This window comes from Sphingomonas oleivorans (assembly GCF_003050615.1).
Lineage (GTDB): Bacteria > Pseudomonadota > Alphaproteobacteria > Sphingomonadales > Sphingomonadaceae > Sphingomonas_H > Sphingomonas_H oleivorans.
Genome location: NZ_NWBU01000006.1, coordinates 57,672 through 115,342, shown reverse-complemented (window position 1 = coordinate 115,342; position 57,671 = coordinate 57,672). Strand labels below are relative to the sequence as shown.

44 protein-coding genes and 4 pseudogenes (1 of these 48 only partly in view) are annotated in these 57,671 nt (G+C 62.8%); 18 read left to right on the top strand and 30 right to left on the bottom strand.

The window, feature by feature from the left end; all coding sequences use genetic code 11:
• Positions 1-1,885: the 3' portion of a PAS domain-containing sensor histidine kinase gene (locus CLG96_RS08135; RefSeq protein WP_243395694.1), read on the top strand. The gene continues 17 nt to the left of window position 1, outside the view; the window shows 1,885 of its 1,902 coding nt (coding positions 18-1,902); the start codon falls outside the window, past its left edge; its stop codon occupies positions 1,883-1,885.
• Between the two features lie 24 nt (positions 1,886-1,909).
• Here CLG96_RS08135 and CLG96_RS08130 read toward each other — a convergent pair whose 3' ends face one another.
• Positions 1,910-2,659 (bottom strand): sensor histidine kinase, encoded by a 750-nt coding sequence (locus CLG96_RS08130; RefSeq protein WP_165799595.1) that lies wholly within the window; start codon positions 2,657-2,659, stop codon positions 1,910-1,912.
• A gap of 368 nt (positions 2,660-3,027) precedes the next feature.
• Here CLG96_RS08130 and CLG96_RS08125 point away from each other — a divergent pair, with 368 nt between their 5' ends.
• Positions 3,028-3,810, top strand: a complete 783-nt coding sequence (locus CLG96_RS08125) for an alpha/beta fold hydrolase (RefSeq protein WP_107967376.1) — start codon at positions 3,028-3,030, stop codon at positions 3,808-3,810.
• A 148-nt stretch (positions 3,811-3,958) separates the two neighbouring features.
• On the opposite strand, the gene CLG96_RS08120 is transcribed toward CLG96_RS08125, so the two are convergent.
• The 4 genes from CLG96_RS08120 to CLG96_RS08100 all read right to left on the bottom strand — a co-directional run bounded on the left by CLG96_RS08120 (position 3,959) and on the right by CLG96_RS08100 (position 10,004).
• Complete coding sequence (locus tag CLG96_RS08120; protein WP_107967375.1) at positions 3,959-4,477, bottom strand: alpha/beta fold hydrolase; 519 nt, start codon at positions 4,475-4,477, stop codon at positions 3,959-3,961.
• Between the two features lie 120 nt (positions 4,478-4,597).
• On the bottom strand, positions 4,598-5,428 hold the full coding sequence (locus tag CLG96_RS08115; RefSeq protein WP_107967374.1) for an alpha/beta fold hydrolase: 831 nt from the start codon (positions 5,426-5,428) through the stop codon (positions 4,598-4,600).
• A gap of 207 nt (positions 5,429-5,635) precedes the next feature.
• The gene (locus CLG96_RS08110; protein WP_107967373.1) at positions 5,636-7,093 is read right to left on the bottom strand and encodes a catalase; all 1,458 of its coding nucleotides are present in this window, start codon (positions 7,091-7,093) and stop codon (positions 5,636-5,638) included.
• Between the two features lie 526 nt (positions 7,094-7,619).
• The gene (locus tag CLG96_RS08100; protein WP_423828194.1) at positions 7,620-10,004 is read right to left on the bottom strand and encodes a TonB-dependent siderophore receptor; all 2,385 of its coding nucleotides are present in this window, start codon (positions 10,002-10,004) and stop codon (positions 7,620-7,622) included.
• Between the two features lie 544 nt (positions 10,005-10,548).
• Between CLG96_RS08100 and CLG96_RS08095 the strand changes: the two are divergent.
• Together CLG96_RS08095 and CLG96_RS08090 are read left to right on the top strand one after the other, a co-directional pair.
• Positions 10,549-10,686, top strand: a pseudogene (locus CLG96_RS08095) (transposase); the annotation flags it as partial.
• Positions 10,685-11,044, top strand: a pseudogene (locus CLG96_RS08090) (haloacid dehalogenase); the annotation flags it as partial. The pseudogenes CLG96_RS08095 and CLG96_RS08090, both read left to right, overlap by 2 nt.
• 37 nt (positions 11,045-11,081) lie before the next feature.
• Here the strand turns inward: CLG96_RS08090 and CLG96_RS08085 are convergent.
• From CLG96_RS08085 to CLG96_RS19450, 7 genes and pseudogenes are all read right to left on the bottom strand, one after another.
• Positions 11,082-12,296 carry an acetate/propionate family kinase gene (locus CLG96_RS08085; RefSeq protein WP_341476943.1) on the bottom strand — a complete coding sequence of 405 codons (1,215 nt, stop codon included), beginning with the start codon at positions 12,294-12,296 and terminating at the stop codon, positions 11,082-11,084.
• A complete protein-coding gene (locus CLG96_RS08080; RefSeq protein ID WP_107967370.1) occupies positions 12,293-13,681 on the bottom strand; it encodes a bifunctional enoyl-CoA hydratase/phosphate acetyltransferase in 1,389 nt (462 codons plus the stop codon). The genes CLG96_RS08085 and CLG96_RS08080 overlap by 4 nt, the downstream gene beginning before the upstream one ends.
• 8 nt (positions 13,682-13,689) lie before the next feature.
• Positions 13,690-14,466 (bottom strand): enoyl-ACP reductase FabI, encoded by a 777-nt coding sequence (gene fabI, locus CLG96_RS08075; RefSeq protein ID WP_207796640.1) that lies wholly within the window; start codon positions 14,464-14,466, stop codon positions 13,690-13,692.
• A 3-nt stretch (positions 14,467-14,469) separates the two neighbouring features.
• Positions 14,470-16,260, bottom strand: coding sequence for a PHA/PHB synthase family protein (locus CLG96_RS08070; protein WP_107967368.1), 1,791 nt, complete (start codon positions 16,258-16,260; stop codon positions 14,470-14,472).
• A gap of 457 nt (positions 16,261-16,717) precedes the next feature.
• Positions 16,718-16,900 carry a DUF2933 domain-containing protein gene (locus CLG96_RS08065; RefSeq protein WP_243395697.1) on the bottom strand — a complete coding sequence of 61 codons (183 nt, stop codon included), beginning with the start codon at positions 16,898-16,900 and terminating at the stop codon, positions 16,718-16,720.
• 60 nt (positions 16,901-16,960) lie between these two features.
• Positions 16,961-17,263: a hypothetical protein gene (locus CLG96_RS08060; RefSeq protein ID WP_133175379.1), complete on the bottom strand. Its 303-nt coding sequence runs from the start codon at positions 17,261-17,263 to the stop codon at positions 16,961-16,963.
• Between the two features lie 315 nt (positions 17,264-17,578).
• Positions 17,579-18,570, bottom strand: a pseudogene (locus tag CLG96_RS19450) (IS3 family transposase); the annotation flags it as partial.
• A gap of 207 nt (positions 18,571-18,777) precedes the next feature.
• Between CLG96_RS19450 and CLG96_RS08040 the strand changes: the two are divergent.
• From CLG96_RS08040 to CLG96_RS08030, 3 genes are read left to right on the top strand one after another with little or no spacing between them, the layout of a single operon-like run.
• The gene (locus CLG96_RS08040; RefSeq protein ID WP_107967409.1) at positions 18,778-19,791 is read left to right on the top strand and encodes an efflux RND transporter periplasmic adaptor subunit; all 1,014 of its coding nucleotides are present in this window, start codon (positions 18,778-18,780) and stop codon (positions 19,789-19,791) included.
• Positions 19,788-21,038 (top strand): ABC transporter permease, encoded by a 1,251-nt coding sequence (locus CLG96_RS08035; RefSeq protein WP_107967363.1) that lies wholly within the window; start codon positions 19,788-19,790, stop codon positions 21,036-21,038. Before CLG96_RS08040 ends, CLG96_RS08035 begins: the two co-directional genes overlap by 4 nt.
• Positions 21,035-21,742 carry an ABC transporter ATP-binding protein gene (locus CLG96_RS08030; protein ID WP_107967362.1) on the top strand — a complete coding sequence of 236 codons (708 nt, stop codon included), beginning with the start codon at positions 21,035-21,037 and terminating at the stop codon, positions 21,740-21,742. Before CLG96_RS08035 ends, CLG96_RS08030 begins: the two co-directional genes overlap by 4 nt.
• 63 nt (positions 21,743-21,805) lie before the next feature.
• On the opposite strand, the gene CLG96_RS08025 is transcribed toward CLG96_RS08030, so the two are convergent.
• Both CLG96_RS08025 and CLG96_RS08020 read right to left on the bottom strand, forming a co-directional pair.
• The gene (locus tag CLG96_RS08025; protein WP_107967361.1) at positions 21,806-22,822 is read right to left on the bottom strand and encodes a 2-hydroxyacid dehydrogenase; all 1,017 of its coding nucleotides are present in this window, start codon (positions 22,820-22,822) and stop codon (positions 21,806-21,808) included.
• 2 nt (positions 22,823-22,824) lie between these two features.
• Complete coding sequence (locus CLG96_RS08020) at positions 22,825-25,404, bottom strand: cation-translocating P-type ATPase (protein ID WP_107967360.1); 2,580 nt, start codon at positions 25,402-25,404, stop codon at positions 22,825-22,827.
• A 359-nt stretch (positions 25,405-25,763) separates the two neighbouring features.
• Between CLG96_RS08020 and CLG96_RS08015 the strand changes: the two genes are divergently transcribed.
• The 7 genes from CLG96_RS08015 to CLG96_RS07985 all read left to right on the top strand — a co-directional run bounded on the left by CLG96_RS08015 (position 25,764) and on the right by CLG96_RS07985 (position 34,829).
• The gene (locus CLG96_RS08015; protein WP_107967359.1) at positions 25,764-28,160 is read left to right on the top strand and encodes a TonB-dependent receptor; all 2,397 of its coding nucleotides are present in this window, start codon (positions 25,764-25,766) and stop codon (positions 28,158-28,160) included.
• Between the two features lie 218 nt (positions 28,161-28,378).
• Positions 28,379-29,647 (top strand): MFS transporter, encoded by a 1,269-nt coding sequence (locus tag CLG96_RS08010; RefSeq protein WP_243395692.1) that lies wholly within the window; start codon positions 28,379-28,381, stop codon positions 29,645-29,647.
• A gap of 182 nt (positions 29,648-29,829) precedes the next feature.
• Complete coding sequence (locus tag CLG96_RS08005; protein ID WP_107967358.1) at positions 29,830-31,044, top strand: aromatic ring-hydroxylating oxygenase subunit alpha; 1,215 nt, start codon at positions 29,830-29,832, stop codon at positions 31,042-31,044.
• Between the two features lie 202 nt (positions 31,045-31,246).
• Positions 31,247-31,732 carry a VOC family protein gene (locus CLG96_RS08000; RefSeq protein WP_107967357.1) on the top strand — a complete coding sequence of 162 codons (486 nt, stop codon included), beginning with the start codon at positions 31,247-31,249 and terminating at the stop codon, positions 31,730-31,732.
• Positions 31,733-31,921: 189 nt separating this feature from the next.
• Positions 31,922-32,704, top strand: a complete 783-nt coding sequence (ygiD, locus tag CLG96_RS07995) for a 4,5-DOPA-extradiol-dioxygenase (protein ID WP_107967356.1) — start codon at positions 31,922-31,924, stop codon at positions 32,702-32,704.
• A 37-nt stretch (positions 32,705-32,741) separates the two neighbouring features.
• Positions 32,742-33,830: an acetamidase/formamidase family protein gene (locus CLG96_RS07990; protein WP_107967355.1), complete on the top strand. Its 1,089-nt coding sequence runs from the start codon at positions 32,742-32,744 to the stop codon at positions 33,828-33,830.
• Between the two features lie 186 nt (positions 33,831-34,016).
• Complete coding sequence (locus tag CLG96_RS07985; protein WP_107967354.1) at positions 34,017-34,829, top strand: TauD/TfdA dioxygenase family protein; 813 nt, start codon at positions 34,017-34,019, stop codon at positions 34,827-34,829.
• An 18-nt stretch (positions 34,830-34,847) separates the two neighbouring features.
• On the opposite strand, the gene CLG96_RS07980 is transcribed toward CLG96_RS07985, so the two are convergent.
• The 5 genes from CLG96_RS07980 to CLG96_RS07960 form a co-directional block, all read right to left on the bottom strand.
• Complete coding sequence (locus CLG96_RS07980) at positions 34,848-37,163, bottom strand: acetamidase/formamidase family protein (RefSeq protein ID WP_243395691.1); 2,316 nt, start codon at positions 37,161-37,163, stop codon at positions 34,848-34,850.
• A 119-nt stretch (positions 37,164-37,282) separates the two neighbouring features.
• Positions 37,283-38,686, bottom strand: a complete 1,404-nt coding sequence (locus CLG96_RS07975) for a zinc-binding metallopeptidase family protein (protein ID WP_243395690.1) — start codon at positions 38,684-38,686, stop codon at positions 37,283-37,285.
• A 96-nt stretch (positions 38,687-38,782) separates the two neighbouring features.
• A complete protein-coding gene (locus tag CLG96_RS07970; protein WP_107967352.1) occupies positions 38,783-39,433 on the bottom strand; it encodes a cysteine hydrolase family protein in 651 nt (216 codons plus the stop codon).
• Positions 39,426-40,553 carry an LLM class flavin-dependent oxidoreductase gene (locus CLG96_RS07965; RefSeq protein WP_107967406.1) on the bottom strand — a complete coding sequence of 376 codons (1,128 nt, stop codon included), beginning with the start codon at positions 40,551-40,553 and terminating at the stop codon, positions 39,426-39,428. Before CLG96_RS07965 ends, CLG96_RS07970 begins: the two co-directional genes overlap by 8 nt.
• 129 nt (positions 40,554-40,682) lie before the next feature.
• A complete protein-coding gene (locus tag CLG96_RS07960; protein ID WP_107967351.1) occupies positions 40,683-41,639 on the bottom strand; it encodes a ribokinase in 957 nt (318 codons plus the stop codon).
• Positions 41,640-41,807: 168 nt separating this feature from the next.
• Between CLG96_RS07960 and CLG96_RS07955 the strand changes: the two genes are divergently transcribed.
• Positions 41,808-42,638, top strand: coding sequence for an oxidoreductase (locus CLG96_RS07955; RefSeq protein ID WP_107967350.1), 831 nt, complete (start codon positions 41,808-41,810; stop codon positions 42,636-42,638).
• A 36-nt stretch (positions 42,639-42,674) separates the two neighbouring features.
• Here CLG96_RS07955 and CLG96_RS07950 read toward each other — a convergent pair whose 3' ends face one another.
• Entirely contained in the window at positions 42,675-43,754 is a 1,080-nt protein-coding gene (locus tag CLG96_RS07950) for a TauD/TfdA family dioxygenase (protein WP_107967405.1), read from the bottom strand.
• Positions 43,755-44,038: 284 nt separating this feature from the next.
• On the bottom strand, positions 44,039-45,013 hold the full coding sequence (locus CLG96_RS07945) for an alpha/beta hydrolase fold domain-containing protein (protein ID WP_107967349.1): 975 nt from the start codon (positions 45,011-45,013) through the stop codon (positions 44,039-44,041).
• A 310-nt stretch (positions 45,014-45,323) separates the two neighbouring features.
• On the opposite strand from CLG96_RS07945, the pseudogene CLG96_RS07940 reads away from it, so the two are divergent.
• Positions 45,324-45,601: pseudogene (locus CLG96_RS07940) on the top strand (transposase); the annotation flags it as partial.
• 518 nt (positions 45,602-46,119) lie between these two features.
• Positions 46,120-46,901, top strand: a protein-coding gene (locus CLG96_RS07930) for an IS5 family transposase (RefSeq protein ID WP_207796638.1) whose coding sequence is annotated in 2 segments (ribosomal slippage) — positions 46,120-46,444 and positions 46,444-46,901 — 783 coding nt in all. Because the reading frame shifts where the segments join, the coding sequence is not laid out codon by codon here.
• A gap of 185 nt (positions 46,902-47,086) precedes the next feature.
• Here the strand turns inward: CLG96_RS07930 and CLG96_RS07925 are convergent.
• From CLG96_RS07925 to CLG96_RS07885, 9 genes are all read right to left on the bottom strand, one after another.
• Complete coding sequence (locus CLG96_RS07925) at positions 47,087-48,157, bottom strand: LacI family DNA-binding transcriptional regulator (protein WP_107967404.1); 1,071 nt, start codon at positions 48,155-48,157, stop codon at positions 47,087-47,089.
• An 88-nt stretch (positions 48,158-48,245) separates the two neighbouring features.
• Complete coding sequence (locus CLG96_RS07920; RefSeq protein WP_107967347.1) at positions 48,246-49,928, bottom strand: GMC family oxidoreductase; 1,683 nt, start codon at positions 49,926-49,928, stop codon at positions 48,246-48,248.
• A gap of 26 nt (positions 49,929-49,954) precedes the next feature.
• The gene (locus CLG96_RS07915) at positions 49,955-50,800 is read right to left on the bottom strand and encodes a sugar phosphate isomerase/epimerase family protein (RefSeq protein WP_107967346.1); all 846 of its coding nucleotides are present in this window, start codon (positions 50,798-50,800) and stop codon (positions 49,955-49,957) included.
• Positions 50,797-51,366: a gluconate 2-dehydrogenase subunit 3 family protein gene (locus CLG96_RS07910; RefSeq protein ID WP_107967345.1), complete on the bottom strand. Its 570-nt coding sequence runs from the start codon at positions 51,364-51,366 to the stop codon at positions 50,797-50,799. Before CLG96_RS07910 ends, CLG96_RS07915 begins: the two co-directional genes overlap by 4 nt.
• On the bottom strand, positions 51,363-52,196 hold the full coding sequence (locus CLG96_RS07905; protein WP_107967344.1) for a 3-keto-disaccharide hydrolase: 834 nt from the start codon (positions 52,194-52,196) through the stop codon (positions 51,363-51,365). Before CLG96_RS07905 ends, CLG96_RS07910 begins: the two co-directional genes overlap by 4 nt.
• A gap of 14 nt (positions 52,197-52,210) precedes the next feature.
• Complete coding sequence (locus tag CLG96_RS07900) at positions 52,211-53,125, bottom strand: hydroxypyruvate isomerase family protein (protein ID WP_107967343.1); 915 nt, start codon at positions 53,123-53,125, stop codon at positions 52,211-52,213.
• Complete coding sequence (locus CLG96_RS07895; RefSeq protein WP_107967342.1) at positions 53,122-54,426, bottom strand: MFS transporter; 1,305 nt, start codon at positions 54,424-54,426, stop codon at positions 53,122-53,124. Before CLG96_RS07895 ends, CLG96_RS07900 begins: the two co-directional genes overlap by 4 nt.
• 59 nt (positions 54,427-54,485) lie before the next feature.
• Complete coding sequence (locus CLG96_RS07890; protein WP_207796637.1) at positions 54,486-55,529, bottom strand: sugar phosphate isomerase/epimerase family protein; 1,044 nt, start codon at positions 55,527-55,529, stop codon at positions 54,486-54,488.
• Between the two features lie 17 nt (positions 55,530-55,546).
• Positions 55,547-55,900 carry a c-type cytochrome gene (locus tag CLG96_RS07885; protein ID WP_107967340.1) on the bottom strand — a complete coding sequence of 118 codons (354 nt, stop codon included), beginning with the start codon at positions 55,898-55,900 and terminating at the stop codon, positions 55,547-55,549.
• 137 nt (positions 55,901-56,037) lie between these two features.
• Between CLG96_RS07885 and CLG96_RS07880 the strand changes: the two genes are divergently transcribed.
• Positions 56,038-57,207, top strand: coding sequence for a Gfo/Idh/MocA family protein (locus CLG96_RS07880; RefSeq protein WP_107967339.1), 1,170 nt, complete (start codon positions 56,038-56,040; stop codon positions 57,205-57,207).
• The last annotated feature ends 464 nt before the right edge of the window (positions 57,208-57,671 follow it).

Sequence of the window (57,671 nt, the reverse complement as noted above, 5' to 3'; positions counted from 1 at the left end):
CGGCCACTTGTCCGCGCGCGGTGCGAACGAGGGTGAACATTGGCGCCTGCTGCTTCAGGAAGGCGCATGGCAGGGTTCGGTCAGCCGACGAACCCTGTGGGGCATTCATGTTGCTGCCGACATCCGTCAATATGTCCGCTTCCATGACGACGGCACGCCGCGGGACGTGGTGGAATATGGCCGTCGATCGCTGAACGAAAGTGCGCCGGTCGGCGGAGACTGGCATATTCCCGACCGCCTGATGGCGGCAAGCTGGGAAATCGACACGTCCCGCGCGCAGCAGCTGATTGCAACAATCGTCGCGCTCCGCCGGGCGGGAACCGTCATCGCCCCTTCGCAATTCACGCTCTGGTGTCATGAGCTGGTCCAGGCGACCCGCATCATCAACGTCAATGACCGGACCGCGCGCCTGGTCGGCGGCAATCGAGGCCGCGCGCTCATGGTCGGCCAGTCGGTCGCGACTTTCTGGCCGATCGAAAGCCGGGCAATATTGGGCGCACTCATCGTGGAAGCCTTCATGTCCGAGACGGTCGGGCCAACCCACCGGCGCCAGCTTGTTTCGGATGGTATCCTGCGTGACCCGGTGGTAACTCTGTGGCGCGTGACAGAGCCGGAGCGAGCGCATCGAATCTTCGTGGCGGTCAACGGCACAGCCGATGACGACCGGTCCTATCTCTATCTGAGAGCAAGCGAGGCACGATACCGGAAACTCGTCCACTACATGCCGATCGCGCTTCTTCAGGTCGATGCCAGCCATATGGGCAAAATCTATGCCGATCTCAGAAACAAGGGCGTTGCGGACTTCCACCGCTATCTGGACGCGCACCCTGAACTCATAGACATCGCGAACGAGACAGTGCGGGTCACCGACGTCAACCGCCAGGCCGTGCAGATGTTTGGGGGAACCTCCCCGCTCGACCTCATCAGGCCCATCAATTATCTGTTCACGATCAATCGCAATTCCTTGCGCAATGTCATGATCGGCCGTTTCAACGGCCAGCAAAACCATGCTGAACTGACAAGAATGCAGACCTTGGACGGCCGCATCGTCGACGTGCAGCTATCCGTCACTTACCCCGTGGCGCCGTTGGAGCTGGATGTCACGATCTTCGCCCTCGAGGATGTCACAGCCCGCCTGCAGATGGAGGCACAATTGCGCCAGCTGCAGGCCGATTTTACCCATGCCGCGCGGATCTCGACCTTGGGCGAGCTGGCGACTTCCATCGCGCATGAGGTGAACCAGCCCCTTGCGGCCATCGTCACCAATGCGGAAACGAGCCTGCGTTGGCTCGCGCGGGCGGATCCCAATATCGCCAAGGTCACGCAGCTGACGGAACGAATTGCCGCGAGCGGCCGCCGAGCGAACGACATCGTCCAGCGCATTCGCGGCATGGCGGCGAAGCGCGCCCCCGAACGCGTCGCATTGGACCTGAATGAAGTCGCCCAGGAAGCGTTGATGTTCATCCGCCACGAGGTCGATTCCCGGGCCATCCGCATCAACACGGCCTTCGGGACCGCGCTCCCGCAGGCGATCGGTGACCGCATCCAGCTGCAGCAGGTGATCGTGAACCTGCTCATCAACAGCGTCCAAGCGGTCGAAGTGAGGGAAAAGGATGCGCGGATCATCATGCTGGAAACAGGTTTGGATGATGATGGCGCGCTGTGCTTCTCGATCCGCGACACCGGCCCGGGCATCCCGCCCGCTGACCTGGATCGCATCTTCGAGGGGTTCTTCACCACCAAGGACAGCGGCATGGGCATGGGCCTTGCGATCTGCCAGTCGATTATCGCCGGGCATCATGGCCGGATCGTCGCCGTCAATCATCCCGATGGCGGCGCCCAGTTCCGCTTTGCCATTCCAGCTGGCACAGGCGCTGTCCGATAGAAGAGCGCCCGTCCCGCCTGATGCTCAGAAAGCTATCGGATCGCTCGCCGGAAAGCTGTCGACAAGCGCCTGATCCAGCCAGTCATCTGCCGCCTGCCGTGCGCCAGCTCCAGAGGGAAGTGCTGGCAGGAAAAGACGCACCCTCGTCCCGCTTCCCGGACCGGTGCTGATCGAGACGCTGCCCCGCGCTTCCTCCGCAAAATGGCGCACCATCGCAAGGCCAAGGCCCGTCCCCGCGGATTTGGTGGTGAAGAAGGGATCGAAGGCGCGCGTCTCCACTTCTGGTGTCATCCCGATCCCGCTGTCGGCGACCTCTACCATCAGCTGGTTTCCCTCTGCCATCACCACAACCGCGATCAATCCGTCATCGGGGATCGCCTCATTGGCGTTGAGCACAAGATTGAGCAAAGCATTTTCAAGCTTCTGCCGGTTGCATCGCACGAGCGGCAGATCATCGTCGACACGCGTGGTCAGAACGACATTCGCGTCGACAACCCAATGCAGCAACTGCTCCAGCTCGGCGAAGCAGGCAGAAAGGTCGACTGGCTCCTCGACCGTGGCGGGGGCCCGCGCAAAGCCTAGTATCGCGCGTACCAAGCCGCTGATGCGCCGCAGCGATGCTTCCGCGCCTTCGAAGACCGGCTGCAGCTCGGCACTTGCCGCAAGGGATGAACGGGCCTTGAGACGATGGATGGCGGCCGACAATAGTTGAACGTCGTTGCCCAAATCATGGACGATGCCGGCAGTCATCATTCCCAACGCCTCCAGGCGCACTGCGCCGCGCGTTCGATCGGGCCTCGAGCTATCTGCGATGGTGGCGTGAAATGATGGTCCTGGCATGCTGGCCCCTTTCTCCGATGCGTAGCGCTTTCCGGATCGTTAGCGGCGATGGCGTTCAGCCATCGGCTTCATCCCGGCCGCAAAATTGCCAGTGCGAACGGGTGACCAGCTACCCGCCCAGACGATGGGTGAACTTCATGCTGAAGTATATTCGCGGATGATGAAGCCCCCAGCCGACCCTGTTCCTTGGTGCAGGCGAAGCTAGGCCCCGGTTGTGCATGAGAGATGCCTTCGGCTGATAGGCCCGAGGCCACAGCCGATGCATGCCAATGTGAGTGAAAGCCGCATTTGGGAGGACCGACATGCATCGCATCGCACATTCGCTGGCGCTCGCCACACTATGGCTTGCCGGCCCCGCCAGCGCCTATGCCAAGGAACAGGAAGCCAAGCCGACGATCATATTGGTCCATGGGGCGTTTGCCGATTCCTCGGGCTGGAATGATGTCATCGCCAGGCTGGAGAAGAAAGGTTACCCGGTGATCGCGGCCGCCAACCCGTTGCGCGGGGTTGCGAGCGATGCGAACAGCATTTCTGCGATCGTTCGATCGGTATCGGGGCAGGTCGTGCTGGTGGGCCATTCCTATGGCGGCGCGGTCATCACTGAAGCGGCCCACGGCAACAGCAATGTGAAGGCCCTGATCTATGTCGCCGGATTTCTGCCGGAAGCGGGTGAATCGAGCCTCAGCCTGTCGGGCAAATTTCCGGGCAGCACCTTGGGCCAGGCGCTGATGTCCGTCAGCCTGCCCGACGGAACGACGGACCTTTATATCCGTTCGGCGAAGTTCCATGACCAGTTCGCGGCCGATGTTCCGCCAGCGCGGACAGCCCTGATGGCGGCCACGCAGCGCCCTGTGAGCCAGGCCGCGCTCGCCGAGCCATCCCGCACGGCCATGTGGAAGAGCTTGCCCAGCTACGTCATCTACGGTTCATCCGACCGGAACATTCCGGCAGCGGCGATGAAGTTCATGGCCGATCGCGCGCACGCCCGCAAAACGGTGGTCATCGCCAATGCCTCGCACGCGCTGATGGTATCGCGCCCTACCGAAGTAGCCGCGATCATCGAGGAAGCGGCGTCTGCGGACTGATCCATCGGCAGGGGCGGCATGGCTGTCGCCCCTGCCATGCCCGAAGCGACTGCATTGGCGGGATCTTAACTCTCCCGGCCCGCATTGCCCGTCGGCTATCGGCTTGGCGACGGCATAGGCAGCGGCAAGCCCGATATTTTCGGAGCGCTTATGGGCAAGCTGCAGGATGACGCAAAATCGCGGCTGCCGGAATTGCAAATGCCCGAAGCTTCCAGCCGCGCTGACAAGCGCGCGCGCCCCAATCGAAGCCGCCGATGATCGCCCGCTGGATGGCGAGAGAATCCATCAGCGCTATGACATCGACCGCCAGGACTGCCTGCTCGCCATTTCGCACCATGTCGGGTGAGCGAAATCGGGTGCCGCCATATCCCCGCAGATAGGGAATGATGACGCGATACCCCTTCGCAGCCAGCAACGGCGCTATTTCGGCAAAGCTGTGGATATCATAGGGCCAGCCGTGAAGCAGAATGACCGGCCTGCCGCGACGCGGCCCCATATCGACATATTGGATGGACAGGTCGCCCGCATCGACCCGCTCCAGCTTTTGCCATGGAACAGTCTGCGCGCGGGCGGCAGCACCGCAAACGACAGCTGCTCCAGCGCCGGCCGCTAAACCGAGTAACCTGCGCCGTTCCTCATCGAGCAACTCTGTCGGAGAACGCATCATCAATTCACTCCATTCGTCATGACGAGTCGATCGTGACCACGCAGTGCGACAGCATGGAGTTTGGGTGCGCGACAGCGTCACGCACCCTCGCAAAGCCCGAATGGATCTCAGGTCACCCGTTCACTTCTTGATGAAAGCGAGCATGTCGGGATTGAGAATATCCGCATTGACCGTCAACATTCCGTGCGGAAGGCCCTGATAGATTTTCAGTTCGCTGTTCCTGAGAAGCTTCGATGAGAGCATTGCAGAATCGGCGACAGGCACCACCTGGTCATCGTCGCCGTGCAGTACGAGCACGGGAACCTCGATCGATTTGAGATCTTCGGTGAAATCAGTTTCCGAGAAGGCCGCAATGCAATCATATTGCGCTTTTGCGCCGCCCATCATGCCTTGGCGCCACCAATTCTGAATGGCGCCCTGATTGATTTTAGCACCGGGGCGATTGAAACCATAGAAAGGGCCGCTCGCAACATCGAGGTAGAATTGCGAACGATCGGCCGCAAGGCTTCTGCGAAAGCCGTCGAAAACTTCCAGAGGAAGGCCCCCAGGATTAGTGGCGGACTTGACCATCACCGGGGGTACGGCGCCCACCAGAATGGCTTTGGCCACCCTGCCCTTCCCGTGGCGCGCGACATAGCGGGTAGCTTCGCCCCCGCCAGTGGAGTGCCCGATATGGACGGCATTGCGCAGGTCGAGTGCCGCCACGAGCTCAGCGACGTCCGCGGCGTAGGTATCCATCTCGTTACCAATATCGGTTTGGCTCGAGCGCCCATGACCGCGGCGATCATGCGCTATGACGCGAAAGCCCTTTTCGAGGAAATAGAGCATCTGGTTGTCCCAGTCGTCGGCAGACAGCGGCCAGCCATGATGGAACATGATCGGTTGGGCGGTCTTGGGACCCCAATCCTTGTAGAATATCTCGGTCCCATCCTTTGTCTTGATGCGGCTCATATTTACGTCTCCTTTCATTCTGGAAAGTGGAATCGGTCGGCTCGATGCAGTCTCGGCGACAACGGCAAAGGTTGCGGCCGACATGGCCGTCAGAAATTCCCGCCGCCCCAGATCGCCAAATGGAGAGATCACATGCCTTTCTTCATCGCGCACGGCGCTCCTCCTCTTGCATGATTGACGAAATCTCCGATTTCGCTTCTGAGCTCGTCATTCCGCTCCATTGGCCATCTCGAGCCCGAGGGCCTTGGCGACGCCGGCGCCGTAGGTCGGATCGGCCCGACTGCAATTTGCGACATGTCTGCGCTGGATCGGCTCGGATGCTCCGCCAAGCTGTCGAGCGGTGTTTTCGAACAGGAGCCGCTGCTGCTCAGGCGACATGTTTCGGAACAGAATTCCGGGTTGTTCCCAATGATCCTCCTCGACCCGATGGTCCCAATGGGCGGCAGGTCCTTCTATCGGGAAAGGGGGCTCGTTTTGGGCAGCATCGGTTTCCCAGACGCCCTGGCTATTGGGATAATAGCTTAGCGTATCATCCAGATTGCCGTCGGTGCGCATGGCCCCGTCGCGATGATAGCTGTGGAACGGACATTTCGGCGCATTGATCGGAATATGTCCATGGTTGACGCCGAGCCGATAGCGCGCGGCATCACCATAGGAGAATAGCCGGGCCTGAAGCATCCTGTCAGGCGAAAATCCGATGCCCGGGACGATGTTCGCAGGCGTGAATGCAGCCTGTTCGACTTCCGCAAAATAGTTTGACGGATTGCGGTTCAGCTCGAAGAAGCCGACCTCGATCAACGGATAGTCCTTTTTCGACCAGACCTTCGTCAAATCGAAGGGGTTATGGGAGTGGACGGCCGCCTGCTCCTCGGTCATCACCTGGATATAGAGGGTCCAGCGAGGGAAATTCCCCGCCTCGATCGCAGTGAACAGGTCTCGGCCATGGCTTTCTCGGTCGGATCCGATGACAAGCGCGGCTTCCTCGTCGCTGAGATTTTCGATGCCCTGCTGTGTCCTGAAATGGAATTTCACCCATGTCCGGTGCCCGGCTGCATTCAACATGCTGAATGTATGGCTGCCAAAGCCATGCATGTGCCGGTAGCTTTTGGGAATGCCGCGATCCGACATGGCGATGGTGGCCTGATGCAGCGCCTCGGGAAGCAACGTCCAGAAGTCCCAGTTGTTCTCGGCGCTGCGCAGGCCGGTACGCGGATCGCGCTTTACCGCATGATTGAGGTCGGGAAACCGCAGCGGATCGCGGAAGAAGAAGACGGGCGTGTTGTTGCCGACGATGTCCCAATTTCCTTCCTCGGTGTAGAACCGGACGGCAAAGCCACGAATGTCCCGTTCTGCATCGGCAGCACCGCGTTCGCCGGCAACGGTGGAGAAGCGCGCGAACACCGGCGTCTGCTTGCCTACTTCCGAGAAGATCTTCGCCCTGGTGAAGGCCGTGACATCATGCGTTACGGTGAATGTGCCATGGGCGCCTGACCCCTTGGCGTGCATGCGTCGTTCCGGGATGACCTCGCGATCAAAATGGGCGAGTTTCTCGATGAGCCAGATGTCCTGCAGAAGGGCTGGCCCGCGCTTGCCGGCCGTCATGATGTTCAGATTATCCGCAACGGGCGCTCCCGACGCATGCGTAAGCTTGGCACTGCCGCTCATTCGAAACCTCCTTGATCGATCAGGAGGTTATGTCCGGCGAACGTTGGGTTCGATCATACGGAAGCCGTGCAAAGCCAGGGCCTTGGGATAGGTCCATCTGGTGCAGTGACGATCAGTCGCACCTATGCTTTGGCACAGATGTTCCTAGACGTCGGCCCGACCTATTCTGTGATCAGTTGCGATCACCGGAAGGACAAGGAAGGAAGTATTGCTGGCTTTTCGCGAATGTGGCCTGAAGGTCGACCAGGCGCGACGGATGACCCGAAGGGCAGCGTAGCCAACGATCTGGAGCGCGAAAATGCACGGCTCGATCACGATCGCGTCGATGCCGATTTGTCCGCAACGGCGCGGGCGTCGCCCTGCCCGCAGAGGGAAAGGCAGGCGCTCGCGAGCATAATGGCGCGTGTCAGGAAGCGCCTGACGTAGCTCTTTCCACTATCGGCAGGATAGGCAGGACGGAAAAAGGCTCGGCATCTCGCATAGCTTATGAGGGGGCGCCGGCAGAATGCCGGCGCCCCCCGTCGCATCAGAATTTGTAGACGACGGATGCCTGGAAGCTACGCGGGCGTTCGGGCAGCACGATCGTGCTGCCGAACAACTCGGTGAAGTTGGCGCGGAAATAGCGTTCGTTGGTCGCGTTCTTCACGACGACCCGGAACAGCCAGTTGTCCTTTTCATAGGAAGCCCCGAGGTCGACCAGCGTGTAGGCCGGCAGCTTCACAGCCTGAGACTGGCCCGAATAGACCGAGTCCACCTTGACGACGCTCCCACTGAGCGCGATTCCGTTGTCGAACTGATAGCTCGCCGTCAGCGAGTAGAGGTTCTCCGGAATGCCCGCCCGCTTCGATGCTTCCTTGTCGGTGATCAGCAACAGGCCGATCGGCTGGCCGCCAAGATAGAGCGTTGGATCGGAGACATTCTTAAGGTCCTCGATTCCGAAGAAGCTGAATAGCGTACCTTCTTTCAGCGCGGTCAGATTATATACGTTGGTCCTGCTATAGGCCCCGGTGATGAGGAGATGCTTGTTGACGGACCAGCGCACCTCGGCCTCCAGACCTTTGGTCTCGACCGCCTGGTTCACCGTAATCGACTGGACGTTAAAGTCGGTTCGCTTTTGCTTGTACACCGAGAGCGCAGCATACAGCGTGTCGTCGAGGAAACTGCCCTTGATACCGGCTTCATAGAGCTTGGACGCAGCGACCCAGCTTTCGCCGGCCAGATTGCCAACGTCAATCTCGGCACCCTGACCTGCGACGACCGTCGACTGCTGTGATGCCGTCACATAGGGAATGAGGCCGAAGGGCAATTTGTAGGAAGCGCTCGCCGTCCATGACCACGCGCCTTCGGTGTCCGACGCGGAAACAATCGTCGGGGCGACCCGCAGTTTGGCCGGTACGTTCCTCGATTTGGCGTGAATGGTATCGTACCGTGCGCCCAGAACAAGATCGAGACCGAAGGCGAAATCCAGATCGGTCAGAGCCGCAAATCCGAGATCGGTGTAAGAGCCCTTGAGATAGTTTGCGAAGTCACAGTCGCATTCGGTCGACAGCAGTCGATCCGACAGTGCGGTATATCCCTGCGTCAGATCCACGCGATGGAAATATTCGAAGTTGAAGTCGTCCCCATGAAGGAACTTCGTGTAGCGGATCGACGGAGACAATTGGAACGAGAATTTCCCGACCGTGTTCTCGAAAGTCTTCGAAAGAACGATCTTGTCTTCTATGACCCAGGAATCATGGAACTGAGAGAAGCCATAGGCATTCTCGTTCAGATTCTTGAACCCATCATAGAAAAGCTGGTTTTTCAGCTCGAAACCGTCGCCGGGATCGAAAATAATGTCAAAATACCCCGTGGTCGCCTTGTTGTTGAGCACATCGTTCTTGCCCGTGAGGACATTCTTGCGGCTCAGCTTCGTCGTTCCGGTGTTTTCCAGCGCAAGATAGTTGTTAGGCCTACCGTTGGCGTCCTTGAGATTGTTGAAACACGCATCGGTGATGGACGATGCAAACACGTTCCCGCCGCAACCAAATCCGCCGAACGGCGAGAAGGCGCCAACCGCATTAAACTCGGCCGGGGAAATCTGGCCATCGCCGCTCGTGTCGAGGGGCTTGGCCGTGCCGGTGATATAGGTGCCGTTGTCGACCAGATCCTGCGTCAGGCGGTTCCAGCCGCCATTCTGCTGGCCGGAATATTTCTGATACATCCCGCCGAACTCGATGCGTACGGTATCGGTGAGCCGATTGTCGAACGAGCCTTGCAGGATCGTCTGGTTGGTCGACATGTTGCGATAGTAGCTGCCCGAATCCTCGACCTCCGCATAGAGGTTGTATCCGAATTCGGACCCCAGGATCTTGGCCGGCCCGCGCACCTGGGCTTTCAGGACGTTCCTGTCCCAGCTCCCGGTCGTGTAGCTGATCTCGCCTTCGGGATTGGATAGGAGCGCCCCGCCCTTCACGCGCGCCGATTTCGGCACGAAGTTCATATAGCCGCCGGTCTTGGACGGACCGAAGATCGGCGAGGCCGGGCCTCGCACGATGTCGATCCGGTCGGATGCGCCGATCGGCGTCGGATAGTTGCCGGGGTTGTCGAGACGGCGCACGCCCCTGAAATAGACCTCGCCCGGGGTGCCGCGAATATCGAGCGCGCCGCCGACACCGAAGAAGGAATTGGTGAAGGTGCCGGGCGCCTGGGCGACGAGATCGTAAATGTCGGTGATGCCGAAACGCTCGATCTGCTCCTCGCTGATCGTCGATGCCGAACGCGGCGTTTCGACGAGCGTCTTGTCGAAGCCGAAGACCGATCCGACGTCTTGGACCGGCAGCGCATCAAGAGCGCCGGTCACAACGATTTCACTGTCTTGGCCGCTCTCGTCAGCGGCTGTCGCGTCCTGCGCCCATGCCGGCGATGTCATCGCCGTGCAGGAGAGCAAGCCCGCTGCGATCGCGAAGAATGATTTGCGAAGGCGGCTCCGCTGCGCGGCAGCACCGACCGGCGCGTCGAAATTTCGATCCTTTGTCATCATCTAATACCCCCCTTTTGATGGCGGCAGAGACGCCCCTGCTTTCCTTGCGCCCTGCCGGTTGATGATAGCCGATGGCATCTCCCCATTCTTATCTGAATGCTGCAATGCTTGATCGTAATGCTGCAGCCACGGATTTGTAAAGAAAAGCTTACTGGAATTGTGGGTGGGTTGCGCCGAAGCGCAGCGCGCTTCTCACCGCGAAAGCGTCGTGGAAGCGAGGTTCGGCATCGCCACCTCATCCACCTGGGTGCAAGGGGGAGATCAGACGCTTATGCAGATTCTCGCTCAAGACTTCGATTGATTCGCGAACACCCCCAAACAGCACCGAGGAGCACCAACTCCTGGCCTCCCCAGGGATTCTGCGGTCGTGTCCCGGGTGGTGGTGTAGCTCGACGGTAGCAAAGCTGACCGGTCGCGCGCGCCGGTACCGTGGGAACTACGCATCCCGAAGCTCCGGAAGGGCAGCTATTTTCCCGGTTTCCTGGAACCCCGCCGGCTGCCCGAGAAGGCGCTGACCGGCGTCATCCAGGAGGCCTACATCCTGGGCATCTCGACCCGCTCGGCCGACGATCGTCGCCATGGCCGGCGACGGCGTGAACGATGGGCCCGCGCTTGCCGCCGCGGATATCGGGATCGCGATGAGCTCCGGTACCGATGTCGCCATTGAGAGTGCGGGGGTGACCCTGCTCAAGGGCGATCTGGGCGGGATCGTGCGGGCGCGCCGGCTGAGCGAGGCGACAATGTCCAACATCCGCCAGAATCTGTTCTTCGCCTTCGTCTACAACGTTGCCGGGGTGCCGATCGCCGCCGGCCTGCTCTATCCCTTGTTCGGCATCCTCCTGTCGCCGATCATCGCCGCCGCCGCGATGGCGCTTTCGTCAGTCAGCGTCGTCACCAACGCCTTGCGGCTCAACCGGGTGGCGTTGTGACTACCGGGCGATTGCAGCTCTCAGCGGCGTTCGACGGTCAGCCATGCTGCGATGTAATTCCTGGCCCCGGACGCTCCGATATGCCGATTAACCGCCGCACGGCATCCGCGATCGGCAGCTCCTCGTTCGTCGGGACGATGTAGACCCCAATCTCAGACGCGTCCGAGCTGATCGTCATCGCTCCGGAGGCATTGAGTTGCTCGTCCAGCTCCAGTCCGAAGAAGCGCAGCTGCTCGCATACCTTGCGACGGACCAGAGCTGAGTGCTCACCTATGCCGGCCGTGAATATCAGGAGATCCAGCCCGCCCAATGCCGAAACGAGCGAGCCCACCTCGCGGACAATGCGATAGGCGAACAGGTCCAGCGCCTCGTTGGCGCGCGGATCGTCGCTGGCCGCCAGCGTCCGTACATCGTCGCTGATTCCGGAGACACCCAGCAGGCCCGAGCGATTGTTCAGCAGATCGGCGACAGTTTCGACCGACATGCCACGCTCGCGAATGAGATACAGGAGTACGCCGGGATCGATCGCTCCGCATCGTGTTCCCATCATCAAGCCATCCAGCGAGGTGAACCCCATGGTTGTGGCCACGCTCCGCCGCTCGCGCATTGCGCAAAGGCTCGCGCCATGGCCGAGATGGGCGACGATCACCCGCCCGTCGGCGCGCGAGCCCGCGATCTCGGGCAGCCGGCTCGCGATATATTCGTAGGACAGTCCATGAAAACCGTAGCGCAGAATCCCCGCATCGCTGAAACCACGCGGCAGCCCGAACAGTTGCGCCAGACGCGGCTGAGTTCGATGGAAAGCGGTGTCGAAACAGGCAATCTGCGGCAGATCGGGCCAAAACCGGGCAACCGCCCTGATCGCCATCAGATTATTGGGCTGGTGGCCCGGCGCGAGCGGAACCAGCGCCTCGAGCGCGGCCATTGCCATATCGTCAACAATGATGGGCGCGGCAAATTGGGCACCGCCATGCACGACACGGTGCCCGGCGGCACCCAAAGATAGGTCGCCCAAGCGATGTCGCACGAGATTGAGGAACCATTCTATATATCCGGCATGTCCGGTTTCTGCGGGTCGCGGCGCCTCAAGAAACGGGCCCGCCAGTGGGCCGGCAATGTCGAGTTTCATGCCTTCGCTGCGCTCTTCGAGCACGCCGCGGCACAAGAGATCGAGGGACCGGCTTTCATAAAGCGCGAATTTGAGGCTCGATGATCCGGCATTAAAGATAAGAAACGCCTCGCGCATCATCATGCGCCTCCACCCCGGTGGCGTACGACGAGCAGAGCCAGGGCGCATGATGCAATCCGGGCGGGAATATCGTCGGCCCGACTGGTCAGCATGATCGGAACACGTGCGCCGAGAACGATCCCCGCCGATGCGGCACCGGCAAGATAGATAAGCTGCTTGGCAAGCATGTTTCCGGATTCAAGGTCTGGCGCCACCAGCACATCGGCATCTCCGGCAACGGGCGAGACGATCTGCTTCGCGGCCACTGCTGCCTTGGACACGGCATTGTCGAAGGCCAGCGGCCCATCCAGCAGGCCGCCGCCGATCTGCCCCCGATCGGCCATCTTGCAGAGTGCAGCGGCATCGAGCGTCGAGCTGATCTTCGGCTCGATCGTCTCGACGGCCGACAGGATCGCGATCTTGGGCGTGGCGATCCCGAGCGCATGGCACAGATCGATCGCATTGCGCACGATGTCGCGCTTGTCATTGAGCGTTGGATAAATGTTGATCGCCGCATCCGTTATGAACAGCGGCTTCGGATAATGCGGGACGTCGAGCAGATAGATGTGGCTCATCCGGCGCTCGGTGCGCAGGCCGCTGTCGGCCCGCACGACAACATTCAATATTTCATTGGTGTGGAGCGCGCCTTTCATTAGCGCCTCGATACGCCCCTCGCGCACCAATTGGACCGCCCGCTCGGCCGCTGCATGGCTATGCGGAGCGTCAATGATTTCCAGCTGGCCGAGATTGACACTGGCGGCCTCCGCAGCGCGTTTGACCTTCTCTATCGGTCCCACCAGCACCGGTTCGATCAGACCAGCCGCCGATGCTTCGGTTGCACCGCGAAGCGAAAGCTCATCGACCGGATGGATGATCGCAGTCCGGATCGGCGACAGCTTCCGCGCCGCCGCAATAAACCGCTGATGGCAGGCGCCGGGTGTGTGAACATGCACTTGGGGTAGCAATGCGCGCGGGCGCTTCACCTTCTCTGTGGGCGCGATAACCTCTGCTTCGCCTTCAATGACGGTATCGCCGGTCTGATTTCGACAGATGCAATCGAGCAGCACGCGCGCCGCATCACGTTTTTCGCGGACCGTCACGCTCGTCGTGATCGTATCGCCGAGGCCGACTGGGCGGCGGAAGTGGAGTGATTGGGCGAGATAGACGGTGCCAGGTCCCGGAAGCTCGGTTCCGAGCACTGCCGAAATGAGCGCGCCGCCCCACATTCCATGCGCGACGATGCGGTGGAACATGTCCGTCTTGGCGAACTCTGCGTCGAGATGAGCGGGATTTACGTCGCCGGACAAGACGGCAAAGAGCGCGATGTCTTCCTGCCGCAGCGTTCGCGTCAACGCGGCCGTGTCGCCGACCTTGAGTTCGTCGTAGGTGCGGTTTTCGATGAACTGCATAGGCCACCTCACGACATGATGTGATAGCCCGCATCGACATAGGTGATATTGCCGGTCATGCTTCGCGCGGCATCGCTGACGAGGCCCGCCGCGACCGCGCCGATATCCTCGATGGTAACCAGCCTCCGCTCGGGCGCCCGCGCGCGTGCCTCCTCGATCAGCTCGTCAAAATGCTCGATGCCCGATGCCGCGCGCGTCCGGACCGGCCCGGGTGACAGCGCATTGACGCGGATCTGCCGTGGCCCGAGCTCGGCCGCCAGCGAGCGAACTGTCGCCTCGAGCGCAGCTTTGACCGGCCCCATGATATTATAATGATCGACGACCTTCTCCGCGCCATAGTAGCTAACGGTCAGGATACAGCCGCCATTCCCCATAAGAGGTTCGGCGCGCCGCGTCATTCTGATAAGCGAATGGACCGATATATCCATCGCCTGTGCGAAACCCTCGCGCGAGCAATCGACGACGCGGCCGTGCAGATCCTCCTTTCGGCAATAGGCGATCGAGTGGAGCAGGAAGTCCAGCCGCCCCCAGGATTCCGTTATCCGCCGGAAAAGCGCATCGAGCTGCTGATCCTTCTCCACGTCCAGCGGTTCGAATAAGCTGGCATCGAGATCGCGCGCAACCGGCTCGACATATGGCCTTGCCTCGTCATTCAGATAAGTGAGTGCGAGCTCGGCACCGGCATCACGGAACGCGCGGGCGCATCCCGTGGCGATCGACTGCGCATTGGCGACACCGACCACCAACCCGACTTTGCCAGCAAGCATTGGGGCGAGACCGGCCATGGCTCATGCCTCCAGGACATAGGTGCCGGGAGCGTCGGCGATCGGCATATAGCCTTTGTCCGGCGCTCCCATGTCAGGCGTCGTCGTCATCGCACCCGAATGGCGGTCGAGCCAGCTGGCCCAGCCATGCCACCAGCTTCCCGTCCGGTCGTCCGCAGCAGTGAGCCAGTTATCCGGATCGAGATGATGATCGTACGCCCGACGCGAGAGCATGCGATAGCTGCGGCTCATGTCATCGGGTGGGGCGACGATGCCCTTATTATGACCGCCGGTGGTCAGCGCGAAAGTAACGTCGGTGTCGGTCAGCAGGTGGATCTTGAAGACGGAACGCCACGGCGCGACATGGTCCCATTCCGTTCCCACGGCGAAGATGGGCACCCGGATATCAGTCAGCGCGATCGGACGCCCATCGACCATGAATCGCCCGCTCGCCAGGTCGTCATTGAGGAATAGCTGGCGCAGATATTCCGAATGCATGCGATAGGGCATTCGCGTCGTATCCGCGTTCCAGGCCATTATGTCGGTCATGGGCGCGCGTTGGCCCATGAGATAGTCGCGGACCATGCGCGACCAGATCAGGTCCTTCGATCGGAGTAGCTGGAAGGCCCCGCTCATCTGGGACGTATCGAGATAGCCCTGGTCCCACATCAGGTCCTCAAGGAAATGGACCTCACTATGGTTGATGAATAATGCCAACTCACCTGCTTCGGTGAAGTCGGTCTGCGCCGCGAGTAACGTCATTGAGCGCAGACGCTCGTCTTTATCGCGGGCCATTTCCGCCGCGACGATCGACAGCAGCGTGCCGCCCAGGCAATAGCCGGTTGCGTGGACCTTAGCCTGCGGCATGATCACGCCAATTGCATCGAGCGCCGCCGTTATGCCGAGCCTGCGATAGTCATCCAGGCAAAGGTCGCGATCCTCGGCGCCGGGATTGTGCCAGGATATCATGAATACCGTGTAGCCGCGGCGGATCAGATAGCGGACCAGCGAATTCTCCGGCGACAGATCGAGAATATAATATTTCATGATCCAGGCCGGCACCAGCAGCACTGGCTCCGGCCGGACTGTATCCGTTGCCGGCGAATATTGGATAAGTTCAATCAGACGATTGCGATAGACGACCTGGCCAGGCGTTGCGGCGACATTGCGACCGAGCTGAAATTCCTCGGTACCGGCTGGTTTAAGCCCCTCGGTCAGCCGCTTCAGATCATCGAGGAAATTGCGCGATCCGTCGATCAGGCATTCGCCGCGGGTTTCGGCGATACGCTGCCCGACAACCGGGTTCGTAAGCGGGAAATTCGATGGTGATGCCGTATCAAGCATCTGCCGAATGATGAAATCGACGACCTTCTCATGCTGGCTGGTCACGCCATCGACGCCAGTCATGGCATTATGCCACCATTGCTGGTTCAGCAGGAACATCTGGTGGATGAAGTTGTAGGGCCAGCCCTGCCAAGCTGGATCGCAAAAGCGCCGATCCTGGGGCAGCGGCTCGATGCACGGTTCGGTCCTGCTGTCTGCCATATAGCGCAAGGCATAGTTCCACAGGCGTACCACCTTGCTAACGGCCTTGGCCAAGAGAAAGGCGCGCCTGCTCGGCGAAATGGTCAGATGAACCGCCCAGTCCATGAACGCCTCGGTCAGCGCTGCCGGCGAGATTCCCGCCGTGCTGCGTGCGAGCATCGCATGAAAGTGTCGATCGGCCTCCTCTGAAAGATGCTCCAGCAGATTTTGCCGGGGTCCGGTGTCACCCGTCTTTTCGAGAGGCCTCTCAAGCTTCGTATGATGCATCATGATCCGATGGCTCCTGTCAGGAAACCAGCACCGCCACCTCTAAGTTGGCCCGCACGTAAATGGTCGATCGCATCGTTAGCTGGCCCAAAGGAAGGCTGAACGGTGCGGCGAAGGCCTGCCTGCGGAGCATCGCACAGAAACGATCCTCGCACCGGTTCTCCTCCAACACATCTGCGTCGCTCCCCTTGCAAGCTAGGCAGCTTGAGATCGGTCGTAACTAAGGGAGATTACAGAGGGATATACCGGCGCCAGTGTGGCGGGAGGCGTGCGCGCCGCGTGGCGGTCGCCTCCTCGTAACCTTATTCTTTGGCTTGCGGCTGGAAGGAGCGGAATTTCGAGGCGTTTGATATGGTCCTTCTGAAAGGACGGCGTGAGCATCGGTGGGTGTCCATGGTAAGCTGCGGTTAAGTCCCGGTGGACATACGGTCGCCCATCGCTAGATCCTCTTCACCGCGGCCTAGCGCTGGTGGCGATGCCCTCTGTGCATGAACAGGTGCATGAGAGGACAGGCGAGCAACACCAGGTACGGCAGCAGTTGCAGCGCGTGCGACTGGTGGCGGGTCAGCAGGTAGGTCGCGAGGAACGCCGAGGCTGTAGTCAACAGAAGCCTGCCGTACTGGCGAGAGGAGGCTTGCCTCATCATCGTCTCCATATCGTGCCGGGGCTGCCTGGGCCGCAAGTTGGGCTGTAGAGCGGTCGGCTAGCGCCGCTTGAGGCCGGCCGACAGGTTATAGGCAAATCCGGCAAGCGCACCCGTGATTAACCCAATGACGAGCGACCAGAAGAATCCTTCGGCAAGGGCCGTACCCGATGCGACATCAGCCGGAGTGAAGAGTTGAATATATCTGTGCGTGGCACGAATACCCGGAACGAGCGCGGCCACAGCCCAGCAGAGTAGAAACGAAACGGTGCCCACGACGGCGCCTGTGAATGCGAGCCTTGGTACACTCAGCTTATGAGCATGCGTCTCCGCGCTTGAGATCTTGGTATCGGTCGCCAACATAGCATTCCTCCATAGGCCTTTGTAGGCCTTTGCCCATGATCCAATGCTTGTTTGACATGTTGTCGTCTTTGCCTCGGCAGAGGCGCCATTCTGGCCCGTGAACGATGGGCTGTCTCCCATAACGAGGATGCTCGTCTCGCTGCCAGCGGTCATTAGGTAGTATCCCGGATGGGAGGAAGCACTGACCGTGCTCGTGCGTCCGGACGTCATTGCGTTTGGGACGAGCGTGTCTTTTTCGGGACAGGTTTTGAGGCACCCGTCAGCCAGAAACCAGCCTGATATGAAGCGCTTGGGATTGGTGGTCCGCATGCAGCGTTAGCTTCCGGCTTCGCTGCCCCCGATCGGGGGCAGCGAAATTCTTGTCCCGGCAAGATATTCCGCCGGGCTGAGATTACCAAGAGCCATGTGCGGACGGCTCTCGTTGTAGTCCCGCCGCCAGGCCTCGATCAGCCGCTGGGCCTCGGCGATCGAGGCGAACCAGTGGAGGTTCAGGCATTCGCCCGGAACGACCCGTTGAAGGTCTCGATATAGGCATTGTCGGTGGGCTTGCCGGGCCGGCTGAAGTCGATCCGGACGCCGTAGTGATACGCCCACAGTTCGACCAACCGACCGGTGAATTCTCCGCCCTTGTCGGCAAACAGATATTTCGGCGCTCCGCGTTGCCGCACCAGCCGGTTGAGCATGTCGGCGACAGGCTCGCCACGCAGCCGCTGGCCGACCTCGATGGCCAGCGCCTCCCGGCTGAACACATCACCGTCAGCGCCCGGAACTTCTGACCGTTGCTGAGCTGGTCGTGGACGGGCCGAAGGCAATGCCCGAAGGGCGGTAAATCGAGGCTCCATGCCTCGTTGGGTCGCGGCGGACGACATCGGGCTTCACGATGCACGATCATCTTGTGGCGGCGTGGCTGCTTCGTCCGCAAAACCAGACCTTCCTCGCGATATAGCCGGTAGACGACATTCCGCCTGACCGCCCAGCCTTCGCGCTTCAACATGATATGCACGCGGAGATAGCCGTAGCGGATCCGCGTCGCGACGATCTCGTACATCCGCTGTCGAACCTCGGTTCGAGGATCGCGCGTACTCGGCTTGGGGCTCAAGTTGATCGATGCTGGCGCGTCACCCGGCAGGCACGGCGCTGGCTGTAGACGTGGGATGCCACGACATAGTCTACAACCTCCTTCATGAGCACCGGCCGGGAAACTTTTTTGACAAAACATCCTGCAGCACCGCCTTGTCGAGGCTCAGTTCCGCGACCAGCTTCTTCAGCCGCGCATTCTCCTCCATCACCTGCTTGAGCTCGCGGACCTAACGTTCCGCCTGGACCACTTCCCCCGTGTCACCTCAGCCTGCGTCTCGGCAAGCTCCTTCTCCAAACAAGCCAGCATAGGTCGAGATAATCCTCTCCCAACTTGGGCCTTCGTGAACGCATAGCTGCCACATTCCTGCTGCGAGGCTCTTGCTACGTAGCTTTCCCAAATGTCGGGCGTGCTGATCCTCGTTAGCGGGGAGCGGATGAAAAGGGCAGGCACATGGCTCGCCGCGTTGCTCGTCGTCGCGGCGCTGCTTGGCGGCTATTTTCTGTGGCGGGGGCAAGCGCGCGAGGTGGCCGTGGTCCGCAACCATATCGGGCCGGCTGTCGAACTGGTCTATGCGACGGGCTTCGTCGAAGCCGGGCAACCTGTATCGGTCGCGGCGCGGCTGACCGCTCCGGTGATGCGCGTGCTGGTGGAGGAGGGCGATCGGGTCCATCGTGGCCAGCCGCTCCTCATCCTCGATGACGAGGATCAGCGGGGTCTGGTAGCGCAGGCCGCGGCACAACGCCGAGCCGCCGTGCTCGCCGAACAGCGTACGCTTGCGCTCTTCGCCGATGGCTGGGTCAGCCGGGCAGCGCGCGACCAGGCGGTCGCGACCGCCGACGCCGCCCGCGCCAGCGAGCGCACCGCGCGGGCGCATCTGGCGCAGAATATCGTGCGCGCCGGAATAGACGGGATCGTGCTCAAGCGTGATGTCGAGCCCGGCGATCTTGCGACGCCCACGCGCATCCTGATGCAGCTGGGTGATCCGGCACGCACCCGTATCACCGCGACCGTCGACGAACGCGACGTGCCGCGCATTCGGATCGGGCAGGCCGCATTGCTGTCCAGCGATGCCTGGCCGGGCCGGATCATCCGCGGGCATGTCCGGGCGCTGACCCCCGGCGGCGACCCGACGCAGCGCGCTTTCCGTGTGCGGCTGGGGCTAGACGAGACAATCACGCTCCCGATGGGGCTCACGCTCGAAGTGAATATCGTCACCCGCCGCGTGGAACGCGCGCTGCTGGTTCCGGTATCCGCCGTATCGGCGGGTCATGTCTGGATCGTGGGAGACGGCCGTGTACGTCGAAGGGCAGTGCGTACCGGCATCGCCGGCGCGACCTATATCCAAATCCTGTCGGGCCTGCCCGTCGGCGCACTTGTCGTGAGCGATCCCCCGGCCGGTCTGCGCGACGGGGAGCGCATCCGGCCGGCAAGCGGAGCCCCGCGATGAGCGGCCGGTTGGGTCTGCTGATGGATATAGCGCTCAAGCATCTCGCGCGCCGTCGCCGCCAGACGCTGGTGGCAATCAGCGGGGTTGCCGTCGGCGTCGGCTTCTTTCTGGCGGTGTCTGCGATGATGATCGGCAGTCAGCGCGATTTCATCGATCAGCTGATCGATGCGGCTCCGCATATCGTCATTTCGGATGAACTGCGAAGCCGCCCTCCGCAGCCGGGTGTGCGCGCCTTTCCCGGCGCCGCGGTCGCGCTTCATGGCTATAAGATCCGGACGGAGGTGAGAGGTCTCAAGGACTGGCCGGCGATCCTCGCGGCGGCTAACATGCTGCCCGGCGCCATCGGCTCGCCGAGCCTGACCGGCGGCGTCACGCTTCGTCTGGGCGGACATGAGGAAGCGCTCGGCATCGTCGGGGTCGAGCCGGAGCTCGAAACCCGGATCAGCACGATCGAGGAGAAGCTTCGCGCCGGTCGGCTTCATGACCTGGAGACGGCGCAAGGTGGGATCATCGTCGGCGAGGAGCTGGCGAGACGGCTGGGCGTCGGCATGGGCGATATCGTCGCCGCGACCTCGGCACCGGGCACCACGCGCTCGCTGCGCATCGTCGGGCTGTTCAAGCGCGGGCAATCGCAGCTTGCCGCCTCATCGGGCTATGTCCTGCTGCGCGAGGCGCAATCGCTGCTGGGACGGCCGTTCATCATAAACCGCATCGGCATCCATCTTTCCGATCCCTATCAGGCCGAGCCTGTTGCCCGGCAGCTCGAGGCGCGCTTCGGCTACAAGGCGGAAAGCTGGCAGGAGCGTTCGGCGGACTTCCTTTCGCTGCTCGTGACGCGCAACGTCATCATGTACAGCGTTGTTTCCGCGATCCTGCTGGTCGCAAGCTTCGGCATCTATACGGTCGTCTCGAACAGCGTGTCCGACAAGCGGCGCGACATCGCCATATTGCGATCGATCGGCTTTTCGGAATTCGACCTGCAACTCGTCTTCGTCGCCGAAGGCATCATCTTGGCGCTGGCCGGCGTGCTGCTGGGATGGCTGCTCGGCTATGGCCTGATGGCGATCCTGGGGTCGCTGGAATTTCCGATCGCCGGCGAGGATGAGCGCCTCCCGCTAGACCGCAGCCCGCGCCAATATGCCATTGCCGCCGCCGCCTCGCTGCTGGCCGGGACGATCGCCGCATGGCTGCCCGCGCGAAAGGCGGCACGGGTCGATCCGGTCGATATTCTGCGGGGGGCGGCATGAGCCATCTGCTGGAGGCCAGGAATCTGCGCCGCATCCTGCCCGGAGACCCGCCGGTAACGCTCGTCGCCGAAGCCAGCCTTGCCATCCGGCCAGGCAGCTTCACCACGATCGTCGGCCCCTCGGGCTGCGGCAAATCCTCGCTGCTTTACCTGCTGGGGCTGATCGACCGGCCGACGGGCGGCACGCTGCTGCTGGAGGGCAATGACGTCAGCGCGCTTGATGGCGATGCGCGCGCACGGCTCCGGCTGGAACGGTTCGGCTTCGTGTTCCAGTTCCACTTTTTGCTGCCCGAGTTCAGCGCGCTCGAAAATGTCATGCTGCCGATCCGCCGCCTCGGCCGGCTCGATCATAGCATGGCCGAAGCGCGGGCGCTGGATCTGCTGAAGGCGGCGGGGCTTGAGGGAGAGGCCGGAAAGACGCCGGACCGCCTTTCCGGTGGCGAGCGCCAGCGCGTCGCGATCGCGCGCGCGCTGGCCAACGACCCGACGCTGATCCTTGCGGACGAACCTACCGGCAATCTCGATAGCCAGAACAGTGCGCGCGTCATCGCGGCATTTCGTACCATCGCCTCGGATCAGGGGCGGGCCGTCATCTGCGTGACTCATGACCTGACCATCGCAGCGGCCGCCGATGTCCGGATCTCCATGCTCGACGGCAGGATCGTTGCAATCGAGTCTTCTCCAGGTAGCACTGGCCCTTCCTGAGCAATTATGCGGCCTTGAATGGGGCACCGCCCGAGTTTCGCTGATGGCCGCGCACGTGAAACCCTAAGCGCGTTGGCGGATCGCCTCTCCGCTCACACGATTCTGCAGGGGCCTGCCGGCCTCGAAGGCTGTAATGCTCGTCAACGTCGTCTCAGCAATGGCGGTCAGCGCCTCCTCCGTCAGGAACGCCTGATGGCCGGTGACGAGCACGTTCGGAAAGGTGAGCAGGCGCTGGAACATGTCATCCGCGACGATCTCGCTCGACAGATCCTCGAAGAACAAAGCCTCTTCCTGCTCATAGACGTCGAGCGCCACGCCGCCGATCTTGCGGCTTTTCAGGCCCGCGATCAGGGCCTGGGTGTCGATCAGCGCCCCCCGGCTCGTATTGACGATCAGCAATCTGGGCCGCGCCCGATCGATGGCGTCCTTGTCGATGATATGGCGCGTGGCCGGCGTCAGCGGACAGTGAAGCGAGATGATCTCGGCACGTGCCAGCAGCTCCTTCGGCTCGACATAGACGATGCCGGCGGCAAGCAGCTCCGGATCGGGAGACGGATCGGACGCCAGCACCTCGCAGCCGAAGCCGAGCTTGAGCATGCGGGCGACGAGCGCGCCAATCTGTCCCGTGCCGATGACGCCGGCCGTGCGCCCGAAGAGGTTGCGCCCGATCAGCCCGTCGAGCGCGAAATTATTCTCGCGCACCCGCGCCCAGGCGCGATGGATGTTGCGGTCGAGCGCGAGCATCAGCCCGATCGTGAATTCGGCGACGGCATGGGGCGAATAAGCGGGCACGCGCACGACGGCGATGCCCAGCCGATCCGCTGCCCGCAGATCGATATTGTTGAAGCCGGCGCAACGCAGCGCCACGAGCCGCGTGCCGCCTTCGGCCAGCTTGGCCAGCACGCCGGCATCGAGACGATCGTTCACGAAGACGCAGACCGCCGGATAGCCGCGCGCGAGCGCCACGGTCGCTTCATCGAGGCGCGGCTGGAAAAAGGTCAGCTGGTGGCCGAAATGCGCGTTGGCCGTTTCCAGGAAATGGCGGTCATAGGATTTGGTCCCGAAAATGGCGATCTGCATGATCAATATGCTCCAATCGATCGGCCAAGGCGCGCCGGCCCGGCCATCCTGCGGAAAGCCATCGCTTTGAGCCCTTCGAGCATCAGGAGCAACAGACTGCCGATCGCCGCCGGAATCACAAGATCGAGCCATTGCAGCATGCCGAAATCGAGCAGCTTGCGCAGGAAGGGCACGACGAAAATGAGGATCGAGACGGCTGCGATGGCTGCGACCACATAGCGGAGCGTGAAGTTCCGCCGCGCCAGCGCCTTGACGAGCGACGTATCGAAGGATCGGTTGGCGAGGATCAGCGCCAATATCGCGGCGACCAGGGCGAAAAAGGTGAGCGCCCGAACATCCGGCTCGGCAACGCCCGACCAGTTCATCGCCAGGTAAAGCGCGGCCAGAAGCGCAAAGGCCAAGCCGCCCTGAAAGACGCTCCATGCGATCATCGGCCAGGAAAACAGCCGTTCGTCTGGCGCACGCGGGCTGCGCGCCATGATATTGTCCTCCTCGCGCTCGGCTTCGAACACCAGCGCGCAGACCGGATCAATGATCATCTCGAGCAGGGCGATATGGATCGGCCCGAACAGGATCGGCCATCCGAGCGCGAGCGGAAGCAGCGCGAGGCCCGCAATCGGCACATGCACCGCGAAAATGAAGGCCATCGCCTTGCGGATATTGTCATAGATGCGTCGCCCCAGCCGGATCGCCTTCACGATCGAGCCGAAATCATCGTCGAGCAGCACGATCGCCGAGGCCTCGCGCGCGACATCGGTCCCGCGCTTGCCCATCGCTATCCCGATATGCGCCGCCTTCAGCGAGGGCGCATCGTTGACGCCGTCTCCTGTCATCGCGACGACCTGGCCATCGGCCTTGAACGCTTCGACGATCCGCAGCTTCTGTTCCGGCATGATGCGGGCGAAGACGGTCACGCTTTTCAGCCGCTCGGCAAGGTCTGCATCATCAAGCGCGGCGAGATCGGTGCCGCTCAGAATGTCGCCGCCGGCAATTCCGGCCTGCGTCGCGATCGCGCGCGCGGTTACGGCATAGTCGCCGGTGATCATCACGACCCGGATCCCGGCTGTCCGGCATTCGGCGACCGCCGCCGCCACTGTCGGCCGCAGAGGATCGGCGAGCCCGATCAGCCCGGCGAGTGTGAAGGCATAGTCGCGCTGCGATCGCGCCAGGCCGCTATCCGCCGATCGCGCCGTGGCAACGCCCAGCACCCTTATGCCCTTGCTCGCCATCGCCTCGACCGCCTCTGTCAGCTGCTGCCGTTCGGCAGGCGGGAGGCGGCAGAGCGAAGCGATGGTTTCGGGAGCGCCCTTGGCGGCGATCAGCCGGGGTTCCGACGGATCGGACGATTGCCAGACGTTCGACATGGCCAGAAGATCCGGACGGAGGCCATAGCTGTGGACGAGCTGCCATCCCGGACGCGCGGGGGTGCAGGCGGCGCAGATCGCAATTTCCATGGGATCGGTGGGCTCGACGGCACTGGCCAGCGCCCCGGCTTCGAGAATGGGCTGCGCGCTCGTCTCCGGCCGGCTGTCCGCGCGGACGGCGATCATCTTCCCCGCCGGCAGCCAAAGCTGCGCCACCGACATGCGATTTTCGGTAAGGGTGCCCGTCTTGTCGGTGCAGAGTATGGTGGCCGATCCGAGCGTCTCGATCGCGGCGGCACGGCGGGTGAGCACGCCGGCGCGCGAAATCCGCCATGCGCCCATTGCGAGGAAGATGGTCAGCACCACCGGAAATTCTTCGGGCAGCATCGACATGCCGATCGCGATCCCGGCGAGCAGCGCATCGATCCACGCGCCACGCAACAGGCCATAGAGCAGCACCGCCGACGCCGCGACCGCGCCGCCGCCGATCGCGCAAAGCCGGACGATCGCAGCGGTCTCGGTCCTCAGGCGCGGTGGTTCCGTATCGAGCGTCGCGAGCGTCTGGCCGATCCGACCGATCTCGCTTGATGGGCCGGTGGCGATCGTCCGTGCGACACCCGCGCCCCGCACGACCAGCGAGCCTGAATAGACATAGGGCTGGTCCTCGCCGCCGGGACGCCGCGGACCAGGCGCGGCATCGGGCGCAGGCGCGACTTTCCGGACGGGCAAGGATTCCCCTGTCAGCAGGGATTCATCGACCTGCAGGTCGATCGCATCGAGCAGGATCGCATCGGCGGCAACGCGATCCCCCTGTTCGAGCACGAGCAGATCGTCCCTGACGACCTCGCGTCCGGGGATGCGGATGCGCTGCCCGTCGCGGATGACGAGCGCGCGCGGAGCCGACAGGTCACGCAGCGCCTCCAGCACATGCTCGGTGCGCGTTTCCTGGATGATGGTGATCGCGATCGAAATGGTAGCAAAGGCCAGCAGGATCAGCGCTTCGGTAAGGTCTCCAAGAAGCAGATAGGCGCCCCCGGCCGCGAGCAGCAGCGCAAGCATCGGTTCCTGGACGACCTCCAGTGCGATCTGGAGCGAAGTCCGGCGGCCGGCACGCGGAAGTTCGTTGGGGCCATCGTTCAGCAGGCGCGTGGCTGCTTCGTCGGCGGAAAGCCCCGACCGTCCGGCACCTGTCGATCCATTATAAAGACACTCGATCATGGCGCGTCCTTACCGGGAGCCGCGAAAACAAGGAGTTGGCGCCCCTATATGCATCATGCCACCCAGGATGAGCGCTGGCCATGCGCCGGGTAGACATTCAGGCACGGATGCGCCGACACTACAGCCTAGCTATTTGGTCCCGGCAAATGGGAAGGTCGCCGATGCGCGCGAGCGCGCGTGCGCTGAGCGTGGATGGCTGCCGGCCTTCAACGCGGCTCCGATATTGCTTCGCGTCAATTTCTTTTTCGCCGAGCCTCAAGACCTGTTCGTCCCGATGCGGGGAGATTTGCGTCAACGGCCGCACCTGACGGCCGGCGCCGATCCGGGAGAGAGCGCATCTTTAGTCGGGGGGGACTATTATGTTCAGGATCATCCGAGCCACACCGCTTTCGCTCGCGGCTGGCATCTCTCTGCTCGCATTCGCAGCCGGCTCGGCCCAGGCGCAATCGGTCCTAGCCGGCGCATCGGCGGTTGACGCCGCAGCGGCAAACTCGGCCGGCTCGGCGCCGACCGAGGACGGGCTCAGCGACGTCGTCGTCACGGCGGAAAGGCGTGATATCAACCTTCAGCAAGCACCGCTGACCGTATCCGCGATCACCGCAGATCAGCTCGAAGCCGCCAATATCACCGACATCACGGGCCTCAACGGCTCCGTCCCCGGCCTGGTCGTCGCGCGCAGCGGCGGCGGAGAGCGGATAATCTCGATCCGCGGCATCGGCTCGGAAACGCCCGAGAACACCAACACCCAGCCAGGCGTCTCCTACCATATCGACGGCGTCTATATCTTCAACTCGATCGCCGCGAGCGCCGCATTCATCGACGTGGCGCAAGTCGAAGTGCTGCGCGGCCCCCAAGGGACGATGTTCGGCCAAGGCTCGACCGGCGGCACCATCAACGTCGTGACCAACCAGCCCAGGCTGGGATCCTACACCGGAAGCGCCAGCCTGGGGCTGGGCAATTACGACTATTTCGAGGGCGATGCGGCCCTGAACGTTCCAATCGGCCAGACCTTCGCGGTGCGAGGCGCCATCCAGCACCTGAAGCATGACGGCTATGCCAGCGCTACCGGTGTCGAAGGGACGACGGACTATGAACTCGACGATGCCGATGAAACCGGCTGGAGGCTCGCATCCATCTGGGCGCCGACCGACAAGTTTTCGATCACTCTGAACACAATTCAGTATGACAGCGACACGCACGGTCCAGCCCAGAAGAATATTCTGGATCCGAACCCCGACCCCCGCGAACTGACCCAGGATTATCCGGGACGATCGGTCGTGGATACCGAACTCTATTCCGCGGTGGTCAAATGGGAGACGCCCTGGGCCACATTCAAATCCATCAGCAGCTATCAGGATCTTCACAGCGAGCAGGCCTGGGACGCGGACGGCCTGACGGCGGATCTATTCTATGCGCTGACCTACAGCCCGCTCACCTTTGGCGGCGATCGTTATGACCATGTCGCGCTATGGCAAAGCGACACAAAATCCTATACGCAGGAGTTCAACGTCTCGTCGAGCAATGGCCCGCTCCAATGGATTCTCGGTGGAGTCTATCTGCACTCGAAGAATTCCCAATATATTGTGGAATATAGGGCCAATGACGATAATATCGTTTCACCGCCGCTTCCCCTGGACACTCCCTGGAATGATCCGCTTGTCGATACTGTCGCCTATGCGGAGCTTTCTTCAATCACGCGCGAAGCATGGGCGGCCTATTTTCAGGGCAGCTACGACCTGACCGATCAGCTCAGCATCACTGCGGGCCTGCGCTATAACCATGATCAATATTCGGGCAAATCCGCCAGCAACGGTTCCGCCACGTCCGGCAACTATCTCAATCCGGAGCCGACGCCGGGTCTGACCACGAAAGAGGTCACCGGCAAGCTGGCGCTCGATTATCAGTTCACGCCTTCCAACATGGTCTATGTCAGCTATACGCGTGGCTTCAAGCCGGGCGGGATCAACAGCTCCGCCTCGAACGGCGGTTCCTTCACGATCACGCCGACCTATAAGCCCGAAACCGTGGACTCGTTCGAGATTGGTTCGAAGAACCGTTTCCTGAACAACACACTGCAGCTCAACGCTTCGGCCTTCCTCTACAACTACCATGACATGCAGTTCCTGGAGGAAGACCCGATCCTGTACGGCGAGGGGACCAGCAACGCCCCGGGCGCCCGGATATACGGCCTCGAGCTTGAGGGATCCTGGCTGGTCACGGACAATTGGCGCCTCGAAGGATCGGTCTCCCTGCTCGAAGGCGAGTTCAACGAAGATTATTATGCGCTGGATCCCGCAAAGGCTTCCGCCGCCCAGATCGCCGCCGGATATCCGGGCTATCTGTTCTGGACCAACTTCTTCCCGGCGGTTCTGGCGCGGGACGCCGCGCGCGCGAATATCAATGGCAACAGCGTCCCGAAGCTGCCGGACGTTCAGGGCTCGGCCTCGCTCACCTATACGAACCAGGTCGGCCCCGGCCAGCTGACCGCGAGGGCCCAGTATCTCTATCGTGGCGAGTATCAATACCGGCTGTTCAACGAGTCGGCCTATGACACCACCCCATCCTACAGCCAAGTGAACCTGTTCCTCAGATACGAGCCCGAGGACACGAACCTCAACGTCACGTTCCGGGTGACGAACCTGTTCGACAAGGATGGCGTGAACTCCCGCTTCTCCGATCCCTATGGAAGCGCGCAGACGATGGAGACCTATATCCCGCCGCGGCAATTCATTGCCTCGATCGGTTACCGCTTCTGATCTGCCGACAGGAAGGGAAGCGCGAGCGACGTGCGGGAACGCATGTTGCCGCGCTGCCTTTCGGCGGTGGCATCATTTTCGAGGCGGCGCCCGTCTCGCGCTCCGTTCCGCTCTCTGAGCGTCAACTCTTCCGGCGCTGTCCGTCAAGCGCTTGCCGACGCGTCGATGCATTCTGACGATCGTTACGGCGCCTCATACACTCTGTCGGAGAGCATCCTATGCCGCGCAATATGCTGATCATGGCGATCGTGTCGCTTGGGTTCTTCTTCGTGACCGCGACGACGTTCACCTCGCTGGGCTATGTGCTCTATACGATGGTCGCGGAACTGGGCTGGTCCCAGGCCGCCGCCGGCATGAGCTTCTCCTGCCTGGGGCTCGCCTGCGGGCTGAGCAGTCCGTTACCGCCGCTGCTGATGAAATGGATAGGCACGCGCCTCACGATGTTCCTGGGTGGGCTGGTGCTGGCGAGCGGTTTCCTGCTGGCGTCGATGACGCATGGCATCGGCGTCTTCTTCGTCGCCACCACGCTGATGGGCATCGGCTTCTCGCTGATCGCGCCATCACCGGCGGTCTATCTGCTGGCGACCTGGTTCCCGAAGACGTCCGCTCGAATGATCGGTTTCTACTTCATGGCGGGCTCGTTCGGCGGCGTGGTCGGCCCGTTGATCGTGGGCGCCATTGTCGCGGCGAGCGGGAGCTGGCGCGTGCACTGGCTGATCATGGCGATCCTGGCCGTCATGCTCGGGCTGCTCTGCCTCATCGGCGTCCGTGATGCCGTCAAGGTCGAATCCATCCATCAGGTCAAGACTGCCGGCCTCGCCGAACAGCGAGTTGCCGAGCCATCCCCCTGGACGGTTCGGCACGCGATGATGAACCGGTCCTTCATCCTGCTGTGCCTGGCGATGATGGTGGTCCAGACGGTTGTCACGACCATGCACTCGGTACTGGTGTCCCATGTCGCCAGCCTGAGCGGCGACAGCGCACCCGGCGCGATCGCCATGAGCCTTCTGGCGCTCACGGGCACCTTCGCAAAGGGTGTCACCGGCGCCCTGGCCGAGCGCGTCAACCCGAAGCTGCTGCTGGTGGCCGGCCTGGTGTTGCAGTGCGGTGCCACGGCCCTGCTTTCCTTCACGGCCACGGCGACTGGGGCCTATGTTTTCGCCCTGATGTTCGGCATCGGCTGGGGCCTGAGCTGGCTGAGCGCGCATGTGCTGCTGCTGCGATATTTCGGCGCCGCGATTGCCGGCGAGATGGTAGCGCTGGCGACGATGGCGACGACCTTCGCCGTGCTGGGCCCTTTGTCGGCCGGCTGGGTTGCCGACATGAGCGGCAGCTTTGTCCCCGTTTTCATGATCCTGGCGATCCTGCTGGCGGCGGTCGCCCTCTCGACGGCCTTCCTGCTGCGCGCGCCCGTCCCCAGCTTGGCGGCGGAGCCGGACCTTGGGGAGGATCGGGCGCTGGTCCCGCAGCCGGTCCCAGCGGGATAGCTCGCTTGCGTCGCGGATGGATCCATTTGAGCCATTCCCATGTGCAGCCTGCTATTTTGCTTGCCCCCCGGCCCGCCCCCTTCCGCTCGGCAGACGACAGCGCGCGCGGCGGCGCTGGTGCCGTGATCGATACTGTGAGGATGATGGCGGCCGGCGGCCCCGCAAAGGCATGAGGTGACGATATGACACTCCTGACCGAACAATTCTTCGACAGCTTCGCCAGCTCGGTGAAGGAGATCGAGGAAGCCGAGACGCTCCCTCCCGCCTGCTATACCAGCGAAGAGTTCTTCCGCTTCGAGAAGGAGGCGATCTTCCTGCGCGAATGGCTTTGCGTGGGTCGTGAGGAATGGGTGGAAAATCCAGGCGACTTCTTCACCGCCACCCATTCGGGCGAGCCGCTGGTGATCGCGCGCGACCGGGACGGCATAGTCCACGCCATGTCGTCGGTCTGCCAGCATCGGGCGATGCTGGTGGCGGAAGGCAGCGGCAACACGCGCTCCTTCGTCTGCCCCTATCACCACTGGACCTATGACCTGGACGGCGGGCTGGTCGGCGCGCCGGCGATGAACAGGACGTGCAATTTCGACAAGGCCAAATATGGTCTACCCAAGCTGAGGATCGAGATGTGGCACGGCTTCGTCTTCGTGAACTTCGATCCCGAGGCGCTGCCGCTCGCGCCACGCCTCGCCGCACTGGAGGACGTGGTCGCGAACTATGACTTTGCAAGCCTGCGCGGGCCGCGCCCCGGAGCGCCGATGCCCTATGCGTGGAACTGGAAAGTGATGTTCGAGAACAATAATGACGGATATCATGCCAACCGCCTGCACGCCGGCCCGCTGCACGACATTGTCCCGAGTTCGCTCGCCAGCTTCCCCGAGCTGCCCGCCGACACGGCGGGCTATTACCGGCTGAACGGCTCGCTGCACCAGGATGCGAGCTTCAACCCGACGCTGAAGGCGGTCTTTCCCGTGCTCCCCAGGCTCACTGACGAGGAGCGCAACCGGCTGCTGTTCGTAAACCTGCCGCCAAGCCTGTCGATGGTGATCATGAGCGACATGGTGCTCTATCTGATCCTCGACGCCCAGTCGGCGGAGCGGCACGCCCTGACGATGGGCACGCTGCTTCATCCCGACGCACTGTCGGACCCGCTCTATGCGCATAAGATGCGCATGAACGAGGATGCGGTGCGCGAGATCGTCGAGCAGGATCTGCATGTCGACCTGCTGGTGCAGCAGGGCCTGAACTCGAAGTTCGCCCCACGCGGCCGCTATAGCTGGCAGGAAGGCGCCCAGCGCCAATTCAATCTATGGCTGGTCGAGCGCTATTGGAGCGAATGGGGCCGGCGGCGCGGCCCCTCGGCGCCGGTAACGGAACTGAAGGCACGGACGGCGTCATAATCGAGTGAAAAAGCCCCTCCTCTCCATGGGAGAGGCTAATGCAGAGCCCTTCAACAACTGATGGCTGCATCGAGCAGTTCACGCGTCATATTCAGCCGCCCCCCACTCCCGACGCGTCCCGTCAAGCTTTTGGGCGCTCGCCGACAGAGCCGAACCGGCCGGGACTGATACCCCTCCCGCCTCCACGAAAAGAGAGGGCAGCATGCCGAACACGTTGATCTTCGTCGATCTCGCCTCGGACGATCCGTCCGCCGCCGGCCGTTTCTATGCCGAGCTGTTCGGCTGGCAGAACGACGCGCGGCCCGAGGGCGTCTATCACCGCATGGTGCCGGGCGGCTTCTTCCTCAACAAGGATGGGAGCGAGAGCGCGATCGGCAACCTGCATCTCGGTATCTTCGACGCCGCCAATGCCCGGCCGCATCCCGATCCGGCCGGTGTCGGCCCCCGCACGCTTTCGACCGACGGCCGCAAGCCGCGCATCTGGATCCTGATCGGCGACGACGACTCCGCCGACCGCATCCTCGCGGCCGCCGAAAAGCTCGGCGCCACCATCCTGTGGCGCGATCATTACTGGTCGGAGTTCAACGGCTACAACCATGCCTTCGCCGATCCCTGGGGCAACGAGATCGTGCTGTGGGGCAAGGCCGGCGAGAATCCACAGATCCCGGACAGCTTCACCCGCGAATGACGATGCGTGATTTCAAGCGGAACAACATCTTGTGCGCACCCGTACAAGACCGTCGCACGGCCCCGAACCTAGCCTCACAGCCGACAGACATCAGGGGACAGTCAGAGTGATGATGGCGATGCGCGGCGGAAGCGATGCTCTCCACCCCAAGTCCCGCGGCCCGGGCGGTTTCCTGAATGGCCCGACCGCATGAGCCGGCTCCCGATCGTCTTCTTCGGCCATGGCAGCCCGATGGTCGCGCTCGAGACGAGCGACGTCACCCGCAGCTGGGGCAGGATTGCCGCCGAGATCGGCAAGCCCAAGGCGATCCTGTGCATCTCCGCCCACTGGCTGACGCGCGGCACCGCAGTGACCGCCATGGCCCAGCCGCGCACGATTCATGATTTCGGTGCCTTCCCGCAGGCGCTGTTCGACGTGCAATATCCAGCCCCCGGCGATCCGCTGCTGGCGCATCGCATCCGCAAGCTGCTGGAGCCGATGCCGGTCGCGATCGACCATGGCTGGGGTCTCGATCACGGCACATGGTCGGTGCTGGTCCATGCCTATCCCGATGCCGACGTTCCGGTGGTGCAGCTCGGCATGGACATGGCCAAGCCGCCCGCCGCGCATTGGGCAATCGGCCGCGCGCTGCGCCCGCTGCGCGACGAGGGCGTTCTCGTCATGGGCACCGGCAACATCGTCCACAACCTGCCGGCGATGGACTGGAGCAATGCGACCGCCCCACCCTATCCCTGGGCCGCGCGGTTCAATGCCGCGATGCTCGAAGCGATCGCCGAGGACCGGCCCGAAGACGTGATCGAGTTCGAGGATCTGGGCGACGACGCCCGCCTCTCAGTCCCCAGCCCCGACCATTTCTGGCCGTTGCTCTATGTGCTGGGCGCGCGTCATCCGGGCGAGAGCGCGCGGTTCGGGCCCGATTTCATCCAATATAAATCGCTCAGCATGACGAGCATCCTGATCGGCGCCGCCTGAGCGCCGCATTCCTGCTTTCGCAACATGGGGGATATTCATGGCGTTGATCTGTGATCTTGGCACACGCCGCAACGACGTTCAGCCGACCGCGCTGCATCGCCTGCGGGCGACGCCCGAGACGGTCCACTGGGGCTATTTCTCCCCCGAGATCAGGCCCGCGCTGACGGTCAAGAGCGGCGACCTGATCCAGGCGCAGGCGGTCACGCATCATGCCGGCGACGATCCCACGCTGATGATGGACGACGACATCCGCCGCATCTTCAACGAGATCGCCCCCGAGACCCGCGCGCCCGGCTGCCACATCATGACCGGTCCGATCTATGTCGAGGGCGCCGAGCCCGGCGACATGCTGGAGGTGCGCTATTTCCAGATGGTGCCGCGCTACAACTATGGCTCGAACCTCCAGGCCAATTGGGGCCATCTCTATCAGGAGTTCGGCGAGACTGAGCGGGTGACGATCTATCAGCTTGATCCCAATGCCAATACGGCAAGCGCGCTCTACGCTTATGACATCCCCGATAAATATATGGTCCCCGGCCGCATCACCCATTGCCCCGAATGCGATCGCCAGCCCGCGCTCCCGGGCATCACCGTGCCGGCGCGTCCGCATCTCGGCACCGCCGGCGTCGCGCCTGCGGTCAACATGCCGGTCAGCACCATCCCACCCGGCCTGCACGGCGGCAATATCGACAATTGGCGGATCGGCGCGGGCGCGCGCATGTATTATCCCGTGCAGGTGAAAGGCGGCCTCTTCTCGATCGGCGACCCGCATGTCAGCCAGGGCGACGGCGAGATCAGCGGCACGGCGATCGAAGCCTCGCTCGACGTCCTCTTCCAGATCATCCTGCGCAAGGACTTCCAATTCCCCTCGCCGCTGCTCGAGACCGATAACTGCTGGATCGTGCACGGCTTCGGCGAGGATCTGGACCAGGCAATGAAGAACGCCTCGCTCGACATGCTCCACCTGCTGACCGAGCATCAGGGCCTGTCGCGCGTCGACGGCTATTCGCTGATGAGCATCGCCGCCGATTTCGGCGTGACGCAGGTTGTCGATGGCACGCAGGGCATCCATGTGCGGATCGATCGCGGCATCTTCCCGAACAAGGGCAGTGTCCGCGACGTCTGAGCCTGCCCTTCCCCGATGGTCTGCCAGGCGCATCGGCCGGATCGGCCAAGCGATCCCCCTTTCGCACATCGCCTGCGGACAAGCGATCGGGCATCGGCAGACAAGACCGGGCACGCTGCCCGCGCCATGATCGCCCGGAATTACGCGCGGCGGCAATCCGATCCCTGCCCGTTGAGGAGACGCGCCATGCCATATGAGCTGCTTGACGTTCGCCCGATGACCAAACGCATCGGTGCCGAGATCTTCGGCATCGATCTGAACCGGCCGCTCGGCAACCATGAAGTGAGCGAGCTGCACGATGCGCTGATGCAGCATCAGGTGATCTTCTTCCGCGATCAGCCGCTCACGCATGAGAGCCACAAATGCCTCGGCCGTGCCTTCGGAGAGCTCGCCATCCATTCGGGCGTGGCGGGCCTGCCCGATCACCCCGAGATCGTCGCCATCCATGCCGACGAGAACAGCAAATTCGTCGCCGGCGAGAATTGGCATTCGGATCTGAGCTGCAATGCCGAGCCGCCGATGGGCAGCATCCTCTACATGCACACGCTGCCCGATCATGGCGGCGACACATTATTCTCCAGCATGTACGCCGCCTATAACGCGCTGTCGCCGGCGATGAAGGCATTCCTGGACCCTTTGACCGCGATCCATGACGGCGAACATGTCTACCGCCCGATCGTCAACGATCCGACCAAAACCTATCCCTGCAACACCCATCCGGTGGTGCGCACGCATCCGGTGACGGGCCGCAAATGCCTCTTCGTCAATGCGTCCTACACCATCCGCATCCCCGAGCTGAGCAAGGAGGAAAGCGATGCGGTGCTCGCCTTCCTCTTCGAGCATGTGAAGAACCCCAATTTCCAGGTCCGCTTCCGGTGGCAGAAGCATTCAGTCGCCTTCTGGGACAATCGCTGCACCCAGCATTTCGCGGTGTGGGACTATTTCCCGGAAGTCCGTTCGGGCTTTCGCGTCACGGTGGCAGGCGACAAGCCCTTCTGATCGCCTCAAGCCTGCGCTTCAAGCGGTGAACAGCGCCTTCCGGATCACGGCATGCACCCCCCAATTGCCGTTCACCACCTGCGAGATCCCGAAATCCACCCCCACCGACAACAGCGAGATCGCCTCGTCCTCGGTCAGTTCCTTGGTCGTCATCAGAAACCGCCGCGCCTTCCTGAACGCATCGCGCATCGCCGCGTCGATCGACGAGCGCTTATAGACCTCGCTCTGCGCGTCCTCGCCCAGCTCCTTCAGATAATCGGGGTGGCTGAAGCCCATGATCACCCATTCGTCCGCCGTTTCGATCAACGGATAATCCAGGTCGCGCAACTGCTCGCGCAGCTCGCCGGCCGGATGATGGATCAGCTGGATCAGCGCGGTCATCGAACATTCGATCGCCGTGCCGCACAATTCCGAATCCCCCTGCGACGCATGCGGATCGCCCAATGACAACAGTCCCCCTGGCACCTGCACCGGCAGGAAGATTCGCGAGCCCGGCCCCGTGCGCCAATTGTCGAGATTGCCGCCGAACGACGCCGGCGGGACCGAATCCACCAGCCCGGCATGGGCCGGCGCCAGCGCGATCACGCCGAAATGCGGCCGGATCGGGATCTCGACATTGCGCAGAATGTCGTAATTGCGCTCAACCGTGGCCGGGTTCACGGGCACGCCCGGATAGTCGTAGCGCGCATGCGTTCGGCCCGATGGATCGACCTGCGGCGTCCAGCGATAGCTGTAGACGGCATGTGCCAAGGGCGGCCGCGCAGAGCCGGTCTCCACCTCGTAGATGGTGATCACCTCGCGCTGCTTCGGCTCGGTCAGCAAGTCGTCATAATGAAAGCCCCAATAGGTTGCCGCATTGCTGCCGAACGCCTTCCCCGAAAATTTGGGATTGCCGCTGAGCCGCGGCTTCAGGTCGAGGATACGCACCTCGATCACGTCACCGGGCATCGCCCCCTGGATCGCGATCGGCCCGGTACAGATATGGACGCCAAAGCCCTCGCCCGGCCCCCGCCCCAGGGCGCTGGCATCGAGCGGCCCCGCACCGCGGCGCTCGACCGCCCTGCTCTCGGCATCCCAGCGATAGACGCTCTCCGCACCGGGATCGCCCTCCACCATCCGCTCGGGATCGTCATTGGCGTGGTGGGTCAGCGTCTCCACGGTCACGAAATCGCCCGAGCGGACCTGCAGTGCCGGTTTCAGCGCGCGGCTGAAATAGCCCCAATGGATCGTTTCCGGACTCACCGGCAGATAGTGGTGCCGCACCGGCTGGCCGATCGGCAGCTCGCGCTCGGCTTCCGCCTCCAGTTCGCCTTCTTCCTCGATCTCGAGCAGCGGCGATCGCGTCCGATCGCGTGTGGCGGTCGGCCGGCCTCGGCGCGGTGGATCGGCGCGCGGCTCGTCGCTGGGCGGCGTCTTGCGATATTCGCGCGGCGACACGCCATATTGCTCGCGGAACGCCCGGCTGAACGAGGCGGAGTCGTTGAACCCCCATTGGAACAGGATGTCGGAGATCGACTTCTGCACATGCAGCGGGCTGCGCAGGTCGAGCCGACACCGCTCCAGCCGCCGCACCTTCACATAATGGCCGAAGCTGTCGTCGATCGATTCGAACAGCTTCTGCAAATAGCGCGGCGAAATGCCATGTTCGCTGGCAACCTGCTGGTAATTGAGATTGGGGTCGCTCAGCCGCATCTCGATCGTTTGGAAGATCCGCTCGAGCAGCGCCGCGCGCATGCCCGCCGCCCCACCCAGCGCGCGGGGCGGGGCGTTGTCGAGCAGGCTGGTCAGCAGGAATTCAGGCAGCGCCAGTTCCACCGGCCGCGCCTGATCGGTGGTGATCTCGCCGATCGTGTCGGCGAGCGAACGCAACATGCCGCCGAACACCCGCGCCCCGCCGCCTTCCGAGGAGATCTTGCGCGGCCGCTCCGGCAGCGGCGTCTTCAGCCGCGGAGTGAGCACCGATTGCGGGATCCGCACGATCAGCAGGCGATGGTCGCCTGGAAAGAAATGTCGCGCCGCCGCATCGCCGCGCGCGCAGACCATCTCGCCATCGAGAAGGTCGAAAGTCTCGGTCCCGTCGGTCATCTGCGCGGTGCCGTCGAGCAGCATCGCCAGCCAGAAGGAGCCGGGCTGGATGGTGAAATCGATCGTATAGCTCTGCGACGTGGCGGTCAGCCGGATGAAATCGATCCCGACGCTACTCTTGAAATGGATCAACTCGCCGTAGAGCGAGGCGTCGTCCGCTGCGTCGAGCGTGATTGAAAGTCGCTGAAGCGCGAAGCGCCAGGCATCGCGGCGTTGTTCCTTGGGATAGGCATTGGTCGTGAAACGCAATCGATTAACCCGATCCCCTAAGGACCGGCAGCCAGCTCCTTGCCGCCGATCTTCCTCTTGCACGGACATAGGCTAGGCGAGCGTAACGAAAGCCGTCAATTCGGATATAATGGCCCGTCTCAAAATGGGGCGTCGCCATAGACCGTCGAGGCGCCCTGCCCGCGCTGCTCCACCGGCCCGCGCCCGCAGACCGCGAGCATGGTGAGCGCATAGATCAGCGCGCTGGAGGCCATGTCTTCGGGCGTCGGGCGCCAGCGCGGCATGCCGGTGGTAATCGCCGGAATCCGATGCATGTTGAAGACATTATGGTCGCGCCACATGCTCGAATAGACCGGATGCGCCCGTTCGACGGCTGCTCCGCGCGCAAGCCGCGTCGCCGCGTCCACCGCACCGGCCAGCGGAGCGACCTGGGCCGCTTCGGCCTCGAAGCCATGCCGCACGACCACCGGCTCGACATCGAAGCCTTCCAGATCGACGCCGCGCATCGCCGCGACGATGCCGTGATAGGCGTCGGCCGCCTTCTGCTGCGGCCCGAGCGTCACATCCAGATAGAGCGCACAGACTTCCGTGCCCGCGCCGAAATCGAACGGAATGCCGCCGCGCACCGAGGCGAGCTGCACCTTGGGCTGCGAAAGCCCGCCCGCCCGCTCATACACGCTGTCGCGCTCCCATTGCCGGCTCCAGCGATGGATCGCGTCGATGACCGGCCCCAGTCGATAGATCGGATTGGGATGCTCCGTCGCAGCCTCGGGCGTATCGAGGACCGGCGTGAACAGGCCGCGCCCGTAAATGCGGATGCGGAACAGGGCATAGCCGCAGCCCTGCCAGGTCAGGCCGAAATCGGTCCCTTCCGCCGCGATCGCATAATCGGGCGCCACTCCGCCATGGTGAAACAGATAATGCGCCCCGATATCCTTGCCGAGGAACCCGACACCGGCGAACTCCTCGATCGGCTCGGGCCCGATTTCGCCCGGACATGCCGTGAGCCAGGTCTTGCCGGCAAGGCCGATCCCGGCGCGGCGCAGCGCCTTGGTCGCGATCAGGAAACACGCCATCGGCCCCCGGTCGTTCGAGATCGGATAGCCGCGGAGTTGCCCATCCTCCAGCCAGCACTTCGTCCATTCGGGATCGGCAAGCGTCGAGGCGCGATAGCGGAATGCGTCCTGCTCAGGCATGCCGCTCGGGCTCTCGGTATCGAGATGCGCGGTGAACAGCAGGTTCGCGCCGGTGCCGGCGCCGCCATATTCGCCGACGATGTTGGGCCGATCGGGCGTGGCGCCTACGCGGCGCGGGCGGAAGCCCTCATGCGCCATCCAGTCGAACACGAAGCTGGCCGCCGCCGCCTCGCTGCGCGACGGACTGGGGATGTTTCCCAGCGTCAGCGCCAGCTCGACCAGCTCGTCCTGATCGATCGCGGCGGCGATCGCGTCACGCTCCTCGGCGCCGATCGCATAGGGCGCGGCGGAAGGATGGGCGAAGGCAGGCATGGCCGCCTGCGGGAAGGGCTCGGGAAGATCAGCCATGTTGCGAAACGAGCGCCCCTTCCATGTCGACCGCGACGGCACCGGGCAGCGCCGGCGCATCGATATTCTGCGCGAAAAAGGTGACGACGCCCAGCTTCACGCCCAGACCGCCTCGACCGCATCGGCCGTGACGAGCAGCGCGCAGTTCTTCGCCAGCACGTTGAGCGTGCCGCTGTGCAGATCGGGCTCATAGGCGGCGCAGGCATCCGACACGACGAACACATGATAGTCGCGATGGAAGGCGTCGCGCGCCGTCGCATCGACGCAGCAATCGGTGCTGATCCCGGTAAGGACGAGCGTGTCGATCCCGCGCGCGCGCAACTGTTGGTCGAGATCGGTGCCGTGGAAGCCGTTGAACATCAGCTTCTCGATCTCGATGTCGCCCGGTTCCGGCATCACACGATAATAATCCGCCCCCCCGCCCTCGGCGCGGCAGATCGCCTCGCCGCCGGGCATGCCGCGCCGCTGCATCAGCGTCTTGAGCGCCCGGGAGTCGGTCTCCTCGCGGGTGACGACGCGCATGAATGCCACCGTCGCCCCCGCGCCCCGGGCAGCCACAATCAGCCTTTCGATCCGGTCGATCGCCGGCTCCACCGTCGCCATATCTGCGCCGACCTGCCCCAGCAGCCCGAAGGGCGCCGCAAAGTCGGTCTGGATGTCGATCACCACCAGCGCGCTCCGCTCGGGCGGCAGCATCTCCGCCAGCGCCGGTGCCGCGACATGCGGCAGCTCCGCCACTTCAGGCATGCGCGGCGACCTGCAGCCTGGAAGGAAAGCGCGCGCGCAGCGCCGGCAACACTTCCTGTCCGAAGATCGGCAGCCCGGCGATATAGTCCGGGAAGATCAGCATCAGCCCATCGATGCCCGAAACCTCGAACAGCTCGCCCAGCTGCTCGACCACCGTCGCCGGCGTGCCGAGCACATGCGGCGCCATGAAGGTCGATCGGCTCTTGGCGACGAAGGCATTCTCCTTGCCGATCTCGCTGTCGAGAAAGCCATAGGCGCGCATCATGCCCTTGAGCGCCTCCTCGTCGAGCCCGGCGCGGAAATGCTCGGCGGTGGCCTGCGCTGCGGCGTCGGTCTCGCCGAACACCACCGTCATCATCGAATAGGTGCGCACGGTGCGGCCCAGCTCGGCGGCGTCGTCCTTGGCCCGCCGGCTCGCCTCGGCCAGTTCCTTGGGGTCGCCGCCCGACAGGAAAATCGCGTCCATCTCCTCGGAGGTGAAGCGCATCCCCTTCTTCGACGTCCCTGCGCACACCAGGAACGGCCGCGTCGAGGGCTTGGGATCGGACATGCAGTCGTCCAGCGTGAAATATTGGCCGTGCATGGTCACCGACTTTTCGGTCCACAGCGCCTTGATCGCCCGGATCCACTCATAGGCGAGATCATAGCGGGCATCGTGATCGATCCCCTCGGGCCAGGCGCCCATCTGCGAAAATTCGCCCTTATAGGCGCCCGTCACCACATTCAGCCCGGCACGGCCGTTGCTGATCTGATCGAGCGTCGCGATCATCTTGGCGACGACGGCAGGGTTCTGGAGGATGGTATGGACGGTAGTCCACACCTTCACCCGGCTGGTCGCCTCGGCCAGCGCGGACATCATTGCGGTAGGATCGAGCGTATTTTCCCAGTGATGCGTCTCGCCACCATAGCCGCGATATTTCGCCATCGACATGATGAAGTCGAGCCCCGCCTCCTCGGCGAGCAACGCGACCTTGCGGTTATACGCATAGGAACCATCGAGGGGCGGCGCATTCTTGGACAGGATCCAGCCACCATTGGCCATCGGCATGAACACGCCCAGATCCTTGCCGCCTCCATCCGAAGGCAGACCGAAAGGCGTCGGTTCGAACTCGGTCGTCATCGCCAGCAAACCCCGCTCTAGAGCATGTTGTGATTAGATCTAATCACAACATGCTCCAATTCCCCTTTGTTTCCCGCATTTTCCGAGCCGCCAGGCGATTCCGCCCGACTTGAAAATGCTCTAGTCCGGTCAGCTTATCGCGGCTCCTTCCCGCTTCTTGATCGTGCGCGCATGTTCTGTTGCGCCGTCGAGAAAGGCCTCGACCGCCGCGCGCCGCGGCATCGCCGGCGCCGCCCCTCGCGCCAGCGTGCACAACGCCGCGGCAACGTTGGCGACCGGGAGCGCCGCCTCCACCGACCGCCCCTCGTCGAGCAGCGCCGCGAGCGCGCCGACGAAACAGTCTCCGGCCCCGATCGTGTCGACCGGCACCACCGGCACGGCCGGCGCATGGAAATGCCCGTCGATGCGCACCGCCACCGCGCCCCCGGCGCCGAGCGTCACCACCACCACCTGATCCGGGGCGGTGAGCAACGCCCGCGCGGCAAGCGCCTCCTCCGGTCCCGCCGGAGCGTGCGAGCGGCCCAGATAATGCACCAGCTCATGCTGGTTCACGACCAATATATCGGTCTCGGCGAACAGGGCGGCTGCCTCGGGCAGCGCCGGCGCGGCATTCAGGAGCCGGCACCGGCCTTTCGCCCCGGCCGCCGTGAAGAATGCCAATATTGTGGCGACCGGCACCTCGAGCTGCGCGAGCAGCACCCGCGTGTCGACGGCCGGCGGCAGCAGGAGCCGCGGCTCGATCCGCGCATTCGCCCCTGCCGCCACGATGATCTGGTTCTCCGCCGATGCATCGACGGCGATGAAGGCGGTGCCCGTCGCCACCTCGTCCAAGGCCTGCACGCCGGATACGTCCACCCCTTCGGCCCGCAAATTTCCGATCATCCAGCCGCCGGCCTCATCCCGCCCCACGGCGGCCAACATCGCGGCCGAGCCCCCCATGCGCGCCGCCGCCACCGCCTGGTTCGCGCCCTTGCCGCCCGGCAGGCGCACCGTCTCATGGGCAAGAACCGTCTCACCCGGCCGGGGCAGCGCCGCAACGGAGGCGATGAGGTCGATATTGATGGAACCGAGAATCTGGATCGCCATCGCGCTCCCCCTATTCCGCAAGGAGCCAAGACGAGCATGGCCGGACGCCCGCCCGCAAGCTCGATCCGGCCAGATGCGCGGCGCGCCAACTTTTGTGGCCACCTCCGGCAAGAGCGGGCCTATCCGCGTCTCTTATCCTACACCCCATTGCGCATCGGGGGGACATAGTTGACCAACTGGCTGATTACGGGGGTAAGCGGCGGCCTCGGCCGGGCGCTGGCGAGCGCGGCGCTCGACCGCGGCGACCGGGTGGTGGGCACCACGCGTCGCGAGGCGGATCGCCTCGCCTTCGAGGCGCTGGCGCCCGGCCGCGCCACCGGCCTCTTCCTCGACCTTGCCGAGCCCGGCGCGGCCGCTCACACGGTCGTCGTCGCCCAGGATGCGCTCGGCACGATCGACCGGCTGGTCAACAATGCCGGCTATGGCCTGGTCGGCGCGATCGAGGAGACCGATCTCGATCAGGCGCGCGCGCTCTTCGAGGTCAACCTGTTCGGCCCGATCGCCATGATCCAGGCGGTGCTTCCAGCGATGCGCGCGCGCCGCGCCGGCCATATCGTGAACATCACCTCGATGAGCGGCTTCGCGCCCTGGGCGGGGACCGCCATCTATGGCGCCAGCAAATATGCGATGGAGTGCATCGGCCAGACGCTTGCGCAGGAAGTTGCGCCGCTCGGCATCCGCGTCACCAATGTCGCGCCCGGCGGCTTCCGCACCGGCTTCGCCGGCCCCGCGCTCGCCGAAGCCGCGCGCACCATCCCCGACTATGACGATGGCGCGCGAAATTCGAAGCGCATCCTCGCCGCGTCGCGCGGTCAGGAGCGTGGCGATCCCGCCCGCGCCGCCGCCGCGATCCTCGACGCGCTCGATGCCCCCGAACCGCCCGTCCACTTGTTCCTGGGCGAGGATGCGCTGCGCCATAGCCGCGAGCATTTCGATCTGGTGATGGCCGAGATGGACCGCTGGTCCGCGCTGTCGCTCTCGACCGCCTTTCCGGACTGACGCGCGAACGGGCGCTTGGCCCGTCTTGCGCACCGCTCAGGAAATCAGCCGCGGCACCGACACGGACAGAATATCAAAATGTCCCTCAGGATGCTCCGCCCCGCCGTCCCGCGGCGCGGCGCGATGCTGCACCACGCCGTTCTTGCCGAAGCCCGGCACCACCGGCCGCCCCGACTGCCGGCTCAGCCATAGACGCAGCAGATGCCGCCTGCGCTGCGGCTCGGGATAGTCGGTGAACGCCGTCCGCGCATGCAGCGCGGCATAATTGGAAAGCCACTGGATATCGCCGGGGCGGAAATCCATCTCGATCGCCATGCCGGGCTCATAGGTAATCTCGTCGAACAGCCGCAGCACCTCGATCTGATCGGCGGTGAGCTGCGGCACGCCCGGATATTCCTGCGCCGTCAGGATGTAGAGCGAGCCGGCATACATGCTGAACACACCGTCGACCATGCTGACGATCGGCGACTGATAGGTGTCGGCGGGTGCATTATGGTCCTGCCGCCGCCAGTCCCAGTGGAAGGGCTCCAGCAGCAGCGGCGCGAGGTCCGGACGCCGGCGCAGGATCTCGTTATAGATCTCCGCACCCGAGACGAGGCACGATGCGCCCCCTGCCTTGGCCGGGCGCAGGCACATCAGCGCCACCACGTCCGAACTGTCGGAATGATAGACGAGCTTGTCGCGCACTTTCGACGACAGCGCGGTCGGATCGTCCATCGTCTTATCCGATGTCGCATAGACATGGTCGATCAGGTCGCCCATCTCATTCTGGCGAATGGGATCGCCCATGTGCAGCCCGAGGATGTAATAGATCGCCGCCGACAGCGCGTCCGAATAGAGATGCGTACGCAGCCCCCGCACCAGCACGAAGCCCCGCCCATAATCGACGTCCCTGCCCCAGCACGCGACCGCCTCGGCACATTCGATCAGCGGATATTCGTCCGCGGTCACGCTCCGCAGGTCCGGGTCCGCCTCGACGAAGCGCCGGCCCAGCCCCTCCAGCTCGGCGACCTGCGCCTCGGATAGGCGATAGATCCATTCCTCGCTCTCGCTCAGACGATCGCCGCGCCACGCCGCCGCGGTCGTGACCGGAGGGAGGGAAGCGAGCACCGGCATGAGGCATTCCTTTCGCAATCGGGAAGCGAGCAGCATCGGCACGCTAATGCCGTTCGCAGCACCGATCTTGTCCGGCATTGCAGAAAGAGTTTCCGCCGGGCGCCCTGCCGTCCGTTATGATTGCCATTCCGGGAGGGTTCGTTCCGGAATGGCAATCGCACGCGGTTACACTCGACCTGCACGGGTTCGCCACGAACGCGAAGGCGCAGCGGCTGATCGAAACCCGGCGGCAGGACTATACTATAATGCGAGCCGGCCTCAGCCGCCCCGTCCTCAAACAGGCCCTAACGGCGCAAGCTTTCATCCAGCCATTCAGAGGCTTCGCTCAGGGCACGGTCGGCGACCTCGGCGATCGACACGGCTTCCAAGAAACTGTGCGATGCGCCTTCATAGATCCTGGCTGTTGTGTCCACGCCTGCCGCGCGAAGCCGCTTTTCCATTTCCAGATTTTCGTCGAGAAGCACGTCGCAATTCGGAATGCACAGGAATGCGGGCGGCAACCCGGATAGCTCGGCATGTAGCGGACAGGCCAAAGGCAGGCGCTTGCCGAAATCCTCGCCAAGATAATTTTTCCAGAAATCTTCCATCTCCTGGCCGCCGAGCATGAAGGCGGGTCCGCCAAACCGCTCATAGGACGCATTGTGGCAATCCGTGTCGAAGGCGCCGTAGTTGAGCAGCATTGCCTTCACCGCCTGCGGCTGCTCCGCGTCGCGCAGATGAATTGCTGTCGCAATGGCGAGATTTGCTCCGGCTGAATCGCCGCCCGTTGCAAGCCGATCGGGATCGATGCCCTGTTCGCCGCCGTGGCGCCGCAGCCAACGGACCACTTCGATCGTTTCCTCGAGCGCGCGCGGAAACCGCACTTCCGGCGACAGCGAATAATCGACGCCGATCACGCAAATTCCGGCGCGCGAGGCATATTCGCGCATCAGGCGATCATGCGTGTTGATACTGAAGATCGTCCAGCCGCCCCCATGCAGATAGACAAGGGCAGGCAGAGCGCCGGCATCTTTGATGGGCCGATGAATTCGAACGGGTATGGTATCCTCGCCAAAAGGAATTGCGAGCTCTGTCGTAAGCGCCATTTGGGGCCCGCCCTGGATCCATGGCGCGCGAACCTGTTCGGCGATATGGCGCGCTTCGGGAAACGATACGGTATCCAGCGCCTTATGCTGCGCCCATCCCTTTCCCATTTGCGCAATGAAAGCAGCGATTTGAGGATCGAGTTCATTCAAGGCAATGGACGCTTCCACTTGCATGATCCCTTCAATTGGCCCGCACAGTTCGGCAATGGCCTAAAAAGTTGAGTGAATTATAAGGACAACCAAAGCGCAATTGGACCGGGCAGCCGCCTTGTCCGCAGAGAGTCAATCTCGAGCGCATTCCATTTTTAATATTCGGCCGATCCAGGCACTTTATTAATATTTCGCTTCTACAATGCCTGCATCAGATGGGACAAAGACTATTGCGCCCGGGCCAATCGTGATTTGGATGAAGCATATCACGGATGTGGCGCAGGGATATTGCGCCTCGGATTAGCGTTACAGTTGCATTTTCGGCTCATGTGTCCGCTCCAGGGCACGCTTTGATCGAGCGCTATACCTGCCCAAGAGTTGGACCGGAGATCCCGCGCGGCTTGCCGCTACCCACGTCCCCGACGGCGCGACTTTTGCCACCAAGCCGGCGTTGGCTGTTCAGATGATATGCCGCGCGTTGGCGGCGAATGTTCCCTTCTCTTGGGTCGCAGCGGACGCAGTGTATGGCGTCGGCATATCGAAATGGCCTTGCGGCACGCTTGCAAAGCCTATGTTCTGGGGATCAAGCCGGACCATCATTTCAGCTCTTGGGCTGGCAAGTTTGCGCAGCGTCGTATCGAACCAGCTCGCATCATCGCATGGCCTTGTTGGCGGCGTGCGCATCAAGTCGCCGCACGCAAAGCTCATCTCCAATCCAATATGCAACTGTAATGCTAGGCGGCGTGGACAAATTCAGGGTTTCAAGCGGCCTTAGCTATCGGGGGTAATCGCCCGTTACGAATTGCACAACGAAGAACAGAACTGCGCAGACGCACCAGAAGATCGCCCACGCGGTGAAAACTCGACGGAAGGTCCTTGGGTATTCTGGCTTTTGAATGAGCCACACGAAAATATAGGGACACCAGAGGGTCAGGAATCCCATTACCGCCAGCTTCAACGTCGATGCCTTTGGCACGGTTTCGTTTATCGGCATGACGGTCATCGGCGGACTTATTTCGCAAAATGGTGGCCTTCGCAATCAATCTGTCAGGCCATCTGCTGATGGCGGTGCAGGGCGAGGTTGACGCAAGGCAATGAGGTTGATTCAAGGCTGCTTTTTGGAAGCGGGCTTGAGCCGAGGCGATCTAACTGAAGCGGAATGGCGTATTTTGAAGGGCTTGCTGCCGATCGAGCCTGAAAATCGTGGCCGAGGCAGGCGACCTGAGCAGAACCGTGCGATCATCAACGGCATACTCTGGCGGCTCTGGTGCGGTGCGCCATGGCGAGACGTTCCGCCCAAATATGGCAGCTGGAACACCATCTATCGCCGCTTCCGACGCTGGAGCGAAGCCGGGGTCTGGGAAACCGTGGCGGTAACGCTGGCCGAGATCATGGCGGACAGCGGCCATTACAGCATCGACAGCACCACAGTTCGCGCCCACGTCTCGGCAGCGGGCGGAAAAGGGGGACTCATCAACGCGCTCTTGGCCGCTCGCGGGGCGGGTTCACCAGTAAGCTTCACTGCCTGGCTGATGCCCTCGGACGACCAATCGCCTTCCACCTGACGGGCGGCGAAGCGGCAGACTGTAAGGCATATGACGCCCTGATCGATCTGCCCGAGCGCGCGCCAGACGCTCTACTTGCAGACAAGGGTTATGATGCCGACGCCATCCGTGCCGACCTTGCCGAACGGAAGATCGAGGCCGTCATTCCCGGCCGATCAAATCGCCGGGTGAAGATCGAGCATGACCGGGCGCTCTACAAGCAGCGCAACCGCATCGAGCGCATGTTCGGCCACCTCAAGATCAACCGCGCCATTGCCACCCGCTACGACCAACTGGCTAACAACTTCCTCGGAATGGTCCATATCGCCATCGCCAGATACTGGCTCAAATTTGTCCACGCCACCTAGGCAAATGAACACATGGCGTACCAGTTCGCCTCGATTGGAGGCACGGCCGCAATGGAGGAGGAAAGTGCAGCGCTCGCGCCGCCAAGCGGGATCATCGCGGCAATTTCCCTCCGGCTGGTCTCCATAGCACTGTTCCCTTTGCAACAATGGCGGAGAACAGGACTCCATCCGGTGAAGATGGACGGTCAGGCATCGCACCGGGGCGGATCGCCTGTGCACGGCATGGTGACCGACGTGGATTCGCGCTCCAATATGTCATGATCGAAGATTTCGTCGCTCGGCGCGCCGGCGTCGTCGGCTTTGCCCAGCGCAGCGATCAGGCATTGGGTCGCGCGAAAGGCCATGTCCTCCACCGGCTGGCGCACCACAGTCAGCGGCGGCCAGATGCGCGACGCCAGGATGGTGTCGTCGAATCCCGTCACCGCAAGGTCGACTGGCAGTCGCAGGCCCGTGCGGTTCGCCTGCGCGATCACGCCCGCAGCCAGATCGTCGCTGCTGCAGATGATTGCCGTCGGCCGGTCATGCCGCTCCAGAAGCACCCGCCCCGCAGCAACGCCCGATGCATAGTCGAATTCGCTGTGATGCAACAATAGCTGCGAATCTTCGGCGATGGCATGTTTCCGCAGAGCATCGCGGAAGCCTTCGAGCCTGGCCGCCACTACGCTATAGTGATCGGGACCGGCGACATAGGCGATCCGGCGATGCCCCCTCGCGATGACCCGTTCGGTTATGGAAAACATCGCCGCGCGATTGTCGATTCTGACGGTCGTGACGTCGGGCAGTGCAGTCCCGGTTGCGATGGCCGCCACCGGCACGCCCAGCTTAGCAAGGACGGCAGACCCGCTCAGCAGTTCCGCGAAAGGCGGAATGAGCAGAAGCGCGTCGGCGCCGCTGCGCACCAGATCCCTGGCGATGCCCTCCGCCTCGCCCCTGGTCACGCCCTCCCCGTCGCGCAGGATCAGCTGGAGGCCATGGGCATTGGTCGCGCGCAGCGTGCCGACCAGCACGGCATCCAGAAACGGCGTGCGCCTGTCGCTGTAGACAAGGCCTACGGTGGTGGCCCGCGCCTTGGCCAGCCGCCTTGCGGTCAAGTTAGGCACATATCCCAGCTCCGCGATCGCCGCATGTACCGTTGCGACGGTGGCGGCGCTCGCACGGCCGGCGCCATTAACCACGTTGGACACGGTCATGGCGGACACACCCGCCCGTTCCGCCACCGCGCGGATCGTTACGGCATGCCGTCTTCGTTTCGCCATCGGGTCCATTCCCTCCCCGCCCCTCATAGCGTGTTCCCCGCATCTTCATAGCCCGCGAGCGGAGAGGTCATGGCATCCCCTTTGCCGATCAGATCATGCCCTCCCTTAGCCCCCTGACTGCATGATCGGCGGCACGCGCGGTCAAGGCCATGAACGTCAGCGAAGGATTGACGCAGGATATGGAAGCCATCTGCGCGCCGTCGGTGACGAACAGGTTGGCTGCGTCATGCGCCTGGCTCCAGCGATTGAGCACCGATGCGCGCGGATCCGTCCCCATACGCGCGCCGCCCATTTCGTGGATGGCGTCGCCGGGCACATGCTCCTTTTCCTCACTCTTGACATTCTGCAGCCCGGCCTTGCGCAGCATCTTTTCGCCCTCCTCGCGCGCGTCGGCCATCATGCGAAGCTCATTGTCGCGGAACGTGACGTTGAACCGCATCAGGGGAACGCCGAAACGATCGACCTTGTCGGGATGGAGCGACACATGATTGTCCTCATAGGGCAGGCATTCGCCAAAGGCCCCGAAGCTGAATTTCCACCCGCCATAGCGCCGCATGCCCTGCTTCATGGATGCGCCGAAACCGACCGGTTCGGCAGGTTCGCGATGGGCGCTGCCCTGATAGCCGTAACCGCGCCTGAAGCCTACCCCGTCGTCCTTGCCGATGTTGCGGAAGCGAGGCACATATACGCCGCCGGGCCGGCGGCCATATTCGATATATTCCTCCATTCCGGGAATATCGCCGCTGATTTCCACGCGCAGGATATGATCCATGACATAACGGCCTAGCGTACCACTCGAATCGAAATGGCTGCGACCGCTGCCCGGCGCACGTGAGTTCATGAGGATTTGCGTCGACGCCATGGCCGACGCGCAGAGAAAGACGAGCCGTGCACTCACCGCCTCCGCCTGGCCCGTTTTGGCGTCGATGAACCGGACGCCCGTGACCCGTCTGGTCCCCGGGTCATAGTCGAGGCCGGTGACCACCGCGTCAGAGCGCAAGGTGAGGCGCCCGGTCGCGCGCGCTGCGGGCAATGTCACAGCCTGAGTCGAGAAATAGGCGCCGAAGGAACAGCCATTGCGGCATTGATTGCGGAACTGGCATTTGGTGCGGTTCTGCTCCGGCTTGTCCTCCGTCATGTTGGACAGACGGGCATGGATCAGCTTGCGACCGGGAAATTCCGTCTCCAGCCGCTGTTTCATCCATTTTTCCGCCACGTTCATCGGCATCGGCGGCTGAAATTCGCTGTCGGGCAAATAGGGCAGATTTTCCCGGGATCCCGACACGCCGGCATATTTTTCGACATAGCCGTACCAAGGTGCCAGGTCGTCATAGCGGATCGGCCAGTCACCGCCGATTCCTTCCCGCTTGTTCGCCTCGAAATCGTCGGGACTCCAGCGAAAGCACCAGCGCCCCCAGATGAGCGACTTGCCCCCTACCGCAGCGGGCCGGATCCAGTAGAATTTGCTACTCTCGTCATAGGCATAGGGGTTCAGCCGATCATTATTGTAGAAAGCCTGGTTGCTGGGCGCTACATAGCCGTGCTTTGCGATGAAATAATCGCTTTCCTCCAGCGGCTTCGGCATGATGTTGCGCGCCGGCACTTCATAGGCGGGCTTGCCGTCATAGGTATAGCCTTCGCCATGCTCCACCATGAAGCCGCGGTCCAGCATCAGGACGCGCAGCCCCTTCTCGGTCAGTTCCTTCGCGGCCCAGCCGCCGCTTATGCCCGAACCGATGACTATTGCGTCGAACCTGTCGGTCGATGCCATGTTGATCCTCTCCTCTTCGATGCAAGTCAGAAGCGCAATGCGCGCAGCGTCTCGAAGCTCTTGCTGATGTCGGCTATGTAGGGAGCGGGCGACTGGTCGTTTTCGACATAGAAATGCCGCACGCCGGCCATCTCGTTCAGCTTGAAGATGCCGGCGAAATCGATCGTTCCGGCTCCCACCGACGTCATGCTGCGATCGGCGCGCATGTCCTTGACATGATAGGAATAGATGCGGCCCGCGAGCCTGCGGATCAGCGCCTGCGGATCCTGCCCCGCATGAATGGCCCAGTAAAGATCGAGCTCGATCTTGACGAGCGCGGGGTCCACCTCCTTGACCAGCCGGTCGAACAGGCTGACGCCGCCGGGTTTGATGGTGAATTCGAAATCGTGATTATGGTAGGCAAAGCCCAGCCCGACCTTTTTCAACTGCTCGGCAAAACGGTTGAAATTGAGCAGCGTGGTTTGCCACGCTTCGGCGGTGCGATGTGCATCGACCATGTAGGGCAGGACGATCGTGTCGGCACCCAGCGTCTTGGCGATATCAACGCAGGCATCGAACCGGTCGATCAGCGCATCATAGCTGAGATGGATCGAGGGGCATTTGAGGCCCAGCCGGTCCATCGTCCGGCGCAGCAGGCGATGGTCCATGGCGTCATATCCCCCGCCGCCATATTCCACCTCACGATAGCCGATCCTGGCGACTTTTTGGAGCGTGCCGACCGGATCGGCCGCGAACATCTCGCGCACAGTGTAGAGTTGGAGGCCGATTGTCTTGATCCGCGCCGCCGCGGCGGTTTCGGCACCAAAGGGCAGCCAGGCCAGTGCCGCGACACCACCGGCACCCGCCATGAAATTGCGACGACCGGTGATCATGCGGAGTAGACTTTGTTGACCTGGGAATAGGGAAAGGCGCCGTTATATTCGCCGGGCACCGGCAAATATTCGCATTCCTGCGTGATGCCTATTTCCGACGTGTAGTAGCCGACTATGACCAGCTGGCGGAATGCTTCGAAGAAATCCTCGCCATGCGGTATCTCCTTGTTCATCGCCAGGGTGAGCAGCGCGTCCTGCTGCTCGGGGGTGGCGCGGCTGGCCGGCAGCTTATAATCGCGCAGGCTGCGCGCCTCGATCGCGTCCAGCCCGGCGACGATCGGCTTACGGTCGTCGGGCGCCGCCCAGTCGGCCAGCAGCTTTTCGATATAGGCTGGCACGCCTGCGGCGATCGCGCCCGGGGTATCGGTCGTGGGAATGATCCGTTCGCTGAGCGCTGTCATCAGCGCATGTTGCGAGGGCGTGAAGACCTGGATGCTCGGCGCGCCCTGGCTGATGACGGGCACCGGACCTGCGGGGAAGACGCCCGCCGCCCTAGCGATCGGGGCGAAAAGCTGCGTTCCGAACATGGCGACCATGCCGGCCAGCGCTGTCCTGCGGCCGATCACTGCCCTGCCCTCCCGAGATCCTGCGCGATGGCTGCTTCGGGAAGCGGGCGGACCCAGATGTTGCGGAACGACACCGGGGAATCATGGTCTTGCAACTGGATCGGAGCCTTGTCGCCATGAGGCTCATATTGCGCGATCTTGCGCCATACCGTGCTGCCCAGCATCGCCTGATGATTCTGCACCAACACGCCGTTCAGCAGGACGGTGACATAGGCAGGTCGCATCAAACTGCCGTCAGCTGCGAAGCGGGGACGTTCAAAAATAATGTCGTAGCTTTGCCATTCACCGGGTCGTCGGGACGGATTGATCAGCGGCGGCTTCCACGCATAGACCGCCCCCACCGTTCCGTCGGCATAAGTCGGGTTTTGGTAGCCATCCAGGATCTGAACCTCGTAGCGCTGCATGAACCAGACGCCGCTGTTGCCCCGGTCCTGCGAACTTTTCTGCGGTGGGGAGGGTGAGCGGAACTCCAGATGCAGCTGGACGTCGCCGAAATCCTGTTTGGTGACGAGGTTGTTCTCGCCGCCGCTTTGGGAGCGGGGCGGAACCGTCAATATGCCCTTCTCGACGATCCACGGCCCCCGCTCGCCCCGCCAGGCGTCGAGCGACGTACCATCGAACAGGATGATGGCGTCGGACGGCGCGCCGCCCGGCTTGGCAGCGGGCGTCACCACGGCAGGCGCCGGGCGGTCCGGATCGTGGACATGCCATGTTCCGCCGGGCAGGATCGGCGTGTCCTTGAAGCCCGGCTTCTCCTGTGCGTTCGCCAGCGTGCCGAAGACGGCAACTATGCCGCTCGCCATCGCCATCCCGATGCGCATGCCTTTCATTCCCCTCGCTCCCCTCAAATCTTGTCTATGGCGCGATAGGCGGCGATCAGGCGGTCCTCGCCCGCGTGCCCATCGAGCGAATTGCCATGTTCCATGCCGATTACGCCCGCGTAGCGGCGCGCTCGCAGCCAGCGAACGATATTTGCGTAGTTGATTTCGCCGGTGCCCGGTTCCTTGCGGCCGGGATTGTCGCCGAACTGGATATAGCCGACTTCCGCCCAGCAAGCGTCGAGCGTCGGGATCAGATTGCCGGACTGAATCTGCTCATGATACAGATCAGCCAATATCTTGATCCCTGGGCTGTCGGCGCCTCGCGCTACGGCATAGCCCTGCGCGATCGACTGCATGAACACGCCGGGGTGATTGGTGCGCGTGTTAAGCGGCTCCATCACCAGCACCAGTCCGTGTGGCGCTACAATGTCGCCCGCGCGGCGCATGAGATCGATGATACGGCCCGTCTGGATGTCCTCCGGTACACGCCTGTCCATGAAGCCGGGCACGATCGTCATATGCTTGGCATTCAGCCGCTTGGCGACTTCGACCGACGTGCGGATGTTGGCAAGGAAAGCCTCGCGCTCCGCATCATCATTGCTTCCCAGAAGAGGGCGGAATTCCGACCATTTGGGCATGCTGGCGACGAACACGCCCATGGTCATGCCACGCTGCGCCAGCGCGCGGGCCATTGCATTCTGCTGTTCGACCGGCCGTTTCCGGGCCTCATTATCTTCCCAGGCACGGAAGCCCTGATCAGCCGCGAAGGCGATCTGGTTGATCAGGTCGCCTCGGCTGGCGAAGCTTCCTTCGTGCGGCGCATAGCCGAGCGAGAAAAAGGCAGCGTTAGAATTTTTCTCTCCGGCAGCGGCCGCGAGAGCGGGCACGGCTGCCGAGGCAAGGCCTGCCGCGATCATTGTCCTGCGTGAGATGGTCATGCAGTACCCTCTGCAAGACGAGCCGCGCGCCGATTGGCTCGCCGTTCGGCTGCCCAGATCAGGCCGAAGACGATCAGCAGGATCAACGGCACCAGCGTCAGCCTGGCAAAGGACTGAGATGCCGCGGCATCTTCAACCTGCCGCAGTGCCGCCCCACTTAGCCGGGTGAAGGCTTCCGGCCCGCCCGCTATTTCCACCTTCGCTTGATCGAACATCTCTCCCAGGCGCGGCAGCACGAAGAAGCTGGCGAGCGCGCCGGCCGACCCGACCAGGCCCAGCGCCCAGGCATCGCCCTTCGGGTAGCGCTCCGCCACAGACGCCAGCATGGTCGGCCACATGGCGCAGACACCCAGTCCCCAGACGGTCGACGCGGCGATGGCAGCGACCGGCGATTGGGCCCGAGACAGGAGGAACAGGCCGATGGCGGCGAAAAGGCTGGAAATCCACAACAGACCCGGGTTGGACAGGCGGCCCGCCAGACGTCCGGCAAAGTGGCGGAACACAAACATCAGCGCGCTGACATAGACCAGCAGCAATATGCCGCGCATGCCGACCCTGTTGGTGAGCGCGACGTCGATCCATTGTCCCGGCGCCAGTTCGGAGGAAGCCGTCAGGAACATGGCACCGAACCAGACGAAGAAACTCGGCCGGCGGAAAACCTCCAGCATCATGTCCTTCGTCCTCCCATCCCGGGCAAGGGCAGGCCGCGCGGGGAAATGGGTGGTTGCGGCGATGGCGACAACGCCCAGAGCAGGCAGGAACACCAGCGCCATGATCGCCTGCCAGGGCAGCATCGAGGCAAGGAAAACCCCGGAAAGGCCGCCGACAATCAGCCCGCCTGGATACCAGGCGTGAAGCACGTTCAGCCGGTGCGTGGTATCTTCCGGATAGAGCCGCGCGGTCAGCGGGTTGATCGATGCTTCGGCAAGGCCCCACCCGATGCCGCTCAGCAACATCCCTAGCCACACAAGGCGGTAAATGGTCATGCCGCTGGCGAGCGCCCCGGCGCCGACGATCAAGGCGGTACCGATGAGGAAACAGAGACCGCAACCCATCAACATTCGGCGCATGCCTATCCGGTCCAGCAGCGCGCTGGTGATGAAGAGCGTGACGGCGAAGCCGAGAAAGGCCGAGCCTAATGCCGCTCCGATCAGTTCCCCCGCCGCAATGGGTGCGATCGGATCGATCCATTCTGCTTTTAGACTGCTCGCCACCGCAGCGCGCAGCGACGCGCTGACCGAGGCCGTGAAAAGCGCGAGAACGCTTAGCCAGAACAGCCTGCGCCGATTAAATTCCGTCATCCCCTCTCCTCTCGCCTCGTCCTGTTCTGTCTTTTTCTGGATCAGGACCCTGCCTTCCCTCAGGTCAGGCCCAGCCAGCGCCGGTTGTCGGCGGGATCGCCGCCCCCTGCGAAATCGTCGAAGGCCCGCTCCGGCTGGCGGATCATGTGCGCCTCGATGAAGGCTGCTCCCTCGCGCGCGCCGTCTTCGGGATGTTTCAGGCAACATTCCCATTCGAGGACGGCCCAGCCACTGTAGCCATATTGAGTGAGGCGCGAGAATATGCCGGTAAAGTCGACCTGACCGTCTCCCAGCGAGCGGAACCGTCCCGGGCGGTCGATCCAGTCCGCGTAACCGCCATACACACCGGCCCGGCCGGTCGGGTTGAGTTCCGCGTCCTTGACGTGAAACATCCTGATCCGCTCGTGATAGATGTCGATGAACTGCAGATAGTCCATCGCCTGCAACATGAAATGACTGGGATCATAGAGGATATTGGCGCGCTTGTGCCCGTCCACCTTGTCCAGAAATCGCTCGAAGGTCAGGCCATCGTGCAGATCTTCACCCGGATGCAGTTCGAAGCAGAGGTCGACGCCTTCCTCCTCGAAAGCATCGAGAATGGGCCGCCAGCGCTTTCCAAGTTCCGCAAAGGCCTCCTCGACCAGCCCCGCAGGACGTTGCGGCCAAGGATAGACGAAGGGCCAGGCGAAGGCTCCGGAAAAGGTCGCATGAGCAGAAAGGCCAAGTCGCCGGCTCGCTTTCGCAGCCAGCTTCAGCTGTTCGACGGCCCACGCTTGCCGCTCGGCGGGCTTTCCACGCAGTTCGACAGGCGCGAATATGTCGAAGGCCTGGTCATAGGCAGGGTGAACCGCGACCAGTTGGCCCTGCAAATGGGTCGACAGCTCGGTGATCTCGACGCCCGCATCCCGGCATCGGCCGATCAGTTCGTCACAATAGCTCTGGCTTTCAGCCGCAAGTGCCAGGTCCATGCAGCGCGCATCCCTGGTGGGTACCTGCACGCCCTTGTAGCCGGCCTCCGCCATCCAGCGGGCGGCATTGCCCAGCGTATCAAAGGGCGCCGTGTCGCCCATGAACTGCGCCAGAAAGATGGCCGGACCGCGCATGGCCTGCCGCCCTACGGTCATTTCGTACTCTTCAGATAAGCGATGATCGCTGCACGTTTGGCCGCGTCGGGCATGGCAATCGGCATCCGGGTTCCAGGCACCTTCTTCATCGGCGCGGCCAGAAATTCGTCCAGCGCCTTTTCATCCCACCGCAGTTTCGTCGCCTTGAGCGCGGACGAATAGTTGAAGCCGGGAAGCGATGCTGCCGGACGGTCCACCACGCCATAAAGATTGGGACCTATACCGTTCTTCCCATCTTTCTGGACATTGTGGCATGCGCGGCAGGCCGCAAAGGCCGGAGGAGCCGCCGGAGCGGTCTGCGCATTAGAGGGCGCGATGGATGCAAGGCTGCCAAATATGGCAGCTACCATCAGGCTCAGGCGATCTACCCTCATCACCCTCGACTCTCCTCTTGTTTTTCTTTGCATGTTATTTACCGGTAAACAGGGTGAGATCAAGGCCAGAGAATAAAAGAGATTTTCAGGCCCCGGCGGACGGAGGATAGCGAATGGCTAAATGGCGAGCATTGCGCCTGGGCATGGCAGGCGGCGGCGAAGGCGCATTCATCGGCGCGATTCACAGAGCTGCGGCGGCGCTGGATGGAGAATGGCAATTGGTCGCGGGCGCGTTCAGCAGTGATAGCGACCGCAATCGCCGTTCGGGCGAGAAATTGGGCATTGAGCCCACTCGCATATATGATTCGCTGGAAGCCATGCTGGAGGGCGAGAAAGCATTACCGCCAGAACAGCGCATCGATGCCGTCGCCATCGTGACCCCCAATCATCTGCATATGCCGATGTCGATCGCCGCGTTGGACGCAGGCTTCCACGTCCTCTGCGAAAAACCCATGGCGCTGAACCTGAAGGAAGCGCAGGCTATCGCGACGGCCGCCGGCAGGGCGGGCACCCACTATGCGCTCGCCTTTACTTACAGCGGCTATCCGATGGTCGAGGAAGCGCGAGCTAGAGTGGCGCGCGGCGATCTTGGAGCAATCCGCTTGGTTCAAGTCGAATATTCGCAAGGCTGGCTGAGCCGCCCGATCGACCGCGACGGCAATAAGCAGGCCGAGTGGCGCACGGATCCCGCCCGCGCGGGGCTTGGCGGATGCCTTGGCGATATCGGCACGCATGCATTTCATCTTGCAGAGCATGTTTCGGGCCTGCGCGTCGAGACATTGTGCGCTGACCTTACCACCCATGTGACGGGCAGGCGGCTTGACGATGATGTCAGCGTATTGCTGCGCTTCACCGGAGGAGCGCGCGGCATTTTGAAGGCGACCCAAGTGGCCGCGGGCGATGAAAACGGCCTGAAATTGCGCATCCATGGCGAACATGGCGGACTGGAATGGGCCCAGATGGAACCCAATACGTTGACGGTACGCTGGCTGGATCGTCCCGCCGAACTGGTTCGTGCCGGCGGCCCCGGCCTCACTGAGGGAACAATTGGCCGATTGCGCACCCCGGCTGGACATCCTGAAGGCTATTTGGAGGCATTCGGCAACATATACAGGGCATTTGCTGCCACTATACGATCAGGCAGGAATGCTGAACTTGTATTGCCAGACAGAACAGACTGGTTCCCCTCAGTCAAAGATGGAATGCGCACGATGGCCTTCGTGGAAAGCGTCATCGCCAATGCGGCGTCTGACGCAAAATGGACGCCACTTCTGAGAGTTTGATCCACTAAGATCAGATCGGCCTTGCTCAGTGGAATGGTTGCATTATCCCTTTATCTCGCCAAATTGGAGGGCCGTAATGTTACAACAGGGACGCTGCATTTCTTTCGGGCTTGTGTAATGGGGCTTTGATCGTCAAGTCCCTCTGAACGATATCTCGTCGCCGGGATCATGCTCCTGTCCGTGGTCAGCACGAGGGCTGCCACACCAGGCCATCAGATCCAAAGCCGGCAGATCAATCTAGGAAGCATGATCTGCCGAAGCAGCCACAGCACTGCACCCGACCTTGCCCTTCGCATCGACGACGCACAGGCTGCTCTCTTTCAGAGACATCGATCCCTGCCTAATGCTCCATGGTTGTTCCTCACAGGATGCTTGGGGCCGATCGCTCGGATCCCGTTTCCAACATCATCATTCTGAGAGACAGCCACCCAATATGGCTACCCTTGAGACACCGGCCCATTACG

Bases quoted from the DNA above. Each gene is read 5' to 3' on its own strand.
- CLG96_RS08125 (WP_107967376.1), top strand. From the start codon at position 3,028: ATGCATCGCATCGCACATTCGCTGGCGCTCGCCACACTATGGCTTGCC.
- CLG96_RS08120 (WP_107967375.1), bottom strand. From the start codon at position 4,477: ATGATGCGTTCTCCGACAGAGTTGCTCGATGAGGAACGGCGCAGGTTA.
- CLG96_RS08115 (WP_107967374.1), bottom strand. From the start codon at position 5,428: ATGAGCCGCATCAAGACAAAGGATGGGACCGAGATATTCTACAAGGAT.
- CLG96_RS08110 (WP_107967373.1), bottom strand. From the start codon at position 7,093: ATGAGCGGCAGTGCCAAGCTTACGCATGCGTCGGGAGCGCCCGTTGCG.
- CLG96_RS08100 (WP_423828194.1), bottom strand. From the start codon at position 10,004: ATGACATCGCCGGCATGGGCGCAGGACGCGACAGCCGCTGACGAGAGC.
- CLG96_RS08085 (WP_341476943.1), bottom strand. From the start codon at position 12,296: ATGATGATGCGCGAGGCGTTTCTTATCTTTAATGCCGGATCATCGAGC.
- CLG96_RS08080 (WP_107967370.1), bottom strand. From the start codon at position 13,681: ATGCAGTTCATCGAAAACCGCACCTACGACGAACTCAAGGTCGGCGAC.
- fabI (WP_207796640.1), bottom strand. From the start codon at position 14,466: ATGGCCGGTCTCGCCCCAATGCTTGCTGGCAAAGTCGGGTTGGTGGTC.
- CLG96_RS08070 (WP_107967368.1), bottom strand. From the start codon at position 16,260: ATGATGCATCATACGAAGCTTGAGAGGCCTCTCGAAAAGACGGGTGAC.
- CLG96_RS08065 (WP_243395697.1), bottom strand. From the start codon at position 16,900: ATGAGGCAAGCCTCCTCTCGCCAGTACGGCAGGCTTCTGTTGACTACA.
- CLG96_RS08060 (WP_133175379.1), bottom strand. From the start codon at position 17,263: ATGTTGGCGACCGATACCAAGATCTCAAGCGCGGAGACGCATGCTCAT.
- CLG96_RS08040 (WP_107967409.1), top strand. From the start codon at position 18,778: ATGAAAAGGGCAGGCACATGGCTCGCCGCGTTGCTCGTCGTCGCGGCG.
- CLG96_RS08035 (WP_107967363.1), top strand. From the start codon at position 19,788: ATGAGCGGCCGGTTGGGTCTGCTGATGGATATAGCGCTCAAGCATCTC.
- CLG96_RS08030 (WP_107967362.1), top strand. From the start codon at position 21,035: ATGAGCCATCTGCTGGAGGCCAGGAATCTGCGCCGCATCCTGCCCGGA.
- CLG96_RS08025 (WP_107967361.1), bottom strand. From the start codon at position 22,822: ATGCAGATCGCCATTTTCGGGACCAAATCCTATGACCGCCATTTCCTG.
- CLG96_RS08020 (WP_107967360.1), bottom strand. From the start codon at position 25,404: ATGATCGAGTGTCTTTATAATGGATCGACAGGTGCCGGACGGTCGGGG.
- CLG96_RS08015 (WP_107967359.1), top strand. From the start codon at position 25,764: ATGTTCAGGATCATCCGAGCCACACCGCTTTCGCTCGCGGCTGGCATC.
- CLG96_RS08010 (WP_243395692.1), top strand. From the start codon at position 28,379: ATGCCGCGCAATATGCTGATCATGGCGATCGTGTCGCTTGGGTTCTTC.
- CLG96_RS08005 (WP_107967358.1), top strand. From the start codon at position 29,830: ATGACACTCCTGACCGAACAATTCTTCGACAGCTTCGCCAGCTCGGTG.
- CLG96_RS08000 (WP_107967357.1), top strand. From the start codon at position 31,247: ATGCCGAACACGTTGATCTTCGTCGATCTCGCCTCGGACGATCCGTCC.
- ygiD (WP_107967356.1), top strand. From the start codon at position 31,922: ATGAGCCGGCTCCCGATCGTCTTCTTCGGCCATGGCAGCCCGATGGTC.
- CLG96_RS07990 (WP_107967355.1), top strand. From the start codon at position 32,742: ATGGCGTTGATCTGTGATCTTGGCACACGCCGCAACGACGTTCAGCCG.
- CLG96_RS07985 (WP_107967354.1), top strand. From the start codon at position 34,017: ATGCCATATGAGCTGCTTGACGTTCGCCCGATGACCAAACGCATCGGT.
- CLG96_RS07975 (WP_243395690.1), bottom strand. From the start codon at position 38,686: ATGGCTGATCTTCCCGAGCCCTTCCCGCAGGCGGCCATGCCTGCCTTC.
- CLG96_RS07970 (WP_107967352.1), bottom strand. From the start codon at position 39,433: ATGCCTGAAGTGGCGGAGCTGCCGCATGTCGCGGCACCGGCGCTGGCG.
- CLG96_RS07965 (WP_107967406.1), bottom strand. From the start codon at position 40,553: ATGACGACCGAGTTCGAACCGACGCCTTTCGGTCTGCCTTCGGATGGA.
- CLG96_RS07960 (WP_107967351.1), bottom strand. From the start codon at position 41,639: ATGGCGATCCAGATTCTCGGTTCCATCAATATCGACCTCATCGCCTCC.
- CLG96_RS07950 (WP_107967405.1), bottom strand. From the start codon at position 43,754: ATGCCGGTGCTCGCTTCCCTCCCTCCGGTCACGACCGCGGCGGCGTGG.
- CLG96_RS07945 (WP_107967349.1), bottom strand. From the start codon at position 45,013: ATGCAAGTGGAAGCGTCCATTGCCTTGAATGAACTCGATCCTCAAATC.
- CLG96_RS07925 (WP_107967404.1), bottom strand. From the start codon at position 48,157: ATGGCGAAACGAAGACGGCATGCCGTAACGATCCGCGCGGTGGCGGAA.
- CLG96_RS07920 (WP_107967347.1), bottom strand. From the start codon at position 49,928: ATGGCATCGACCGACAGGTTCGACGCAATAGTCATCGGTTCGGGCATA.
- CLG96_RS07915 (WP_107967346.1), bottom strand. From the start codon at position 50,800: ATGATCACCGGTCGTCGCAATTTCATGGCGGGTGCCGGTGGTGTCGCG.
- CLG96_RS07905 (WP_107967344.1), bottom strand. From the start codon at position 52,196: ATGAAAGGCATGCGCATCGGGATGGCGATGGCGAGCGGCATAGTTGCC.
- CLG96_RS07900 (WP_107967343.1), bottom strand. From the start codon at position 53,125: ATGACCATCTCACGCAGGACAATGATCGCGGCAGGCCTTGCCTCGGCA.
- CLG96_RS07895 (WP_107967342.1), bottom strand. From the start codon at position 54,426: ATGACGGAATTTAATCGGCGCAGGCTGTTCTGGCTAAGCGTTCTCGCG.
- CLG96_RS07890 (WP_207796637.1), bottom strand. From the start codon at position 55,529: ATGCGCGGTCCGGCCATCTTTCTGGCGCAGTTCATGGGCGACACGGCG.
- CLG96_RS07885 (WP_107967340.1), bottom strand. From the start codon at position 55,900: ATGGTAGCTGCCATATTTGGCAGCCTTGCATCCATCGCGCCCTCTAAT.
- CLG96_RS07880 (WP_107967339.1), top strand. From the start codon at position 56,038: ATGGCTAAATGGCGAGCATTGCGCCTGGGCATGGCAGGCGGCGGCGAA.